At 39.4% G+C, this 57,671-nt stretch carries 44 protein-coding genes, 1 tRNA gene and 1 pseudogene (2 of these 46 cut by a window edge); 36 read left to right on the plus strand and 10 right to left on the minus strand.

The features are described from left to right. The 4 genes in view from rng to tldD are tightly spaced (each overlapping or abutting the next) and all read left to right on the plus strand, a layout consistent with a single transcriptional unit that may run on beyond the window. Positions 1 to 718, plus strand: the final stretch of a protein-coding gene (rng, locus tag PMAN_RS00570; RefSeq protein WP_010555556.1) for a ribonuclease G. It extends 755 nt beyond the left edge of the window; only the last 718 of its 1,473 coding nucleotides appear in the window; its start codon lies beyond the left edge, outside the window; the stop codon is at positions 716 to 718. Beyond that, positions 718 to 4,581 (plus strand): YhdP family protein, encoded by a 3,864-nt coding sequence (locus PMAN_RS00575; protein WP_010555557.1) that lies wholly within the window; start codon positions 718 to 720, stop codon positions 4,579 to 4,581. Before rng ends, PMAN_RS00575 begins: the two co-directional genes overlap by 1 nt. Next, positions 4,574 to 5,413 carry a carbon-nitrogen hydrolase family protein gene (locus PMAN_RS00580; protein ID WP_010555558.1) on the plus strand — a complete coding sequence of 280 codons (840 nt, stop codon included), beginning with the start codon at positions 4,574 to 4,576 and terminating at the stop codon, positions 5,411 to 5,413. Before PMAN_RS00575 ends, PMAN_RS00580 begins: the two co-directional genes overlap by 8 nt. Next, positions 5,410 to 6,849 carry a metalloprotease TldD gene (tldD, locus tag PMAN_RS00585; protein WP_010555559.1) on the plus strand — a complete coding sequence of 480 codons (1,440 nt, stop codon included), beginning with the start codon at positions 5,410 to 5,412 and terminating at the stop codon, positions 6,847 to 6,849. The genes PMAN_RS00580 and tldD overlap by 4 nt, the downstream gene beginning before the upstream one ends. Positions 6,850 to 6,898: 49 nt before the next feature. On the opposite strand, the gene PMAN_RS00590 is transcribed toward tldD, so the two are convergent. Then, entirely contained in the window at positions 6,899 to 7,756 is an 858-nt protein-coding gene (locus tag PMAN_RS00590) for a mechanosensitive ion channel family protein (RefSeq protein WP_010555560.1), read from the minus strand. 181 nt (positions 7,757 to 7,937) lie between these two features. Then, entirely contained in the window at positions 7,938 to 9,299 is a 1,362-nt protein-coding gene (gene gorA / locus PMAN_RS00595; RefSeq protein WP_010555561.1) for a glutathione-disulfide reductase, read from the minus strand. A 332-nt stretch (positions 9,300 to 9,631) separates the two neighbouring features. Between gorA and prlC the strand changes: the two genes are divergently transcribed. The 11 genes from prlC to fdx all read left to right on the plus strand — a co-directional run bounded on the left by prlC (position 9,632) and on the right by fdx (position 20,219). Continuing rightward, positions 9,632 to 11,671, plus strand: coding sequence for an oligopeptidase A (prlC, locus tag PMAN_RS00600; protein ID WP_010555562.1), 2,040 nt, complete (start codon positions 9,632 to 9,634; stop codon positions 11,669 to 11,671). Between the two features lie 137 nt (positions 11,672 to 11,808). Next, positions 11,809 to 12,987 carry a response regulator gene (locus PMAN_RS00605; RefSeq protein ID WP_010555563.1) on the plus strand — a complete coding sequence of 393 codons (1,179 nt, stop codon included), beginning with the start codon at positions 11,809 to 11,811 and terminating at the stop codon, positions 12,985 to 12,987. Between the two features lie 57 nt (positions 12,988 to 13,044). Further along, positions 13,045 to 13,800, plus strand: a complete 756-nt coding sequence (locus PMAN_RS00610; protein WP_010555564.1) for a class I SAM-dependent methyltransferase — start codon at positions 13,045 to 13,047, stop codon at positions 13,798 to 13,800. 102 nt (positions 13,801 to 13,902) lie between these two features. Then, positions 13,903 to 14,628 (plus strand): tRNA (cytosine(32)/uridine(32)-2'-O)-methyltransferase TrmJ, encoded by a 726-nt coding sequence (trmJ, locus tag PMAN_RS00615; RefSeq protein WP_010555565.1) that lies wholly within the window; start codon positions 13,903 to 13,905, stop codon positions 14,626 to 14,628. A gap of 232 nt (positions 14,629 to 14,860) precedes the next feature. After that, the gene (gene iscR, locus PMAN_RS00620; protein WP_010555566.1) at positions 14,861 to 15,352 is read left to right on the plus strand and encodes a Fe-S cluster assembly transcriptional regulator IscR; all 492 of its coding nucleotides are present in this window, start codon (positions 14,861 to 14,863) and stop codon (positions 15,350 to 15,352) included. Positions 15,353 to 15,376: 24 nt separating this feature from the next. Then, positions 15,377 to 16,594, plus strand: coding sequence for an IscS subfamily cysteine desulfurase (locus PMAN_RS00625; protein WP_010555567.1), 1,218 nt, complete (start codon positions 15,377 to 15,379; stop codon positions 16,592 to 16,594). 48 nt (positions 16,595 to 16,642) lie between these two features. Beyond that, positions 16,643 to 17,026, plus strand: a complete 384-nt coding sequence (iscU, locus tag PMAN_RS00630) for a Fe-S cluster assembly scaffold IscU (RefSeq protein ID WP_008131649.1) — start codon at positions 16,643 to 16,645, stop codon at positions 17,024 to 17,026. 12 nt (positions 17,027 to 17,038) lie between these two features. Beyond that, complete coding sequence (gene iscA / locus PMAN_RS00635) at positions 17,039 to 17,362, plus strand: iron-sulfur cluster assembly protein IscA (RefSeq protein WP_006791976.1); 324 nt, start codon at positions 17,039 to 17,041, stop codon at positions 17,360 to 17,362. A gap of 75 nt (positions 17,363 to 17,437) precedes the next feature. Then, the gene (hscB, locus tag PMAN_RS00640; RefSeq protein ID WP_010555568.1) at positions 17,438 to 17,965 is read left to right on the plus strand and encodes a co-chaperone HscB; all 528 of its coding nucleotides are present in this window, start codon (positions 17,438 to 17,440) and stop codon (positions 17,963 to 17,965) included. A 41-nt stretch (positions 17,966 to 18,006) separates the two neighbouring features. Next, on the plus strand, positions 18,007 to 19,869 hold the full coding sequence (gene hscA, locus PMAN_RS00645) for a Fe-S protein assembly chaperone HscA (RefSeq protein ID WP_010555569.1): 1,863 nt from the start codon (positions 18,007 to 18,009) through the stop codon (positions 19,867 to 19,869). Between the two features lie 11 nt (positions 19,870 to 19,880). Continuing rightward, on the plus strand, positions 19,881 to 20,219 hold the full coding sequence (gene fdx / locus PMAN_RS00650; protein ID WP_006791979.1) for an ISC system 2Fe-2S type ferredoxin: 339 nt from the start codon (positions 19,881 to 19,883) through the stop codon (positions 20,217 to 20,219). A 107-nt stretch (positions 20,220 to 20,326) separates the two neighbouring features. Here the strand turns inward: fdx and PMAN_RS19255 are convergent. Continuing rightward, positions 20,327 to 20,407, minus strand: a pseudogene (locus tag PMAN_RS19255) (hypothetical protein); the annotation flags it as partial. A 32-nt stretch (positions 20,408 to 20,439) separates the two neighbouring features. On the opposite strand from PMAN_RS19255, the gene PMAN_RS00655 reads away from it, so the two are divergent. Then, positions 20,440 to 21,867 carry an NAD-dependent succinate-semialdehyde dehydrogenase gene (locus tag PMAN_RS00655; protein WP_010555570.1) on the plus strand — a complete coding sequence of 476 codons (1,428 nt, stop codon included), beginning with the start codon at positions 20,440 to 20,442 and terminating at the stop codon, positions 21,865 to 21,867. Between the two features lie 265 nt (positions 21,868 to 22,132). Here PMAN_RS00655 and PMAN_RS00660 read toward each other — a convergent pair whose 3' ends face one another. From PMAN_RS00660 to PMAN_RS00690, 7 genes are all read right to left on the minus strand, one after another. Then, positions 22,133 to 23,794: an HD-GYP domain-containing protein gene (locus tag PMAN_RS00660; protein WP_010555571.1), complete on the minus strand. Its 1,662-nt coding sequence runs from the start codon at positions 23,792 to 23,794 to the stop codon at positions 22,133 to 22,135. Next, positions 23,766 to 25,991 (minus strand): CHASE2 domain-containing protein, encoded by a 2,226-nt coding sequence (locus tag PMAN_RS00665; protein WP_010555572.1) that lies wholly within the window; start codon positions 25,989 to 25,991, stop codon positions 23,766 to 23,768. Before PMAN_RS00665 ends, PMAN_RS00660 begins: the two co-directional genes overlap by 29 nt. 14 nt (positions 25,992 to 26,005) lie before the next feature. After that, entirely contained in the window at positions 26,006 to 26,839 is an 834-nt protein-coding gene (locus tag PMAN_RS00670) for an MBL fold metallo-hydrolase (RefSeq protein ID WP_010555573.1), read from the minus strand. Next, the gene (locus PMAN_RS00675) at positions 26,840 to 33,565 is read right to left on the minus strand and encodes an Ig-like domain-containing protein (RefSeq protein WP_010555574.1); all 6,726 of its coding nucleotides are present in this window, start codon (positions 33,563 to 33,565) and stop codon (positions 26,840 to 26,842) included. 40 nt (positions 33,566 to 33,605) lie between these two features. Further along, positions 33,606 to 34,718: a FecR family protein gene (locus tag PMAN_RS00680; protein ID WP_010555575.1), complete on the minus strand. Its 1,113-nt coding sequence runs from the start codon at positions 34,716 to 34,718 to the stop codon at positions 33,606 to 33,608. 12 nt (positions 34,719 to 34,730) lie between these two features. Further along, on the minus strand, positions 34,731 to 36,056 hold the full coding sequence (locus PMAN_RS00685; RefSeq protein ID WP_010555576.1) for a porin family protein: 1,326 nt from the start codon (positions 36,054 to 36,056) through the stop codon (positions 34,731 to 34,733). Between the two features lie 241 nt (positions 36,057 to 36,297). Next, positions 36,298 to 36,373, minus strand: a tRNA-His gene (locus PMAN_RS00690). Between the two features lie 274 nt (positions 36,374 to 36,647). Between PMAN_RS00690 and PMAN_RS00695 the strand changes: the two genes are divergently transcribed. The 20 genes from PMAN_RS00695 to PMAN_RS00790 form a co-directional block, all read left to right on the plus strand. Continuing rightward, a complete protein-coding gene (locus tag PMAN_RS00695; protein ID WP_010555577.1) occupies positions 36,648 to 37,466 on the plus strand; it encodes a mechanosensitive ion channel family protein in 819 nt (272 codons plus the stop codon). 27 nt (positions 37,467 to 37,493) lie between these two features. Continuing rightward, complete coding sequence (locus tag PMAN_RS00700; RefSeq protein WP_010555578.1) at positions 37,494 to 38,276, plus strand: DUF481 domain-containing protein; 783 nt, start codon at positions 37,494 to 37,496, stop codon at positions 38,274 to 38,276. A gap of 122 nt (positions 38,277 to 38,398) precedes the next feature. Then, positions 38,399 to 41,068, plus strand: coding sequence for an SLBB domain-containing protein (locus PMAN_RS00705; protein WP_010555579.1), 2,670 nt, complete (start codon positions 38,399 to 38,401; stop codon positions 41,066 to 41,068). 236 nt (positions 41,069 to 41,304) lie between these two features. Beyond that, positions 41,305 to 42,264: a Wzz/FepE/Etk N-terminal domain-containing protein gene (locus tag PMAN_RS00710; RefSeq protein WP_010555580.1), complete on the plus strand. Its 960-nt coding sequence runs from the start codon at positions 41,305 to 41,307 to the stop codon at positions 42,262 to 42,264. Between the two features lie 41 nt (positions 42,265 to 42,305). Beyond that, a complete protein-coding gene (gene rfbB, locus PMAN_RS00715) occupies positions 42,306 to 43,394 on the plus strand; it encodes a dTDP-glucose 4,6-dehydratase (protein ID WP_010555581.1) in 1,089 nt (362 codons plus the stop codon). A 1-nt stretch (position 43,395) separates the two neighbouring features. Then, positions 43,396 to 44,268, plus strand: coding sequence for a glucose-1-phosphate thymidylyltransferase RfbA (rfbA, locus tag PMAN_RS00720; protein WP_010555582.1), 873 nt, complete (start codon positions 43,396 to 43,398; stop codon positions 44,266 to 44,268). A gap of 20 nt (positions 44,269 to 44,288) precedes the next feature. Continuing rightward, entirely contained in the window at positions 44,289 to 45,020 is a 732-nt protein-coding gene (gene phbB, locus PMAN_RS00725; protein WP_010555583.1) for an acetoacetyl-CoA reductase, read from the plus strand. A 7-nt stretch (positions 45,021 to 45,027) separates the two neighbouring features. Next, positions 45,028 to 45,597: an acyltransferase gene (locus PMAN_RS00730; RefSeq protein WP_010555584.1), complete on the plus strand. Its 570-nt coding sequence runs from the start codon at positions 45,028 to 45,030 to the stop codon at positions 45,595 to 45,597. Further along, a complete protein-coding gene (gene rffA / locus PMAN_RS00735; RefSeq protein WP_010555585.1) occupies positions 45,584 to 46,714 on the plus strand; it encodes a dTDP-4-amino-4,6-dideoxygalactose transaminase in 1,131 nt (376 codons plus the stop codon). Before PMAN_RS00730 ends, rffA begins: the two co-directional genes overlap by 14 nt. Further along, a complete protein-coding gene (locus PMAN_RS00740; RefSeq protein WP_010555586.1) occupies positions 46,704 to 48,119 on the plus strand; it encodes a lipopolysaccharide biosynthesis protein in 1,416 nt (471 codons plus the stop codon). The genes rffA and PMAN_RS00740 overlap by 11 nt, the downstream gene beginning before the upstream one ends. Continuing rightward, complete coding sequence (locus tag PMAN_RS00745; protein ID WP_010555587.1) at positions 48,120 to 49,382, plus strand: glycosyltransferase family 4 protein; 1,263 nt, start codon at positions 48,120 to 48,122, stop codon at positions 49,380 to 49,382. Between the two features lie 253 nt (positions 49,383 to 49,635). Then, positions 49,636 to 50,532, plus strand: a complete 897-nt coding sequence (locus tag PMAN_RS00750) for an ATP-grasp fold amidoligase family protein (protein ID WP_010555588.1) — start codon at positions 49,636 to 49,638, stop codon at positions 50,530 to 50,532. A 4-nt stretch (positions 50,533 to 50,536) separates the two neighbouring features. Further along, a complete protein-coding gene (locus PMAN_RS00755; RefSeq protein ID WP_010555589.1) occupies positions 50,537 to 51,649 on the plus strand; it encodes a glycosyltransferase in 1,113 nt (370 codons plus the stop codon). Further along, positions 51,639 to 52,646, plus strand: a complete 1,008-nt coding sequence (locus PMAN_RS00760; RefSeq protein ID WP_010555590.1) for an EpsG family protein — start codon at positions 51,639 to 51,641, stop codon at positions 52,644 to 52,646. The genes PMAN_RS00755 and PMAN_RS00760 overlap by 11 nt, the downstream gene beginning before the upstream one ends. A 22-nt stretch (positions 52,647 to 52,668) precedes the next feature. Continuing rightward, positions 52,669 to 53,790 (plus strand): glycosyltransferase, encoded by a 1,122-nt coding sequence (locus tag PMAN_RS00765; protein ID WP_010555591.1) that lies wholly within the window; start codon positions 52,669 to 52,671, stop codon positions 53,788 to 53,790. A gap of 5 nt (positions 53,791 to 53,795) precedes the next feature. Next, the gene (locus tag PMAN_RS00770; protein WP_010555592.1) at positions 53,796 to 54,935 is read left to right on the plus strand and encodes a glycosyltransferase family 4 protein; all 1,140 of its coding nucleotides are present in this window, start codon (positions 53,796 to 53,798) and stop codon (positions 54,933 to 54,935) included. Continuing rightward, entirely contained in the window at positions 54,932 to 55,528 is a 597-nt protein-coding gene (locus tag PMAN_RS00775; RefSeq protein ID WP_010555593.1) for a sugar transferase, read from the plus strand. Before PMAN_RS00770 ends, PMAN_RS00775 begins: the two co-directional genes overlap by 4 nt. Further along, positions 55,521 to 56,171, plus strand: coding sequence for an acetyltransferase (locus PMAN_RS00780; RefSeq protein ID WP_010555594.1), 651 nt, complete (start codon positions 55,521 to 55,523; stop codon positions 56,169 to 56,171). The genes PMAN_RS00775 and PMAN_RS00780 overlap by 8 nt, the downstream gene beginning before the upstream one ends. A gap of 16 nt (positions 56,172 to 56,187) precedes the next feature. Further along, positions 56,188 to 57,366, plus strand: a complete 1,179-nt coding sequence (locus PMAN_RS00785; RefSeq protein WP_010555595.1) for a DegT/DnrJ/EryC1/StrS family aminotransferase — start codon at positions 56,188 to 56,190, stop codon at positions 57,364 to 57,366. Positions 57,367 to 57,533: 167 nt separating this feature from the next. Then, on the plus strand, positions 57,534 to 57,671 hold the beginning of the coding sequence (locus PMAN_RS00790; protein ID WP_010555596.1) for a polysaccharide biosynthesis protein. Its footprint extends 1,797 nt past the window's final position; 138 of the gene's 1,935 nt are visible here — the first part of the coding sequence; the start codon lies at positions 57,534 to 57,536; its stop codon lies beyond the right edge, outside the window.

Here is a 57,671-nt window from a genome sequence, read left to right on the forward strand (position 1 = left end):
GCAACTTTCACAAGTACTCGAGTACTATCCGGGTGAGCGCCCTATATTCGACTTATTCGATGTAGAAAACGAAGTGCAAAAAGCGCTGCATCGCAAAGTCACGTTAAAGTCAGGCGGGTACATTATTATTGATCAAACAGAAGCGATGACTACGGTTGACGTAAACACCGGTGCGTTTGTCGGCCATCGTAATTTAGAAGAGACTATTTTTAACACTAATGTCGAGGCAACGTCTGCCATTGCGCGCCAGTTAAGGCTTCGTAATTTAGGTGGAATAATTATTATCGACTTTATCGATATGGTCAGCGAAGAGCATAAAAGCCGTGTATTACACTCGCTTGAATCGGCGCTTGCTAAAGATCGTACTAAAACAAATATTAATGGTTTGTCAGCGCTAGGGTTAGTTGAAATGACCCGAAAACGCACCAGAGAGAGCTTAGAGCATATTTTATGTGATGTATGCCCTGCATGTTCAGGGCGAGGCTCACAAAAAACAGTCGAAACGGTATGCTACGAAATATTACGTGAAATTGTTCGCGTAAACCGCGCCTACGCAGCCGATAAATTTATGGTTTATGCAGCACCAGCAGTAAGTGAAGCCTTACTTAATGATGAATACCACAACTTGGCGGAGCTTGAGCTATTTATAGGTAAGCAAGTACACATACAAACAGAAAGCTTATACAGCCAAGAGCAGTTTGATGTGGTAATGATGTAATGAAAGCAAAAGCGGTCTGTTTTTTTTGTTTTAGAAAGTTATGGCAAACCTGCGCCATAATTTTGGTATTACTGGCTGTTATTGTTTCAATATTAAAGTACACACTCCCTTACGCAAATGATTACAAAGGCGATATAGAAACCTACCTAGACGAAAAGTTTGCTATTAGTTTATCTATTGGCGCTATTTCAGCAAGCTGGCAGGGAAATGGTCCTGCCCTTGTGCTTGAAGACTTATCATTTAAAGATAATGAAACTGCACCTATTTCGCTAACCATTGCAAAAACCAGCCTAGAGCTTAACTTATGGGAAAGTATAAAAACACTGCAATTAAAGTCCAATTACTTTGTTATAAATGGCTTTCATACCACAGTAAATGTGACAGACTTGTTTGAGAGTAGTACTCAAGATGATGTTTCGTTTGAGCAAAAAGAGCTTATAGAGGGGCTTTTTTTAGGTAATACAGGTCATTTTGCAATAGAAAACTCCAGTATTAATTTTGTCTTAGACGATAACAAAGAGCGTAAACTCCTGCTCGAAAATATCATTTGGCAAAATGAAGAGTCTCAACATTTAGGTAGCGGAACATTAGCTTTACCTGGCATCACAGTGGGCACCTTTGACGCGCGTATTGCTCTAAAGGGAGAGAGCTTAGAAGAAGTTGCGGGCAACATGTATGTCCAAGCCAATAAGGTAGATGTGTCTAATTGGTTGGCGCAATATATAAATACTGAAAAACAACAGTTAACTAGCGATATCAATTTACAGGCTTGGTTAAAAATTGAAAAAGGCCTCATTGACGATATAAAAATGCAATGGCTGCCAAGCTCCGTTACTTGGTTTAATGAAGCGCAAAGCCAGCAAGTTAGTTTAAGTGAAGGTGGCTTTCATCTTTATCCTGAGCAAGGTAATTGGCATTTAAAAAGCACCGGTTTAGCGTTTAATAACAACAATACGACATGGCCAAGCCTAGAGTTTGAGGCTCAACTAGGTGAAAATAATCAAATTTGGTTAAATCAAATAGATATAGCGCTGCTGGCTAACTTGGCAGCGCTGACAAATTTTGACTCTCTCGACGCGTTTTTAAAACGCAAACCAAGTGGCCAAATACAGCAGGCTTACGTTAATTACGAGAGTAACCAGCAGTGGCAAGTATGGTTTAACGCCAATAACATAGGCTGGCAAGAGCTTAATTCAGTACCTGCTGCGCAAGGTTTACGCGTAAGCGGTTTATTAAACCAAGATAAAGGTCGTATCAGCTTATTTGGAGAAAACGGCACTTTAATAACTGGCGATAGTTTTAGTGACAACATTAGTTATAACCAGCTCAATATAGAATTAGACCTCGCAAAGCAAAATAATAACTGGCGTATTAGCAGTGATAATATTTGTTTTGATAACAATGAGATAACGCTAGCCGCAGAAATGCAACTGAGCTTTGGTGATACACCGCGTCTTGATTTATACGCAGAGGCATTTGCAGAGGATGCCAGTATTGCCGGTCATTATTTTCCGTTAAAAGCGATGAGCCCAGAATTAGTTAGCTACCTAAACGGGGCTATAAAAGGCGGTGAAATATCAAAAGCGCAGGTTCTATTTGCAGGGCCGTTATCAGGATTTCCATTTAAAGATGGCTCAGGGCAATTTGATGTACTTGCTCAAATTGACAATGCCACGTACCAGTTCGACCCGCAGTGGCCAGCAGTAACAGATGCAAAGGTAAAGCTACATTTTGCTAATGAACGAATGGACATTTACAGCCAACAAGGCTCTTTGGTTAATTTAGATGTGGGTAATAGCGTTAAAGTTAGCATTAATGATTTAATGAATGCCGATGAGCTTGTGGTACAAATAGATAAAAAAGCACCGATGGAAAACCTGCACACCTTTTTTAAAGCCACGCCGATTGCGAGCCCGCTAGCTGATATTTTTGAGGTCATACAAGGCCAAGGTGAAGCCGATGCCAGCATTGAGTTACTGGTAGGTTCAAAGTTTGAAGGTGGTGCCAGTGTTAGCGGCACTGTCGAGCTAGATGATTTACCCGTATTTATTGCCACACCCGGTATTGCGTTAAATAACTTAACCGGCGTGCTTAACTTTAAAAACGATAATATTGAACTTAAAAATGCCACCGCTACATGGCTTGGGATGCCGCTTGCAATTAATTACAACAGCCAAAGTGAAGCGAGTGACTACAAAGCAAACATAGATATTAATGCACAACTTGATGCCAATACCTTAATTGATAGCGGGCAAGGTATTTTAAAAGGGTCACTAGAAGGACAAAGTGCAGTTGATATTGGACTTGTGCTTAATTTTACCGAGCAAGGGTTTAATTACCGTGCACAGGTTAAATCTGACCTTGTTGGATTAACAAGTAAATTGCCAACACCATACAATAAAGCTGAGACACAACCGTGGGTTCTTGATGCGGTTGTTCAAGGCGATGACATTTCAAACCTTATAACTGCACAGGTAAATAAGCGGTTTTATTTTAATGCAATATTAGAAAATGGAAAATCGCAATTTAGTAATGCGCATTTTGTTATAGGTAAGCAAGATTTAGGGCTAAATTCACAAGACTTAAGCGTTACAATAAACCTAGAGCAAACCGAACTTGTACCTTGGGTTGATCTTATTGATCAAATCATTAGTGCGGCCCAAAACGAGGATGACCCTGAATCACAAGGCATCATGCCACCACTTAATGAAGTAGTCGCCAATATTGGCATGCTCGATATTAGTAGTATGGTGTTTAATGACTTTGAAATGCGCCTAGCCCCTGAGCAAAGCAATGTGTATTTAAAATTAAATGCCAAAGAATTACGTGCAGGTGTATTTATTCCTACCTCGCAGCGCAGCCAACCCATTCGATTTAATGCTGATTACTTACGCGTAAATTTTGCAGAGCAAATTGAAGCGCCCATCACTGAGGCTGCAAAAGCAGACCCTGACACCGATTTAACGTGGCTGACGAACTTACCGGCTATAGAGTTTGAATGTGCAGATTGTAAAATTACCAACTACCAATTAGATAAAGTAAGCGCCTCGTTACTTGGTGACAGTAAACGTTTGGTTATTTCTGAGTTGGTTGTTGATAAAGGCGATCATATTTTGCGCACGAAAGGGCAATGGAAAGATGGGCTTACACAGCTAAGCGGTGAAGTTAAAAGTGATGATATAGGTGCGTTGTTTGATGAGTTTGATATTACCACGGCTATCAAAGGCTCTAAGGCCACTATAAATTACAATCTTGCTTGGCAAGCCCCACCTTACTCATTTGATGTTCCGAGCCTCAGTGGTGAAATTGATTGGGATTTAGGAGAAGGGCACCTAACAGAAATTAGTGATGGTGGCGCACGGGTTTTTTCGTTGTTGAGCTTAGATTCGTTGGTTCGAAAACTAAAACTTGATTTTAGAGACGTATTTTCAAAAGGTTTTTTCTACAACAGCATGCAAGGTTCTATGCAGTTAGAGAACGGTATCGCTTATACAAAAGACACTAAGATGGATGGCGTTCCGGCTGATTTAACCATTAAAGGCTACGCAAATTTAAATACGCTTGATATCAACTACGATCTCGCTGTTGCGCCGCAGGTTACCTCAAGTATTCCGGTTATTGTGGCGTGGATGGTAAACCCAGTAACAGGGCTAGCAGCATTGGCACTAGATAAAGTAATACACTCTGCGCGCGTAATTTCTGAAATTAACTTTAAAGTGACTGGCACCATGAGTGAGCCTGTTGTTCAGGAGCTAGATAGAAAAAGCCGTGAAGTTACCTTACCACAAGCGGCGCAAAACCAGCCCCAAGCCTCAGTCGATTTAAAACTTAAAGATGCTGAAGTAACCGCAACTAATGACTAATTTAGCGAAGCCTAACAACCACAATATATATGCTTTGCAAATGTGCTCTGGTCTAAATGCTGACGACAATATTGCAGAGTTAAAAAAAGCATTAAACACACTTCCCGCAACACGGCCATTGCTTATATGTCTCCCTGAGGCCTTTTTGGTGTTTAGCAAAAGTGGTCACGACACGCTGTTAATAGCTAAACATATTGAGCAATACAAACGTCAAATAAGCCAGTTGTGTAAACACCATAATATTTGGTTAAGCGCAGGGACAATTCCTGAGCCTTACAACAATACTAAATATTATGCCGCCTCACATTTATATAATAATCAGGGTGAGTGCGTTGCAACGTATAATAAAATACACCTATTTGATGTAAACGTAGATGATAAAACGGGGAGTTACCGCGAATCCGATTTTACCCAAGCTGGTAGCGATGTGGTTGTGGTTGAATCCCCCTTTGGTAAACTAGGTCTAACAATATGTTATGATCTGCGTTTTAGTGGCTTATTTACTGCGCTTGTGCGTAAAGGCGCAGAGGTTATTTTGGTACCAAGTGCATTTACAATGGTTACAGGCCAAGTACATTGGCAACCATTATTAGCGGCGCGAGCGATAGAAACCCAATGTTATGTCGTTGCTGCAGCCCAATATGGCGCACATGAAAATGGCCGACAAACGTATGGTCACAGTATTATTATTTCACCCTGGGGTAACACTTTAAGTAATTTACCCAGCGGTACAGGTTTTATTAGCGCTAACGCTGATTTAGAGCAGTTAAAAAAAATTAGACGAGATATGCCTGTGCAGTCTCATCAACGATTTAGAGAGCATTTATTATGAATTCGGTTGAACAGCATTTATTACACGACAGCCAGCTAAATAGAGAAGAGCTCGAAAAAACGCTCGCCTACATACATCAGCACAAAGTAGATTACGCCGATTTATACTTTCAATCGAGTCATCACGAGTCGTGGGTACTTGAAGATGGCCTAGTAAAAGAAGGCTCTTACAATGTAGAGCGCGGAGTTGGCGTACGTGCAGTAAGCGGCGAAAAAACGGGCTTTTCATATTCAGATGCTATCAACTTAGAAGCGCTTAACAAAGCGGCTACAGCAGCTCGCAGCATTGCCGATGCAGGCGAAGATAAAGCTATTAAAGTATTTAGCGATGTATCAGCAAAAGTGCAATTTGCACCGCATCAGCCAATTTCAAGTATGAGCGATAGCGATAAAGTTAGTTTATTACGCGAGCTTGAAAACTACATTCGAGAACTCGCCCCCGATGCAGAGCAAGTAATTAGCTCTATGTCAGCAGTATACGAAGAAGTATTAATTGCAGCCAGTGACGGTACATTTGCTACCGATATTCGCCCGCTTATTCGTTTAAACTGTTCAGTATTGCTTGAAAAAAATGGCCGTCGTGAGCGTGGTGGCGCAGGCGGTGGAGCACGTTTAGATTACGGCTATTTTAAAGAGCTGGTAAACGGTAAACCACGTTGGATGGAGTTTGCACAAGAAGCTGTACGCCAAGCTAAAGTCAACCTAGAAGCCATTGACGCACCAGCTGGCACTATGGAAGTGGTATTAGGAAATGGTTGGCCAGGTGTACTTTTACACGAAGCGGTAGGCCATGGCCTTGAAGGCGACTTTAATCGTAAAGGCGCATCAGCGTTTAGCGGTAAAGTAGGCCAAAAAGTAGCTTCTGAGTTATGTACCGTCGTTGACGATGGCACCATGGCCGATCGTCGCGGCTCTCTAAACGTAGATGATGAAGGCACGCCTGCTGCATATAACGTGCTTATCGAAAACGGTATTTTAAAAGGCTACATGCAAGATAAGCTAAACGCACGTTTAATGGGGGTTAACCCAACCGGAAATGCGCGTCGTGAGTCGTATGCGCACTTACCTATGCCACGCATGACAAATACCTATATGTTAGGTGGCGAGCATAGCCAAGCCGATATTATCAGTAGCGTTAAAAAAGGCGTGTTTGCACCTAACTTTGGTGGCGGGCAGGTTGATATTACCTCGGGTAAGTTTGTATTTAGTGCATCAGAAGCGTACTTAATTGAAAACGGTAAAATTACTCAGCCGATTAAAGGCGCAACACTTATTGGTAATGGCCCAGAAGTAATGCAGCAAATATCGATGGTTGGTAACGACTTAGCACTTGATAAAGGTGTTGGTGTTTGTGGTAAAGATGGTCAAAGTGTTCCGGTAGGCGTTGGTCAGCCTAGCCTTAAAATTGATCAGCTAACGGTCGGTGGAACAACTTAAAGGCCCAACCGATAAAGTTTAGGCGCGAAACCCTTCGCGCCTAGTCGCTCTATGAGCTAGTTGCTTGGTTATTTACTCCGCTTAACGCAATTTTATGCTTCATTTCTTCTTCATACCATAGCGCCATAAAACACTCAGTGAGTTTATGCTCTATGTCCAGTGCCTGCTCGGTTGGGCAAAATAGCGTAAAGCGCGCTTTAAACTCACCCAATTCGGTTGTTCCAAAATGTATTTCTGGTGCAGGGCCCGATATTTTTGCATCTAGTTTTCGCTCAATAATCGAGTTATAACGAGTGGCGAGCTCTTCAAACTCTTCGCAGTACATTTTAGCTTTCACCGAGAGCGTGTCGTAAATTGGGTAAGGGTTAAAGCTCTCTTTTCGAACAATAGAAAAGCTATGTGTTGCAAAGCGTTTTACATAATTTAGATTTTTAATTGGGCTGGTGATGAGTTTATTATTAGGTATGTAAATCGTTTTTCTTGAAAATTGATAAGTGTGCATGTCTATTTCATGCATGGTTGTTTTTATCCAGTCTGTTTCTGCTACTTCACCGTAATATTCACCGACTTGCACCCAGTCGCCAACTCTAAATGGGCGTGTAGTGACTAAGTAAAAAAAGCCAATAACACATTGAATAAACTCACGAGTGGCTAAAACAATGGCAACTGCAAAGGCCGCGATAGATAACGCAAAATTTTGAATTTCAGTCGACCACACAAACAATAGCGACAACACCAACACAAAATTAATAAAATGCTTAATGTTATGCGCAATGTAGCGAATATCTTTGTCTTTTTTTTCTGCGCGGTTTCTCGCTAATTTATCAACAAGTACTTTTAATCCAAGTGCAAAACTAAGCATAACAATTGAAACAAGAAACGGGTGTAGCAATATATCAGTAATCATAATATCCAGTTGTAGGTATGTTGATAAACACACGCTAGTATATTGAGTTATTTAGCTAATAAGCAAATTTTACCCTAATAAAAAGGCCCCTTAACACATAACTGTAAGGGGCCTAGTTAAATTAGTAAATAACTTGAACTCTGGTTAAGAGATTTATTATCCAGAGTTTAGGTTAAATAGCTTAGCGCATGGTAACAAACTCTTCAGAGCCCGTTGGATGTAGTGCAACAACAGCATCAAAGTCAGCTTTAGTTGCGCCCATTTTCATCGCTACGGCAAAGCCCTGAATCATTTCATCAACGGCAAAACCAAGGCCATGTAAGCCAACCACTTTTTCGTCTTCTCCTGCGCAAACTAGCATCATATTACATGCTTGGCGGTGCTGAGTTACCGCGGTGTACATAGCAGCAAAGCTTGATTTATACACTTTTACGTTTTCTGCGCCGTACTGAGAAATCGCTTCTTGCTCGGTTAAACCAATGGTACCAATAGGCGGATGACTAAATACCACGGTAGGTACTAGGCTATAATCCATTTTTAAATCGTCTGGGAGGTCTTTATTAAATAAGCGTTCTGATAACGTGCGGCCTGCTTTAACTGCCACAGGGGTAAGCTCAATACCGCCTTCAATAATATCACCCACTGCATAAACGTTTTTAGCCGTCGTATTTTGGTACTCATCTACTTTCACATAACCGCTTTCATTTACTTCTACACCGGCTGCTGCAAGGTTTATCTTGTCTGTTGTAGGTGTGCGGCCAATGGCCCAAATAACCTGATCAACATTTTGGCTGTAACCGTTTTCAAAATGAATAGTTAAACTGCCGTCACTTTCTTTGATTACTTCTTTAGGGGAGCATTCAGTATGAAGAGTCGGACCTTCTTTAGCCATAATATCGACTAGCGTGTCGATTATGTAGGGGTCAAATGTACGCAGTGGCTTACTTTTACGAACGAATAAATGTGTTTCTGTGCCTAAACTATGTAATACACCTGCAATCTCTACGGCAATGTAACCGGCACCGATTACAGCTACGCGTTTAGGTTGTTCGTTAAGCTCAAAAAAGCCATTTGAATCAATACCATGCTCAGCGCCCGGAATGTTTGGAATAGTAGGGCGCCCACCTACAGCCACTAAAATATGATCGGCGGTGTAGTGTTCACCATTTACTTCTACTGTTTTGCTGTCAATAAAGGTAGCAAAGCCTTTAATAACGGTGACGCCATTACTTGCTAAACCGTTGTCGTACCCTTTATGAATTCGGCCAATATAGGCTTCACGACTTTCTACTAGTTTGCTCCAATTAAAGTCTTTTACCTCAACGTTAAAACCGTAATCGGGTGCATATAAGTTAATTGCTTCGGCTACTTGTGCGCCGTGCCACATAACCTTTTTAGGCACACAGCCTACGTTTACACAGGTACCACCCATGTGTTTTGCTTCAATAAGTGCCACTTTAGCACCGCGCATTGCAGCTCTGTTTGCAGAAGCAATACCACCGCTGCCACCGCCAATTGCAATATAATCAAAGTGTTGTGTCATTTTAAGTCCTTAGGCGTTGAGTTTTATGCGCATAAGCATAACATTAAGTTTTAAAAATAAAGAGTGTTTAGATGACCTATGTTGAGTAAAAAAACATTCAGATTTACAGCCTTATCGATATAAAGCGATACGTTAAGTCAGTACCAAACAGAATATCTGCAGTACGTAACCGGGCTCGCTTTAGATTGCATTACCTGTAGGCATTTCATTATTACCGAGCCTAAAAGTAGTTATTAATGGCTTTCGAATAGCCAGATTCATAAAAAGTATGTTGTTTTTTAACTTTTAGACCCAATCTAAAAATGAAATGCATTAACGCAAAGAGAGTATTTATGAGCAACCCACTAATTGGCCTTGAAGGCTTACCACCATTTTCTAAAATTAAGCCTGAATTTGTAGTACCGGCACTTAAAGACGGAATAGCAAATTGTCGAAAAGCCATCGATGACGTACTCGCTAAAAAGTCTTACACGTGGGATGACTTAGTGTTACCACTTGAAGAGGCCGACGATAAACTATCGCGACTATTTTCGCCTGTTTCTCATTTAAATTCTGTTATGAATAACGACGAACTGCGTGAAGCATACGAGCAGTGTTTACCGCTTATTTCTGAGTACTCTACGTTTGTCGGTCAGCATCAAGGTTTATACGAAGCGTATAATGCCTTGTACAACAGTGACGAATTTAAAACGCTGACTACAGCACAACAAAAATCAATTACCAACGCGCTGCGCGATTTTAAATTGTCGGGCATTGCATTAGCGCCGAAGCAGCAAAAACGCTACGGTGAAATAAGCGCGCGTTTATCAGAGCTTGCTTCTAAGTTTGGTAACAATGTAATGGATGCGACTTTAGCGTGGCACAAGCACATTACTGATGAAGCCGATTTAGCCGGACTCCCCGAGTCTGCACTTGCGCTTGCTGCTGACACCGCCAAAAGTAAAGATCTAGACGGTTGGGTATTTACGCTTGATTTTCCATCTTACTTGCCAATTATGACTTACGCTGATAACCGTGAACTTCGTAAAGAAACCTACACCGCATTTAGCACACGCGCATCGGATCAAGGCCCAAATGCGGGTGAGTTTGATAACTCAGACATAATGAAAGAAGCACTTGCACTTCGCCATGAACTTGCGCAGTTATTAGGGTTTAAAAGCTACGCTGAAAAATCATTAGCAACAAAAATGGCTGAAACACCAGAGCAAGTGTTTTCGTTCTTAGAAGACCTAGCGGCTAAATCAAAACCACAAGCAGAGCAAGAAGTGGCAGAGCTAAAAGCGTACGCTGAGCAAAAACATGGTATTTCTGAATTAGAAGCATGGGATTTTGGCTACTATGGCGAAAAACTAAAACAAGAAAAATACGCAATATCAGATGAAGTACTACGTCCTTATTTCCCAGCTGATAAAGTGTTAAGTGGCTTATTTGAAACGGTTAACCGTTTATTTGGCATTAGTGTTAATGAAGTAACCGACTTTGATACGTACCATAAAGATGTGCGCTTTTTTGAAATTGTTGATAGCAATAACACGCTACGAGGACGTTTTTACTTAGATCTTTACGCACGCGATCGCAAACGCGGTGGCGCGTGGATGGACGATTGTATGGGTCGTAAGGTACGCGCTAATGGCGAGTTACAAACCCCTGTAGCTTACTTAGTATGTAACTTTAATAAAGCGGTAGGCGATAAACCAGCTTTGTTCACCCATAATGAAGTAACGACTTTATTCCATGAGTTTGGCCACGGTATTCACCACATGCTGACTCAAGTTGATGCTGCTCCCGTAGCAGGTATTAATGGCGTAGCATGGGATGCCGTAGAGCTACCAAGTCAATTTTTAGAGAACTGGTGTTACGAGGAAGAAGCGCTGAGCTTTATTTCGGGCCATTTTGAGACAGGCGAGCCATTACCAAAAGAATTGCTTGATAAGTTATTGGCCGCTAAAAACTATAACTCAGGCATGCAAATGCTGCGTCAAATTGAGTTTTCGTTATTTGATTTTAAAATTCATAACGATTATGTCGCGGGCGAGCCGTGTCAAATTCAGGCAGTATTAAATGATGTGCGCAGTCGTACCTCGGTTGTTCAAGCTCCTGAGTTCAACCGTTTTCAGCACGGGTTTAGCCATATTTTTGCGGGTGGTTATAGCGCCGGTTATTACTCGTACAAATGGGCTGAAGTATTATCAGCCGATGCTTACTCTAAGTTTGAGGAGGAAGGAATTTTTAACCCACAAACAGGGCAAGCCTTCATGCAGCATATTCTAGAAAAAGGCGGCAGTGAAGAGCCTATGGAATTATTTAAAAACTTCCGAGGCCGCGAGCCACGCGTTGATGCGCTACTTCGCCATAGTGGCATAGCAGCTTAAAAATATGTCATTTATTAAATGTAACAAAAGCGCCTAAACGGCGCTTTTTTATTGTGTGTAGATAATAGGCTATAAACGTTAGTAATTTCAGCACGCCGTACTATGCTCTAAGCATACTCAGCTGAACGGATTTGTGTATGGAAAAGTTAGTACTTACCATTGATGACGATAAATTAACCCACCTTATTATTGAGGAATCTCTAGCGGGGTTTTGTAAACTTATTCATGCTAAAGAGGGCGAGGAGGGGCTGAGGTTAATAAACGAACATAAACCCGATATTATCCTTCTCGACATAGAAATGCCGGGCAAGTCGGGTTATCAAGTCTGCCAAGAAATAAAACAAAATGCCGATACGAAAGATATTCCGGTTATGTTTCTCTCATCAAAAGAAGCGCTTATCGACCGAGTGAAAGGCTACAGTGTTGGTGCGTCTGACTACATAATGAAACCGTTTAACGCAGAAGAACTAATGGCACGTATTAAAATACTGTATGCGTATCGCCAACAATGCGTCAAACTCGAAAGCGATATAAATAAAGCCAATAAAACTGCCGCAATGGCGATGACCGAGTCAGGAGATATGGGGCGAATTATGCGCTATGTTGGCCAAAGTTATCATGCCAACAGTTTAGAAATTTTGAGCGAGTACTTTTTGGGTTTTTTTACCCCATTCAATTTGGATGTGGTGGTTGTATTTTGGTACCAGCATAAAAGTGAATTTTACAGCTTAAAAGGTGGTGTATGCCCATTAGTGCAGGAGTTATTGGCGCAACACAAAGATGCACAGCGGTTTGTTGATATAGGCGAGAGCACTATTATTAATTACCCAAAATTATCGTTACTGGTTAAGAATATGCCGGTCGATGACACCGAAAAGTATGGGCGTTATAAAGATTTATTCCCTCATATTTTAGAGGTCACCAATGAAAAGGTCGTTACTATGGAAAGAAACGAAAAAAATTACCAGCAAGCTGAACAAATTAGCACGGCACTGGAAGATATAATAAGCCAGTTTAATGCTCAAAATATCACGCAAAGTAATGTAGCAGAGCAGTTTTGTGCACAACTAGAGGCATTAAATACAGCTATTGAGCTTCAAAAGAATAATTTAAACCCCGCCGATATTGATTCATGTATATCGCAGCTCGAACATACTATGCAGTTACTGGTGTCTGCCAACAGCGATTTAGCGTTTATAAAATATCAGTTTGAGCAAGTAACACAAAGCCGCAGTGAGTTTTTACAGAGTTTACGCCATAAAGTTGAAGACATTGAGCCTGCAATTAACCAAGACCCTGACATAGAGCTATTTTAGTGCGCTTAAGCTCGCTGGTTGATATACTCTGGCGGTATTTTATCGTCGGAGTGTATTGTGGTTATTCAGTGTGCCTTTAAAGAGTGTCGCCCGTATTTAAATGAATTAGAAACGCGTTTTGGTTTAGTAAATTGGCAACAAAATAGCCAAGGTTTTAGCCTGCACTATGACGATACAGGACTGAGTTTATTTAAAACTGATGAACCTAAATTAGGTGCCATTAACGTTGATTTTGTTAGCGGGGCAGCCGCTCACAGGCGAAAATTTGGTGGCGGTAAAGGGCAAGCTATAGCCAAAGCGGTTGGCCTTAATAAAGGGGCAACGCCTGTGGTACTTGATGCAACCGCAGGTTTGGGGCGTGATGGCTTTGTATTGGCGTCACTCGGGTGCAAGGTTATTTTACATGAACGTCACCCTGTAGTTGCTGCACTGCTGGCTGATGGTTTAAATAGAGCTTACAGCGACACAGAAATTGGCCCTTGGATGAAAGACAATATGAGCCTAGTCTTTGGCTCAAGCCACACGTTACTAGCCCAATGTGAAAGCATGCCCGATGTGGTGTATTTAGATCCTATGTTTCCACACCGCGAAAAGTCAGCCTTAGTAAAAAAAGAAATGCGAGTGTTTCAAGAGTTAGTAGGCGCAGATACCGACGCCGATGATTTACTTGAATTTGCCTACCCACTTGCTAGCAAGCGAGTGGTGGTTAAGCGCCCCGATTACGCCCCGTTTTTAAATGACAAAACCCCCAGTATGCAAATTAAAACTAAAAAGAACCGTTTTGATGTGTATGTAAAAGCGGCCATGGTTTGAAGGCCCTTTTACGTATGTTGATCGGCTTTAAGGATCTAGGATCTTTTTAAGCTTTTATGTTAGAATTCGCGCAATTTTTTGGCATTAGTAAGAAGCACAGCAATGATCTTAGACGATATTCGCGTTGTTTTAGTTAACACATCACACTCAGGTAATATAGGCTCGGCGGCTCGCGCCATGAAAACAATGGGTTTATCAAAACTCTATTTAGTTGATCCTGCTTGTGAAATTGATAGCCATGCAAGTGCGTTATCTGCAGGTGCTAGCGATGTGTTAGGTAATGCAGTAATTGTTGAAAAGCTTGAAGACGCCATTGCTGATTGTGCATTAACTATTGGTACAAGCGCACGTTCACGCACGCTTTCATGGCCGATGGTTGAGCCTCGCGAGTGTGGTGAAAAGCTGGTGGCTGAAGCCGAGAATGGCCCTGTGGCATTAGTGTTTGGTCGTGAAAACAGTGGCTTAACTAACGAAGAGCTTCAGCTGTGTAACTACCATGTATGTATTCCAGCTAACCCAGAATATAGCTCATTAAACCTCGCTATGGCTGTGCAAACATTGTCTTACGAAACACGTATGGCATTTTTGAATAAGCAACCCAAACAAGAAGCGCAAGACGACACGGTTTACCCAAACTCTAAACAAACAGAGTTGTTTTACGAACACCTTGAGGAGACCTTGTATAACACAGGCTTCATCATCAAACAGCATCCAGGCATTGTAATGACAAAGCTTCGCCGTTTATTTAACCGTGCTCGCCCAGAAGAGGCAGAGATGAATATTTTGCGCGGTATTCTTACCTCTATAAATAAATCGATTCCTAAGTAAGGTATAGCAATTAGTTATATAAACGGGTGTTTAAATAACTGCCTAATACTTGACTAAATTACTCAGGTAATTACAATGGTGTCAATACTTGACCAAACAGGTCAAGTATTAAAAATTTGTTAACTACATTCATTTTAAGCGATATGTTTTTAAATCAAATTTTTATCAAGTGATAATACTTGACTAATTTACTCTGGTAATTAAAATTTGCACTCTTTGTGCAGGGGGCGTTATGAAATTAACATCAAAAGGACGATATGCCGTTACAGCGATGCTTGATGTTGCGCTGCATACAGGTGTTGGTCCTGTCGCCCTTGCTGATATTTCACAGCGACAAGAAATTTCTTTGTCATACCTTGAACAATTATTTGCTCGCCTGCGTAAAAATGGCTTGGTAAGTTCGGTTCGAGGTCCTGGTGGCGGCTATTTACTAGGGCGAGAAGCCGATGTTATTTCTGTTGGTGATATTATTACCGCAGTTGACGAATCGGTTGATGCAACACGTTGCCAAGGTGCCAACACTGGCTGCCAAAGTGGTATGCGCTGCTTAACCCATAATTTGTGGTCAGATTTAAGCGCACGCATAGAAGAATTTTTGAATAATATTACCCTTGCTGAATTGGTGGAAAAATCAGATGTGAAAGAAATCGCATCACGCCAAGATAACAGTATCAATAATGCAATTAAGCAGTTGGAAAACATTCAAGTAAGCTGTCAACTTTAAGGTTGACCTGCAGCGGAGAGAGAAATGAAGTTACCGATTTATTTAGATTACGCAGCAACCACGCCTGTTGATGAGCGTGTTGCTAAAGAAATGATGCAATGCCTCACAATGGACGGTAAATTTGGTAACCCTGCATCACGTTCACACCGTTTTGGTTGGCAAGCAGAAGAAGCTGTTGACCAAGCACGTACAGATATTGCTGATTTAGTAAATGCAGACCCACGTGAAATCGTTTTCACCTCGGGTGCAACTGAATCTAACAACCTTGCTATCAAAGGTGCAGCACAGTTTTACAAAAAGAAAGGTAAGCACATTATTACCGCTAAAACTGAGCACAAAGCAGTCATCGACACATGTCGTGAATTAGAACGTCAAGGTTTTGAAGTAACTTATATGGACGTTGAAGAAAACGGCCTGCTTGATCTGCAAAAGCTAGCAGACACAATGCGTGACGACACCGTACTTGTCAGCATCATGCACGTAAACAATGAGTTAGGTGTAATTCAAGACATCGCAACTATTGGCGAAATGTGTCGCGAACGTAAAATTATGTTCCACGTAGATGCAGCGCAAAGCGCGGGTAAAGTATTAATTGACGTGCAACAACTCAAAGTTGATTTTATGTCGTTCTCTGCGCACAAAGCGTATGGCCCTAAAGGTGTAGGTGCGCTTTACGTTCGTCGTAAACCTCGCGCTCGTTTAGAAGCGCAAATGCACGGTGGCGGTCATGAGCGTGGTATGCGTTCTGGCACACTTGCAACGCACCAGTTGGTGGGCATGGGGACTGCATTTAGAATCGCAAAAGAAGATTTTGAAAAAGATTTTGCACACATCAGCGCATTACGTAAACGCCTAATTGACGGCATTATGGCTGATATGGATGAAGTATACTTTAACGGCACACAAGACCAGTCAGTACCGGGTATTGTAAACATCAGCTTTAACTTTGTTGAAGGTGAATCGTTACTTATGGCAGTAAAAGACATTGCGGTATCGTCAGGTTCAGCCTGTACATCTGCAAGCTTAGAGCCTTCTTATGTTTTACGTGCACTTGGCCGTAACGACGAATTAGCACACAGCTCAATTCGTTTCAGTATTGGTCGTTTTACTACCGAAGAAGAGATTGATTACACCGTTGAATTAATGAAAAACTCTATCGGTCGCCTACGTGAAATGTCTCCACTTTGGGAGATGCATCAAGAAGGTATTGATTTAGATTCAGTTGAATGGGCTCACCACTAATAATTAGTGATGTAAGCACATACCCTAGCAGGTAATGAGGATAGAATTATGGCGTACAGTGATAAAGTAATCGACCACGTAGAAAACCCACGTAACGTAGGTGCTCTAGACAAAAACGATCCGTCAGTGGCAACGGGTATGGTAGGCGCACCAGCATGTGGTGATGTAATGAAATTGCAAATTAAAGTATCGTCTGAAGGCGTTATTGAAGATGCGAAATTCAAAACCTATGGTTGTGGTAGCGCAATTGCTTCTTCTTCACTTGTAACAGAGTGGGTTAAAGGTAAAACACTCGACGAAGCAGCAACAATCAAAAACACGGATATCAGTGCTGAGCTAGAATTACCACCAGTGAAAATTCACTGTTCAATTTTAGCCGAAGATGCAATTCAAGCAGCAATTGCAGACTACAAAAGCAAACAAGCGAAGTAAGAAGAGAAACTCATGGCAGTGACATTGACAGATGCGGCAGCAAACCGCGTACAATCATTTTTAGCAAACCGCGGCAAAGGGTTAGGTCTGCGCGTTGGCATTAAAACGACGGGCTGTTCAGGTCTTGCTTATGTACTTGAGTTTGTTGACGAGTTAAACGAAGACGATGAAACCTTTGCGGCTAAAGGCGTTACTTTAATAGTTGACGCAAAAAGCTTAGTTTACATCGATGGCACAGAGCTCGACTACACAAAAGAAGGTTTAAATGAAGGGTTTAAATTTAATAACCCAAACCAAGCTGACGAGTGTGGTTGTGGCGAAAGCTTTACCGTTTAATTGCTACGTGTAATTGTTTTTTGAAGCCCTGCAACTGTAGGGCTTTGTTATTTCTGAATATTACTGGTTGAAGCTATGCGTTACTTTGAATTATTTGCAGTGCCCGTTGATTATAATATTGATTTAGCAACGATTAATAAAAATTACCTAGAATTACAGCGTGCTGTTCACCCCGACCGCCATGCCAATGCAAGCAGCCGAGATAAGTTAATGTCGGTGCAAAGTGCTGCTGAAATTAACGATGCCTTGCAAACACTTAAGCATCCAGTTAAACGTGCTGAGTATATGTTAAGCGAGCTAGGTGTTGATATTCGCGCTGAGCAACAAACGCTGCAAGATCCTATGTTCTTAATGCAACAAATGGAATTGCGCGAAGAGCTCGAAGAGCTTGCATCAGCGAGTGACCCGGATGCGGCCATTGCTAATTTTGAAAAACAAATAAAACAACTTAACGAGCAATACAGTGCACAGCTTGCAGAGCAGTTAGCAAGTAACGACAAGCAACAGTATGAACTAGCGGCTGATAATATTCGTAAACTGAAGTTTGTTTATAAATTACGTGACGAACTAGAACGCATTGAAGACAGTTTATTTGACGATTAATTACTTGCTGTAAAGCGAGCAAAACGAGTTTAAAGAGCATTATGGCATTATTGCAAATTGCTGAGCCGGGGCAAAGCGCGGCACCACACGAACATAAACTAGCCATAGGTATTGACCTTGGCACGACTAATTCATTAGTGGCTACTGTACAAAGCGGCGAAGCGCGCACCTTAACCGATGAATTAGGGGCAGCGATGCTACCGTCGGTTGTTCGTTATCAAGCCGGTGGTATTACTGTGGGTTCAGAAGCAGCTCAAGCTGCAACACAAGACCCTGCTAATACGCTTATTTCGGTAAAGCGCTTTTTAGGTAAAACACAAGCTGAAATAGAGCAAAGCTACGGCCAATTACCGTATGAATTTTGTGAAGATAATGGCTCGCTTGCAATTCAAACCGAGGCCGGAAAAATCAGCCCAGTTAAAGCGTCAAGCCATATCTTAGCCGCTCTAAAAGCGCGTGCAGAACAAAGTTTTGGTAATCAAGAAATTTTAGGGGCTGTTATCACCGTTCCTGCGTATTTTGATGATGCTCAGCGTCAAAGTACCAAAGATGCAGCAGAACTTGCTGGTATTAACGTATTGCGTTTGTTAAACGAGCCTACAGCAGCTGCTGTTGCCTATGGCTTAGACTCGGGCCAAGAAGGGATCATAGCAGTTTACGACTTAGGCGGTGGTACATTTGATATTTCTGTTCTTCGTCTACACCAAGGTGTTTTTGAAGTCATGGCAACGGGTGGCGACTCAAGCTTAGGGGGTGACGACTTTGATTCACTACTGGTTGATTACTTTAAGCAGCAAACGGGTGTGTCGGCGTTATCACCTTCGGTTTTACGTTTATTTATTAATAAAGCAAAAGCCTGTAAAGAAGCGTTAAGCCAGTACGCAAAAGTAAATGTAGGGCTTGAGTTTGACGGACAAAACCACACGGTAGAAGTAACGCGCGAAACATTCGACGAAATGGCGATGCCACTAGTTAAAAAAACGCTGCGTTCGTGTCGTCGTGCTGTAAAAGATGCTGGCATTGAAAACGAAGAAGTTTTACAAGTTATTATGGTCGGCGGGTCAACGCGTATGCCACTGGTACGTAGCCAAGTACATAGCTTTTTTGATAAAGAACCGCTAACCTCAATCGACCCAGATCGGGTTGTTGCATTGGGTGCAGCACTGCAAGCAGACGTACTCATTGGCAATAAGCCAGACTCAGACATGTTATTGCTAGATGTACTGCCACTGTCGCTTGGACTTGAAACCATGGGCGGTTTGGTTGAAAAAATTATACCGCGTAACACGACTATTCCGGTAGCGCGCGCTCAAGAATTTACAACGTTTAAAGATGGCCAAACGGCAATGTCTTTGCATGTATTACAAGGTGAGCGTGAGTTGGTTGACGATTGTCGTTCACTTGCTAAATTTAGCTTAAAAGGTATTCCACCAATGGCAGCCGGTGCTGCACACATTAGAGTCACCTTTAAAGTTGATGCTGATGGCTTATTAAGTGTTTCAGCTATGGAAAAATCAACGGGTGTGCAAGCCGAAATTCAGGTTAAACCGTCGTTTGGTTTATCTGACGACCAAGTAGCTAACATGCTAAAAGAGTCGATGAGCAACGCAAAAGACGACATGCAAGCACGTATGCTTAAAGAGCAACAAGTTGAGGCTCTTCGTGTTATTGAGGCACTAAATGCTTCATTAGATGCTGATGGCGCTTTACTTGATGACGCTCAGCTTACAAGTTTAAGAGCTGAAATTGCAGAGCTGGTAAAAGTGCGCGAAAATGCTCAACAACCTAGCGAAATTAAAGCGGCTATCGAAAAAGTAGATAACGCCAGTAGTGAATTTGCATCGCGCAGAATGGATGCATCAATTAAAAAAGCCCTAACGGGTCAGTCAGTAGACAACATTTAAGAGAGATTAGAATGCCACAAATTGTTTTTCTTCCACATCCTGAATTGTGTCCTGACGGCGCTGCAATTGAAGCTCCTGAGGGGCAAACAGTGCTCGACGCGGCGCTTAAAAATGGCATAAGCATTCCACACGCATGTGAAAAGTCGTGTGCGTGTACTACCTGTCATTTAGTTATTCGTGAAGGGTTTGATTCACTTGACGAAAGTGACGACCTAGAAGACGACATGCTAGACAAAGCGTGGGGCTTAGAGCCTGAGTCGCGCCTTGGTTGCCAAGCAATTATTAGAGATGAGGACTTAGTGGTTGAAATACCTAAGTACAATCTCAATATCGTTAATGAAGAGCACTAGTTTTTAATTAACGATTATTATATTGAAAGCCGCTGTTTGATACAGCGGCTTTTTTATTTTTGAGCAAGTGAATATCTTAGCAATAGGTGCTTGCGCTTCATACAGGCTCAAGCTCTACGTCGATAGTGACGTTTTACTCTACGTATTAATGTGAACACATAGCTTGCTATCGCGACGCCTACAGCGCAATTTTAATTAAACGGTAATATGGAGGTGTATTTTGAGTGATCTTATTTTTTCTGACTCATTTATTAACGGCGAATTTTATAAAACTGATACGCGCTTTAACGTTGACGACCCCGCGACCGAAAAAAGTATTGTAGAAGTAAGCGATATAGACGAGCAAGGCATAAAAAATGCTATAACTGCCGCACAGGGCGCTTTTGTAAAATTAAAAAACACTAACGCCACTGAGCGTAGTGAAACGCTAATGCGCTGGTATGAGCTTGTGATCAAGCACAAACAAACATTAGCTGAACTAATGACTAAAGAGCAAGGTAAGCCGCTTAAAGAATCGCTGGGCGAAATAGATTACGGTGCAGGCTTTATAAAGTGGTTTGCTGAAGAAGCCAAGCGAAGTTATGGCGATGTGATCCCACCTACCGACAATAACCACCGGTTAACTAGTTTTAAGCAGCCTATAGGCGTTGTAGCAGGCATTACACCTTGGAACTTCCCTGTTGCAATGGTAACGCGTAAAGTGGCGCCAGCATATGCTGCAGGCTGTAGTTTTATATTAAAGCCTTCTGAACATACGCCGCTGTGTGCGATTGCGTTAGCCTACTTAGCCGATCAGGCTGGTTTTGTTAAAGGTGCATTTAATGTACTTGTATCGCAAGACGCTAAAACAGTGGGTAAAATACTCACCGACTCACACATTGTCCGTAAGTTTACTTTTACCGGCTCTACAGGTGTTGGTAGCCAATTACTTAAACAATGTGCCGACACTGTGAAGCGTACCTCAATGGAGTTAGGCGGCAATGCGCCGTTTATCATTTTTGATAATGCGGATCTGGATGATGCGATTGAGGGGCTCATGGCGGCTAAATTTAGAAACAGTGGCCAAGCATGTGTAGCCGCAAACCGCATTTTTATTCAACGCAGCGTTATTGATAAGGTATTGTCAAAAATTACACCTAGGGTTGCGGCACTCAAAGTGGCCAATGGTTTTGAAGAAAATGTGGATATTGGCCCGCTAATTTACCCAAAAGCGAAGCAAAAGGTACAAGATTTAATTCAGGATGCGCTAAATAAAGGTGCTAGCTTAATTGGCGATAACAGCGATTTAGGGGGGAGCTTTCAAAACCCGCTTATTATTACTAACGTAAATACCACCATGGACATATACCACGAAGAGGTCTTTGGCCCTGTATTAACGGTAATACCCTTTGACGAAGAGGCTGAGGTGCTTGCGCTTGCTAACGACGTACCCTATGGTTTAGCCGCTTATTTTTATAGCCAAGATTTAAAACAAATTTACCGCATTAGCGAAGGGCTTGAGTTTGGCATGATAGGCGTAAATGAAGGGGTAATATCAAACCCCGTTGCTCCGTTTGGTGGAGTAAAACAGTCTGGCTTAGGGCGTGAAGGGGGGCATCAAGGGCTAGATGAGTACCTAGAAGAAAAGTACGTATGTATTAAAATTTAATCGCAAGTCGCGATATAACACTCATGTTCATGGAGTGCGTTAACGTTTTTTTATTACAAAAATATGGCGAAACTATGAACTTTTCTTTTTGCTATTGATACAGCAAGGACTAAGTGCTACCTTTGCCACATATTTTTTGTTAATAAAACAACACTAAAAACTAAATAAAAAGTAAAAGGATTTCTATAAGTAGAAATAACCCCGTGTGTAAATGCCACCGTAAGGTGGCATTTTTTTGTTCTGCGTCGTTAATTTTTGTGGGGCATTAACGGATTGGTTTATATCCAGGTAGGTTATTCAGATCTACGTCATCAAGTTGTTCAGGGTTTGCATATTCACTAATGTAATTTTTGTACACGCCTGATTCGACAAATACAGCAAAAATATCAGGATCTAGGTGGTTTTTTTCAACCATAGTACCGAGTATAAATAAGCACTCGCTCACTGGCTTCGCTTTTTTATAAGGTCTATCTACCGCTGAAAGAGCTTCAAATATATCGGTAATTGCCATTAATCGTGCAGGCACCGACATTTGCTCTTTGGTTAGACCCCTTGGGTAACCTGTACCATCGAGTTTTTCATGATGCCCCAATGCATACTCAGACACTTTACTTAAGTGTTTAGGGAAGGGCAGGGCGTCTAAAATATTTTTGGTTACATCCATATGACGCTTCATGACATCATGCTGGCCAGCTGTGAGCGTTCCTCTTCGTATTGATAGGTTTTCAACTTCATCATCATTGAGCAGTGGTGTGCGTATATCGTTTATCACTAAATGATAGTGTTGTGCAATGCGTTCTATTTGGGCAAGTTCTTTATCGCCTAAAAACTCCCCACCCACATTAATGCGTTGTAATAAGGCGCGGTCCAGTGCAACCTGCTTAAGCTCGGTATCGAGCAGTCGTTCGAATTGCTGCACCTCTACAGGCTTACCATTTTTCATTGCTGAGATTATTTGTTCTTGGTAGTTAATTTTTAAATCTCGGCTAATGATCTCAAATTTGGCATCTATATAGTTAATACGATCAAAAATGGTTTCTAATTTAGTCGCTTTTTCCATGATGTGATCGGGGGTGGCGATTTTTCCGCAGTCATGTAACCAGCCTGCTATATCTAATTGGTGACGGTCTGAGTCACTCATAGAAAATGACGCTAATGGACCCTTGCTTATTTCATTTACCGCATCGGCCAGCATTAACGTTAATGCTGGTACACGCTTACAATGCCCACCGGTATGGGGAGACTTTTCATCGATAGCCATTGCAATAGTTTCAGCAAAAGTAGAAAACAACTCTTCCATTTCTTTAATTAGCGATGAGTTAGTTAATGCAATAGCCCCTAATGAAGCAAACGAGCGTATTAGCGTCACTAACTCTTCACTAAACGGAATGATATTATTTTTTTCATCTTTAACGTTTATTAACTGAATAACCCCTAAAATATCATCTTGGTGATCTTTTAAAGGAATAGTTAGCATTGATTGCGTACGATAACCCGTGCGAGCATCCATTTCACGCGCAGCGCTCATGTCAAAAGGCAGTGCAGCGTAAACATCAGGAATATTAATTACTTTGCCTGAATTAACTGCATGGGCAACGATTGCTCGTTGGTTTGGTTTGCCATCGATATATAAGTCAATATTGGGAAAGCTAACAAAACGATCTGAACCGCCACCCAAGTATAAGTTAAGTGATTTATTGATCACGGTTTCAAACTTAAGCTGATCATCTTCTGTTATCGAATAAATACTGCCGGCATCTGAATTAGCGATAGACATCACAACTTGTAAAATTTCGTCCAACAGCAGTTGTGGCTCTTTTTCGGTAGTCAGGCGAATACTAATATCGATAAAGTGCTGAAGGTTTGTTCTGTCTTTAATGTGCTGTGGCATATTTTTGCTACTTTTTTGTATGTACGAAGGCACCATTCCAATCCTTAGCGAGTGTTTGTATATCTGTACTTTGTATTCGTTCAATATAAATACGGTAAACGTCTGCGTTTAATACAGCGTTACTTTTTAATTGCTTAAATAAGCTAAGCGCACTTTCCCATTCTTTATTATGAAAAAGCGTGATGGCTTTTAGCGAGTTATCTATTTCGTTAAGCTGTATTTTGCTTAGTTTATTCGTATAATTTATGGGTTCATATAGTGCGACTGAAGTTGTTTTTCCAACCACCTGCACTTTATCAATGAGCCTAAAAGAGATCCCCGAGCATGCCTGCATTGTATCTTCGGTAACCAGAATAGCGACACCATAAAACTTGGTCAAGCTTTCGACTCTTGCCCCTAAGTTAACAGCATCCCCCAATACGGTATACGCTTTACGGTACATTGAACCCATGTCACCCACATTCATATCACCAGAGCTTAAGCCGACTCCAATACTGATTGCGGGAAGGTTTTGCTTTGCAAACAGTGTGTTTATTTCTGCTAGGCCTTCAGTCATTGCTAGAGCCGCCTCAACGCCATGTTGAGCGTGGTCTTTATCTAGTAATGGCGCATTCCAAAATGCCATGACCATATCGCCAACGTATTTGTCTATTGTGCCAGTGTTATCAAATATGATTTTAGTAATAGCGCTCAGGTATTGATTTAAATATTCGCTTAATTGGTGAGCCGACATGCTTTCAGATAATGATGTAAAACCTCTTATATCGGCGAATAAAACAGTCATGTTTCTGCGTTCGCTATTTTGAACTAAATTACCGCCTTGTTCTATAAGCTGATTTATACGTTCTGGTGGTACATATTGGTCAAACATTGTTTTTATTTTTTTGCTGTGTTTCATTTCAGCAATAGAGCCAACAATAATGTAATAGCTAGCTAAAAGTGTGGTGAGTAATAAGGTCATAAATAAAGGAAGGTTGACTTTTTGTGCCGACCACATGTAAAAATTTATAGCGACGTTAACACTTGCAACAATAATTGAGAATGCCAAAATAAAGCGTGCGGTTTTACCAATGCTAAAAAACGACAGGGCAAGGCCAGTAATAATAATAATGACCAAACTGGCGCCTAGTGACCAACTAGGTTTTGAAGGAAGTAGCTGCGGGTTCATTAACCCTTCAAATATATTGGCATGAACTTCAACTCCTGGATATTGCAAGCCTACGGGGGTAGATCGTAAGTCAGCCAACCCCACAGCAGAAGTGCCAATAAACGCGACGCTTCCCTCTAGCTCTTTTAAACCAACTTTTTGTGTTAGCACATCGGTTGCTGAGTAATATGCAAAGCTGCGAGCTCCGCCTTTATAAGGAATAAGTATTTGTCCGTATTCATCGGTTTGAATCCATTTATTGTGAAACTTAACGCCTTCAAATAGGGTTATACCATTTGATGTAGTTGAGCGTGTTTCTATTGTGTTGGCTAATGTATACAAACGGGCGGCTTCAAGCGCTAAAGAAGGGTAAAGGGTGTTACCTACACGGTTAACCAATGCTGCTTTTCGTATAAAGCCATCTTCATCACTATGTGCATTAATAAAACCATGGCCCGCTGCGGCATTTTGTAACTTAGGGATATTAATAATAGCACCCGGGTAGTCATTAATTTGTGAGTTTGTGTGTTCACCTTCTTGCCAAATTACGCTGCTTTTAGCTGGCGCATTATGTTCACTTAATTCATCGTTAATCAATAAAAACCCCAAGGTAATATCGTTTTTTGCCAGCGCTTTAGCTAATTTTGTATCGGCATCTACTTGTTGTTTTATTGTCGAAAGCGGGCTCGCATACTTTGCCGAAAAGTCAGGGAGTTCATCCATAATTTTAGTAACAGGGTTTACTTCAGGCTCCGAGAAAAATATATCGAAGGCGATAACAATGACACCAGCGTCAGTTAATTTAGTGACAAGATCAGCCACTTTAGAGCGACTCCAAGGGAAGCGCCCCTGTTCTTGCATGCTTTTTTCATCAATATCAATGATTACTACAGATTCATTCACTTTTCTTGGTGTGTCTGCGAGGGTGAGTTGTAAGCGTGAATCGTAAATAATCCCCTCAACTCGGTTGAGAAGTTTAGCTACTGCACCTGTCGAAAAAAATTCGATAGATGCTATGAGTAATGTGATCAATACACCAATATAAAAATGCTTCGATGTTATTTTTTTTAATAGGTTAATAGTCAAAGCTCCTAGCGCGTTTAAAATTCAAAAACGCGCCCCTCTTTACCACATTCAATACACACATCGTTGCCGTAGCTTGCTTGTAAATAACTTTCTATTTCGGTAAGTTGCTCATCGGTTCTTGAGGGATCGTGACTGATTATCACCATGTTTTTGACTTTCGCTTTTATTGCAAGTTGAGCAACTTGGTCAATAGTACTGTGGCCCCAGCCATGTTTTAATGGTAAGTCAGCATCAATAAGTTGAGCGTCATGTATAAGTAAATCGGCCCCTTCTATAAATGCTGCCCACTCGCTAATACTGGTTGTAGTTTGGTGAGGTGGGTTAAGCTCGTTGTCGGTCACATATGCCACCTTCGCGCCATCAGCAAATAAGCAATAAGCAGTTCCGCCGCCAGGGTGATTTAGCGGTGCCGTGGAGATAGAAAAACCATTAAGGTTAAATTGCGATTGTGCCGAAAGCTCAGTATTGAGCGTAATATTTGATGGTAAGTCTTGATGACGAACAGGAAAATAAGAGCCACTCATTTGTTCTACAATACCGTGTTGAGTGTTTTTATCGTCAACATTACCTGCAACAATTGTTATATCGCGATTTGCTTGATAAATAGGTTTAAAAAAAGGAAAGCCCTGAATATGATCCCAATGATTGTGAGTGAGCAAAATATAGATAGGGCTTTGCTGCTCGAGTAAATAATCTCCAAGTTTTGCTATTCCAGTGCCCGAGTCTAATATCAGTGCACTGCCATTATTTTTTGTCACATAAGTACACGATGTATTCCCACCATATAGATGGGTATCACTTCCGGGTGTAGGCATTGAGCCTCTTACCCCAAATAATTCGACTTTCATTTATGGCTCAACTCCATCGGGATAAAAATCAAACTTAGATACACTGATATTATTTGAGTTACCATTATCGCAAGTGCTACTTAAGGCTATTTGCGTGTCAGTTTGTAGAATTAACGAGGTAAAAACGAGTGAATTTGTACAAAGGTTAGTTTGGTAATAACCAACTCCACCAGTACCAAATGCGCTATCAAGCTCGCCATTTGTAGTAATTCGTGCAATTACGCCCTGGTTGTTACTAGTACCGACTAATATAAGTTTATCAGTGCTATCTAGCTTGGCACCTTTAATTAAAGTATTGCCGGTTGCAGCTAAACTATATTGGCCAACGCCATTGTCAGCAAAGCTTGTATCTAATGAGCCCGACGAAAGCAAGCGTACAACATTCGCTTTATCAGGTGTACTGACTAAATTTGCAACTAAATAGATTGCGCCAGATGAGTCGGTTATTACACTGGCTACTTTATTGTTGGTGTTAGGCGTATCGGTACCTGAATATCTAAACAACTCATTGCCGGTTAAGTTAAGTTTGAGCGCAATCAATGCTGAATCAGCACCTGTTACTAATTTACCAGCAATAAAAATTTCATTGTTGTTAATGTGAATTTTAGAAAAATCCTCATCCGTTAACCCTAATAAAACGCCTTCAGTGCCAAAGCTTGTAGCGAGTACCCCTTGCGCTGTAAGCATCATTGCAAATGACTGTGTGTTCCCAGATTGCGTTGCAGTACCCACTGCAACAATATTGCTACTATTGGTTATTGCTATATCTGATAATGTAAGTGCTTCGGTATTTTCAATGTTGGTTACATAGATGCCGTCGGTTGCAAATGTTGTATCAAGTGAGCCATCTTGGTTCACTTTGGCTACAAAACCTTGCGAGCCATTGGTCGTTTTTTTAGTACCAGCAAGTAATAAGTTGCCATTGTTTAATTCAGCTAACGCAACGTGTTGTGAGTTTAACTCAATGGCAATTTCTTTATGGCCCGTTTTACTAAAGCTCGTATCTATGGTGCCAGTAGTGGTAAAGCGGGTTAATACTAACTTTATTGCACCGTTTGTTTCGGCTGTTGAGGCAAGCATATATTTACCTGCTTGAGCGCCATTACTAAGTTGTATCAGTTTTATTGATTGATCGTTTGATGCTTCGGTTATTGCATCAACTGTTAAATAGCCTGTGCTATTGAAATTAGTAAATAATGCGGCCTGATCGGTTAAAGCTCCAATAAATGGTTTAGCGTTGGTGTCGTCATTAATGCCGGCTACCCATAAAGTATCGTTAGAGTCGATAGACGCTGTGTTTACAGTTTGTTTAGCATCTATGCCTGAAAGAATGCTAACTCCAGATTCACCGTAATTATCATCAAGTGCACCTGTTGAGCTTATTACACGTGCTGTGAATACTTGCTCTGCAAGAGGCACACCTGTTGTGCCCGAGAGCATTATTTCATTTTTAACCGGCTCGTACTGAATACCAGTTATTTGAGCGCCGACATTACCCGCACCGCTGTTGCCATCAATGTTATAAATTGCAATTCCGTCAGTGTCAAAACTTGTCACTAGCTCGCCATTTTTATCAATGGCTAACACAACAGCATCTTTTTCACCAGTTAGCCGTGTCATATAGCCACCCGCAAAAGCAGTAAAATTAGAATCAGCTAAACCACCAATGGCAAATAACTCATCGTCTTTGTTGTTACCTGGCTGGCCTAAGTCGCTTGATAAGTTAATGATAAGCGGATCGCCCCCATTAAAATTACCATCGTTATCTCCATTTGCTTTTAAATAACGTATTAGCGAGTTTTTAGTGCCATCAGCATCGGTAACGCTACCCACAACTAAATAGTCTGAGTTTTCAAAGTTTTTAACTGCGTAGCCTTCATCATCACGATTAGCGCCACTTACATCAACAATGACGGGTGTTGAGTTTTCGAATGACAAGTCGTCGGTTTTATAATGTATCCATAGGCTATCGGTTTGAGTACCATCAAAATGCTTGCCTACAGCAAGTAATTTATTGCCGTCAATTTCAAGGTCATTGATAACCGTGGTACTGTTAAGCGTTGTACATTTTATACCCGTGTTACTTTCCCCGTCATCATCTGAGCCGGTTCTTAATGTCCCTGCAAGATCCATTTTAAGTACGCACGCTTCATTATTACTGCCATCAAAACTTGAATAGGCAATAAATAAATCGGTGCCGTCGGAAATAATGGCGGTGGCTTCTTCATCTTGCTCTAAATCAAGTATTTTAATGCCAGTGGTATTAAATGCGGTGTTTGCACCGCCGTTATTAGTGTACGAAACAATAAGAATGTCTTTGTCTGCATTATTGGTAAAGCCCACAAAATATAAGTTGTTGTTAAGCGCTATGCTGTCGTTAAATTGCCCACCTGAAAATACGCTGCCTAGATCGAGCTGCCCCGTAATAGGGCGACCATATGATGCATCTTCAACAGGGATTAGCGGCTCGGTAACATCAAGGATATTAACCGTGATATTAACTGCAGTGGTTTCATTAGGGGTGCCGTTATCTGTTACTTGAATATTTAATATGTATTGAGTTTTGGTTTCATAGTCAAAAGGGGTTTCGCCATTCACGCTTAAAATGCCAGACGATGCATTTAAGTTAAATAAAGCAAAATCACCGCCGGCTAATGCATAGGTTAAATCTTGATTTTCAATGTCGGTAGCAACAATGGTTCCTATAATGTCGGAATCTGTCGCGTCCTCATTAATGCTAAAGCTTTGTTCAGCAACTATGGGCGGATCGTTGATTGGGTTGATGGTAATGGCTAATGTACTGTTAGCCGTTCCACCATTATTATCACTTGCAGTGTAGGCCACCGTTGCAACGCCGTTTGCATTAGCAGCAGGCGTGTATTGAATTTGGTTATTTACAATAGTTGCCGTGCCTACATCTGTACTCGCGCTACTTATTACTAAGCTGTCGCCATCCACATCTGAATCGTTAGCGAGCACATCAATAGTAATAGGCGCTGCGTCTTCATCCATATTTGCGGTATCGGCAGTGGCAACAGGCGCATCGTTTATTGGGTTGATAGTAATCGCCAATGTGCTGTTAGCCGTTCCACCGTTATTGTCACTTGCAGTGTAAATCACCGTTGCAACACCGTTTGCATTAGCTGCAGGCGTGTACTGAATTTGGTTGTTTACAACACTTACAGCACCCACATCAGCGCTCGCGGTACTGATTACTAAGCTATCGCCATCCACGTCTGAATCGTTAGCGAGTACGTCAATAGTAATAGGTGCTGCATCTTCATCCATGGTTGCGGTATCGGCAGTGGCAACGGGTGCATCGTTGATTGGGTTGATGGTAATGGCCAATGTGCTGCTAGCCGTTCCACCGTTATTGTCACTTGCAGTGTAAATCACCGTTGCAACACCGTTTGCATTAGCTGCAGGCGTGTACTGAATTTGGTTGTTTACAACACTTACAGCACCCACATCGGCAGTGGCGTTACTGATTACTAAGCTGTCGCCATCTACGTCTGAATCGTTAGCCAGTGCATCAATAGTAATAGGCGCTGCATCTTCATCCATAATTGCGGTATCAGCAGTGGCAACGGGTGCATCGTTGATTGGGTTGATGGTAATGGACAATGTGCTGCTAGCTGTTCCACCGTTATTATCATTTGCAGTGTAAATCACCGTTGCAACGCCGTTTGCATTAGCCTCTGGCGTGTATTGAATTTGGTTATTTACAACACTTACAGCACCCACATCAGCGCTCGCGGTACTGATTACTAAGCTGTCGCCATCCACGTCTGAATCATTAGCGAGTACATCAATAGTAATAGGCGCCGCATCTTCATCCATAGTTGCAGTATCGGCAGTGGCAACGGGTGCATCGTTTATCGGGTTGATAGTAATCGCTAATGTGCTGTTAGCCGTTCCACCGTTATTGTCACTTGCAGTGTAAATCACCGTTGCAACACCGTTTGCATTAGCTGCAGGCGTGTATTGAATTTGGTTGTTTACAATAGTTGCCGTGCCTACATCAACGCTCGCGTTACTTATTACTAAGCTATCGCCATCCACATCTGAATCGTTAGCGAGCACATCAATAGTAATAGGCGCTGCATCTTCATCTATGGTTGCAGTATCAGCGGTTGCAACGGGTGCATCGTTGATTGGTAAAATAGTAATGCTTAGTGTTGAAGTCGCATTTGCATCTTGCGCATCTTTTATTGAATAAGTCACCGTTGCTACGCCATTTGCATTAGGGGCAGGTGTGTACTGAATTTGATTATCAACAATTAGCGCAGTGCCACTGTTGGCAGAGACCTCGCTCAATATTAAGCTGTCGCCGTCAATATCTGAATCATTGGCTAAAACGTCAATGAGCAATGCAATTGCGTCTTCATTTATGGTAGCAAGGTCAGCGTTTGCAACGGGCGCATCATTTACAGGCGTTACAATAATCGTAACACTTGCGGTACTGTCTTTCTCACCAGGAGAGCCATTTTCATACCCATCAGTAATACTGTAGGTAAGAACAGTTTGTCCAGAAAAGTTGGCCGGCGGGGTATATTCAATTTGCCCATTAACAATGCTTGCTGAGCCAAGTGTGCTATTTACATTAAATAGTGTAATGGTATCGCCGTCAGCGTCTGTATCATTTGCTAGTACATTTAGCTGTGTTGCGCTGCTATCTTCGGCTATGGTGAACTGATCATCGCTTGCCTCAGGGAAGGTGTTATTTCCACTTTCGCTCAGTGTTACTTGAGCGGTTGCGGTAAGGCCCTGCTCATTTGAAATTAAATAAGAAAAGCTATCTACCCCAGAAAAATCACCATTTGGTTGATAAGTAAATGAACCATCACTATTTAAATTGAGCGTGCCGTTTTGAGGCGCTGTAACAGGTGTGGTGTTAACAGTAAGGTCGCCAGTTTCTATATTAAAATCGTTGGCTAGTAGGCCACTGTCTGCTGAGACTGAAAATAGACTATTTCGAGCAAACTGATAAGCGTCATTTTGTGCAACCGGATTATCTGGCTGGCTATTTACAATGATAGTAACAGTGGCTGTGGCACTAGCACCCTGGGAGTCAATGGCTGCATATTGAAACTGGTCTACCCCATTAAAGTTAGCATCAGGTATGTAACTAAAGCTGCCATCAATGCTAAGTAAAAGTTGCCCGTGAGTAGGTGCAACTATAAAGGTGTCGTCTACCGTAAATGTGTCACCGTTAGGATCGGTATCATTGCTAAGTACCCCATTTCCTGCAGAGATAACAAGGGTATTATCTTCGTTTACGTTATAACTATCGTTATTAGCAACGGGGGCCGAGTTAGTATTGGTGCTTACAATAAATACAGTTGCTGTAGCTTCACCGCCTTGGTTATCAATAACTTTATATTGAAAGCTATCTTCACCTTGCATATTTGGTTCGCCTTGGTATTCAAAGCTACCGTCAGCAAATAAGGTTAGCTGTCCGCGCAGCGGCTCATTAACAGGCGCTACATCAACCGTAAGTTCATCTAAATCAACATCGCTATCGTTACCCAATAAACCAGGAGCTGAAACAGTTAATGTACCATCACTTGAAATATTATAGGTGTTGTTCAGGGCAATAGGCGCATCATTAATCGGCTTAATTGTTACAGCAACAACCGCGGTGTCGGTTCTGCCTAGCTCGTTAATAATTTGATAGCTAAATGCATCTTCACCATTAAAGTTAAGCGCAGGCTGATAAGTAAAATCACCCGATTCGGTCATAGTTACTGAGCCATGCGAAGGGGTTACTAATACTTGTGTGTTGGCAAGGAGCTGTCCGCTATACGGATTCGTATCGTTTGTTAGTACATTGCCTTGCAGGGCAGTATCTTCATCAATTTCAAATATATCGTTGTTAGCTGTAGGAGCAAAAGCAAGTTCTCCACCTAGGGGAGCTATGTTTATTAAGTTAGAAAACCCACTTTCACCGCTACCATCTATGCCTGTTATAAGAGCTTGATAGCTTTTGTTTGTAATCGTGTTTGGTATTGTAAAGAAAGGGTCCGAAATGCTTAAAAATTGTTGGCCATTTTCAAGTTCATCAACATTGGAAGGCGATACACCCGGTTGGGTGGCAATGTATACGTTATAACGGTTTAGCTCATTGTTGGCTTGCCAAGCAAGGTTAATACCTTGATCTTCTCGTTGAGCTGTTACTCCTACAATTTGATGAGGCTGCCAGCTAAACGTAATTGCATCGGCAAGAACTTGGTTTTGCAGTGTATCTGTTATCCATATTTCTAAGCGTAATTCTCCAGCACTTGCACCATAAATAGATGGGCTTAGCCCAATAACAGAACGCTCGTATTCATTACCACAATCAGATGAGCAAATAGGTAGGCTTTTATTAACGCTGGGTAATACTAAGTTTATTTCGCTAATGCCGTCGGGATCGCGGGCACTGAGTAAAAATGAAACATTACCTTGTACTGTTTCTGTTTGAGTAAAGCCAATAGTAGCTTGCGAGTTTGCTATAGCTGAGCCCACAGCGCCGCGACTCACGGTATTTTCACCTAAAATCTGTATTTGTGTTGTTTTATTACTGGCTAAAACGCCCACTAAATTTACATAACTTGCAACGGCTGGTGGGTTAACTGTAGATGTAGGCGCTTGCGCTGACGCTTGAGGTTGTTGCTCATCTGAGCCTCCGCAAGCACTTAGTGCAAACATCATTGAACCAAGCAAAAGGTGTTTTTTTGCGGTCATTATTTAATACTCCAAAATAAAAGCGGTCTATCCAATGTGTTTACGGTTCTAATATAAAAGAACCGCTCGCGTTTACATCTGGATTATTAATTTCACTCAGCTGAAAGTTACCAATAATGGTATCTAGGTCATTCAAAAACACCGCGTCTATATCACCTTCTGCTTTATTGTTTCCGTATGAGGCAAACGTAATAGCTAAATCTAGTTTACTCAGATTTATTAAACCACTGTACGCCGCATACCAAGTACCGCCGGCATCATTAAAGCTAATTTCGCCATCAGGCACTGTTCCATTGTCAAAATCAACGGCCATGGTCATAGCAAAGTCGCTAATGCCTCCTTCACTTGAAGCCACACTAAAATCAGAAGCGCTGTAGTTAAAAGTACCTTGGCGCTGAGCTATTTGGTCCACTAAAAAGGCGTTATCTACAGCCTGAAATTGCTGCTCAGAGTATGCGTCTACTGTGCTATCATCTTCTAAAATAGCGTTGTTTGTTGAGGCTGTTTGAGTTTGCTCTGTTTCTTCACTTTCGCTATTAGGCTCAATAGTTGCAACGGTTTGATCAAATACAGCTGCGGCACGCGTTGTTGTAAAAACATCACCAGTACTTGTAATTTGTGCAAACGAAAATGCTTCATTATCACCAAGCGACAGCACGTTATTATTTGTAAGTGTTAGGTCGATTGCACCATCCCATACAGCTATAAATACATCACTACCTACTAGCTGCACTTCAAAGTGCGTGCCACGAATACCAATTGACCCCACAGGGGTTTTAACGTTATAAGCCCCGCCATTTTTTTTGATAACGCCAGATATAGAACGCAGGCCGCCTTTGAGTAACTCAATAGATGCAGACCCTTGTTGTGTGTTTTTATCAAACTGGTAATTGGCTATATTAAGTTCTGAATTTTCTTTTAAAGAAATTAAACCGCCATCTAACATTGAAAACTGCGCTTTACTTTGGTTGCCAGTCGTTATTCGGTCTATGCCAAAAACAGTATCACGACGCTGCAATTGACGTTGTTGGGCTGCCTCATTTGTTGCTAATACAGAGCCACGGGCCAGAATAGTTTTACCCGCTGGCTCACTTGCTTGCGCATAAAAATTTACACAAAGTAAGGCGGTAATGATAGGAAGTATGTGTTTCATAAATACCTTAAATTAAAATGAGTAAGAGGCGCTTAAATTAATGTCTAAACGGTCGTATTCGAACAAAGCAATATTGCTGCTTTTATCCTGATAGTTAGTGATTAGTTGCAACGCAAAATCACGATTAACTAAGTAGCGAACAGTAGCCGAGAGCATAAGTAGGTTATCGGCACGCTTTTGCAAAAATAAAGGATGATCTTCTTGATAATTAATCCATTGGTAACCAGCAAGTGAAAGTAATTGCCAATTTTTGGCTAATTGAGTGTTGGCTTGGTAGTACACACTGGTGCTTTGGCGACTATTAAACTCTCCCTGAGTTAAGTCAGCGTCTTCATTTTTAACATTAACACTAAAGCGGTTAAACCAATGCTGTGTTGAATAACTTACTCCAGTATTAATCGCATAAAATGTATTATCGAGCTTGTCGTCAAATCGGTTGTTTAACTCCCCCCCACTGAGCGCTGCAAAAAGACTAATACTGTCAGATAACTCAAAATCAGCACCCAAGGTTATAGCCGACTCAGCTCTATAAAGCTCAGAATCAAGCATTAAAGGCGTTGTTGAAGCCTGAACGTGCCAATTAACATCCCCAATTCCGTAATTATATGCAGCACTAAAATGGGCATTAACGCGGTCATATTGACTCAGTTCTGCGAATTTATACCACCCAGCATTAGCGTTTATAACCATAGTGCTTTGTTGGTTAATAGGGTAGGAGTATTTACCTGAGTAATTAAGCTTAGCGTAACTATCATCTGTGCTTTTACTTTCAGGTGATAACAAAAATTCACCAATTTCAGGAATTATAATTGTATTTTCTGTAGTGCCTGCATTTACGTTGCCATCAACGCCCAACGCAAACTCAATATTTTGAGAATAAAAATCACCGGCTCGTTTACTTTGTAAAGCTACCCTATCTAACAATGCCTGTGCAGAGGTTTTTATGGTGTTTGGCGCCATAGATGAGTCAATAAGTATTAAGGCTTGATTTTGTGCAGCAGGAAAGTTTTTTACCAACATATAAGCACGAGCTAAAAATAAACGCGCTTCATACCACTTTGGGTTGCTTTCAATGGTGCGCTCAAAAGCAAAAATAGCCTCGGCAGTATGATTTAACTTTAAAGCAGAAACGCCCAACAAAAAATCATAAGTGGGTTCGCCCAAATATTGGTTCTGTTCTTGGCTTAGCTGGTAGGCTTGGCGATATTTTTTTTCAGAGACTAACTTTTGTACGTCGATCAAAAACTGGCTGTAGCTATTACTATTTTGCGCAACAGAACTAAAACTGAGGGCGGTTAAACAGCTATAAAGGAAAAGTTTTAAAATCGGTTTAGTCATGCTTAATTATATATCTTGAAAAGTGTAGATATATTTTACAGTAAAAATAGATTTTGAACAGAAAATAAGCGGTTTTTAATAAAAATACACAATGAATTCAATGATATTTAGCTATAAACATAAATAGTAATTAATGGGGAGTAATAAAAGGCTCGCAGTACAGGGAGAATATAGTTGGACTAAAAAAGAATTGTATTTAATGATTGAGTATGTGTTTTGCAGAAAAATAAGAAGAGAAAAGTGGGGCGATTGACGGGGCTTGAACCCGCGACAACCGGAATCACAATCCGGGGCTCTACCAACTGAGCTACAACCGCCACAACACACCTTGTTTGGTGTGGCGCGCATAATACATAAAATAATAAACCTTGTGAAGCCTTAAATTAAAAAAAATTAAATTTAAAAATAAAATCTAAAAATTCACTCTCGTACAGCGAAAGTTCAGTAATGCTTGTTCAAGCTATGCGCGATTAAAAACTATAAACAATACGCCATATATATAGTATGAATTCATTAATAAATGAGAACAAATTGTAAATTAATGTATAATGCTAACCGGAAAAACACTAATCAAAAACATTTGGAGTAAATATGGATTCAGTACTTAATTGGCTTAATGATAACTCAGGCTTAATTTTACACTATAGTATTCAAACAGTTGTTGCGCTTATTATCTTTTTAATAGGTAGTAGGGTTTCTAAGTTTTGTTCTAACTTAACAGAAAAAGGGTTTGCAAAAAAACAGGTAGACAAAGCGGTTGGCTCTTTTGTAGCAAGCATAGTTTATACCCTTGTGTTTGCATTAACAGTACTAATGGCGCTTTCGCAAATTGGCATTGAAACAACCTCATTTATTGCAATTTTAGGTGCGGCTGGTTTAGCGGTAGGTTTAGCGCTGCAAGGTTCATTATCTAACTTTGCGTCGGGTGTACTAATCATTTTACTTCGTCCGTTTAAATCGGGTGATTTTGTAGAAGCCGGTGGCAAATCTGGTACAGTTAAAAAAATTGAGATTTTTTCAACTGAACTTCGCACACCAGATAATAAAGTAATCATTGTTCCTAACTCTCAAATTATGTCGGGCGCTATTACAAACGTATCGCGCGAATCAACTCGCCGTATCGATTTAGTGATTGGTGTTGGTTACGATGCTGATTTACGTCAAGCAAAAGAAGTATTAAAATCTGTACTTGATGCAGAAACACGCTTACTTACAGATCCTGCTTATACCGTAGCTGTTTCTGAACTAGGTGATTCAAGCGTTAACTTTGTAGTGCGTCCTTGGGTTAATGCTGCTGACTACTGGCCTACATATTTTTCACTAATGGAAAATATTAAAATTGCATTAGACGACGCAAATATTTCAATTCCATTTCCGCAAATGGATGTTCATTTACACAAGCAAGACTAATTTTTAGTATTAAATAGGTTATTTTTAATGAAATTAAAGCTTTTATCAGTGTTAGTTGCAGCATCTGCTGCGACTAACGCTTTCGCTGAAGATGCAGAGCAAAAAACGTGGGAAGTTACTAGTGAGCTTGGTGCTATTGTTACTAGTGGTAACACTGAAACAACAACGCTTAAAGGTGGTATTAAAGTACAGCATAACCTAGAAAGCTGGAACAACGAGTACAAGCTTGACGGAATCTACAAAGAAGATGAGGTTGACGATGCTAACGGTAACAAAGTTACTCAACGCACAAACGAAAAGTACTCAATTTCAGCCCAAGGTAACTACAAATTAAATGAAGAGCATTCTCATTTATTCATTTATGGTTCACACGTTTCAGACTACTTTGGTGCATACCGCAGCGAATCTGTAATCTCAGCGGGTTATGGCTTACGTTTATTAAATGAAAAAACCATGTGGTTAAGCGCAGAGATTGGTCCGGGTTACAAATACTTTGAATACCCAGATGACAGCACTGAAGTAGATGAAAATGGTAATCCACTTGCCGGTGAGTTTGAAGGTGAAGTGATTGCCCTTGGCAAGTTAGACTACAATTGGCAAATTTCTGACAATGCGCGTTTTACGCAGCTAGTGGCTGTTGAATACGGTGACACGAACACTAAAACACGTTCAGAAACGGCATTGCTTGCTAAAATTAATGGCTCTCTACAAATGAAAGTGGCTTTTAATGTAACCAACAACTCAGACGTTGCGGATGACAAAGAAAGTACAGATACAGAGACGTCATTCACACTAGTTTACAGTTTTTAACCAAAACCATTAAATTAGTGACATTTAAATGACAAAAGGGGCGAAAGTCCCTTTTTTATTTGCCTAAGATTAATGTATTATAGCCACCAATTTTGGTTGTAGACCTAGGGATATACCTACTCGTGAAAGTTTTTACACAATTATTAAGTGCTTTTGTTCTCTTATTTAGCCTTAACGCAATGGCTTTTACGCCGACAGCGTCGCAGCTAGAACAATTTAAAAAACTACCCAAATCACAGCAAGAGGCATTAGCCAAGCAGTATGGTGTTGACCTTTCTACAATCACAGGGTCAAACCAGTCAAGTAATCAAACACAAACCGAGCAGCCAACCATTGGTGAACGTTCGGAGCCACAGCAAGCAGAGCTTAGCGATGACGAGCGCTTCAATCCCAAAAAAGATGAATTAAAACCATTTGGTTATTCACTGTTTGCTGGTGAACCAACCACGTTTATGCCAAATGAAAGCGCAGCAGTTCCTGATACTTATTTAGTAGGCCCAGGTGATCAGTTAAACATTAACTTTTATGGTAAAGAAAGTGAGAGCTTTGATGTAACAGTCGACCGTGAAGGCAGAATTAGCATTCCCGATTTAACACCCGTTCAAGTTGCAGGTTTAACGTTTGCAGAAGTTAAAGCGCTTATTAACGCAAAGGTAGAGCAAGAAGTTATAGGCGTAAAAGCGTTTGTATCGCTCGGGCAGTTACGCAGCATGCGTATTTTAGTATTAGGTGAGGCTTACAAACCAGGTAGCTACAGTGTTTCGTCTTTAACTACTGTATCACATGCATTATTTGTCAGTGGTGGGGTATCTGACATTGCTTCTCTTCGTAATATTCAAGTTAAACGCGCTGGTAAAGTGGTGAGTAACTTCGATTTATACGATTTACTCATCAAAGGTGATAGCAGCAAAGACATAGTATTAAAACCTGGGGACGTTGTATTTGTCCCCTCTGTTGGTTCGCAAGTAACGGTTGAAGGCCTTGTAAAACGCCCAGCTATTTTTGAACTTAAACAAGGTGAAACGGCTAAACAACTTTTATACATGGCCGGTGGATTAAAGCCAGAGGCTTATGCGAAAAACGTAGTTGTTGAACGTTTTAATAATCAGCGTAAAGAAATACTCTCTGTTGATTTTAGCAAAAGTAATATTAACTATATTCCAAAAGACGGCGACCGAATTCGCTTTAATTCGGTAAGTTCACAATACCAAAATTCAATCAGCCTAATTGGTGCTGTTGCACGCCCAGGCAGCTATCAGTGGTATCAAGGTAAACGTATTTCAGACGTACTTAAGTCTGTGCGCGGCGATTTACTCCCACAGGCAGATTTAAGCTACGGTTTATTAATTCGTGAAATAAACATTAATGGTGATATAGAAGCCCACCAATTTGACGTAGCGCAAGCGATTATTAAAAACGCTGACAATAACCTAGCGCTTAAAGCGAATGACAAAATCATCGTATTCAGCCGCTTTGAAGAAAAAGAAATAGAAAAAACAGCGCTTGAAAACATGGCGCTAAGCCAAGAAGAACAAGAGCAACAACTTAAAGCTGAGCAGTGGCATACTTATCAACAAAAAGAGTTTGAAAAATACATTGGTATAAACCAAAAAGAAGAAATTATTACCGAAAGTGGCCAAGCGCTAACAATTGCTGATATTTCAAAACGTAAAGCTAACGAACAATCGCAAGAGTTAAAAGCTGAAGACTATGCCTTTTTTAGTCGCCATAACTTACTCCTTCCTATTATCGAAAAGTTAAAACAGCAAGCATCAATAGCGCAAGCTATGCAGCTAGTTGAAATTAACGGTAACGTAACTTACCCAGGTATTTACCCGCTGACCGTAAGCGGCGAAGTAGCCGATCTAGTAACGGCAGCAGGTGGCTTATTAGAATCTGCTTATACTAAACAAGCTGAAATTACGCGCATTGTTTTAGGTGACGCCTCTCAGGTAGAACATGTACGATTTGATCTTGAAAGTGCCCTAAAAGGTGAATCACAAAACAACATCACCCTTCGTAGTAAAGACAGCATTAACATTTTCTCGATTCCTAACTGGCAAGAAAATGTAAAGGTAGAGCTAAAAGGCGAACTGAAATTCCCTGGTACATACACTATTCGCCGAGGCGAAACGCTTACTGATTTACTTAAACGTGCGGGTGGTTTTTCTGATTTTGCAGAACAAAACGCAGCAATATTTACCCGTGTTTCTATAAAAGAGCAAGAGCAACAACAACTAGCTCGCTTATCAACCGAGTTGCGCCGCGATATTGCTTCTAAAAGCTTCCAAAACTCAGTTAGTGGTAACTCTCTTTCATACGATGAGATGGATAAACTGCTAAATGATTTAGCCAGTGTTGAGGCGGTTGGGCGTTTAGTTATTGATTTACCCTTAATAGTAAATAACCAACAAAACTTAGTTCTACAAAATGGCGACACGTTATACGTACCAAGTAAACGTGATTCTATAAGCATTATTGGTGAAGTTAACTACTCTACATCGCACCTTTATAAAGCCGGTGTAAGTGTAGATGACTACATTGACCTAAGTGGCGGCCTTAAAGAACGCGCAGCAGAAGACCGCATTTACATTATTAAAGCCAATGGCTCTGTTGAAATTCCAAATGCAGGAGGCTGGTTTGCTGCTAATAATGCAAATCAGTTAGAGCCAGGCGATACAATAGTAGTTCCTATGGATGCAGGACATATGGATAAGCTAACATTGTGGAGCACAGCTACCCAGATTCTTTATCAACTGGGTGTAGCGGTTGCTGCGATTGGTAGTTTGTAAAGTAGTTTATCGATAAATGCAATCTGTAAAACTCTTATTGCATTTTTTATAAAATATTGATGGATATATAAATCGAAACTTGAATTCAAGCTTATTTAATAAAAAGAGTACTCGCTTACATTAAGTTAAGAATAGTAGGTTTTAAATTTCAAGTTATTTTAGCTAAAAGCTTAAATTCAATGTTTTACCGAAGGTTGAAAGGTATACCTCAGAAAACTGGCTGATAAGAGAATTTCATGGGTAATAAAATTAAACAAAATAACAACGAGTTAAACTACTTAGAGCAAGATTTTGATGCAGAGATAAATTTAAAGGAGTTGTTATCGGTACTTTGGAATCGTAAGTTTATAATTGTCTTTACATCGGTTGTATTTACTATCGTAGCCGTATTCTATGCATTGAGTTTACCTGATACTTATAAATCTGAAGCATTATTAACAGTAGCAGAGCAAAAAGACTCTACAGGGTTAGGTGGCTTATCAGGGCAGTTTGGTGGTTTGGCTAGCTTGGCTGGAATTAACTTAGGTGCAGGCTCAGATAATAAAACACAACTAGCAATAGAAGTTTTAAAGTCACGTCAATTTACGAGCGAATTTATACAAAATCATAATATTCTACCTGATTTAATGGCAGTCAAGTCTTGGAATAGTAGTACTAATGAAATTTCGTACAATGAAGATATCTATATAGCACACCAAAAAAAGTGGATCCGTGAAATATCAGCACCTTTCAAGCCAAAGCCTTCAATGCAAGAAGCACATAGAGCGTTCAGCAAAGTCGTATCTATAAATACTCTTAAAGATACAGGTATGGTTACAATTTCGATTGAACATATATCCCCAGTAATTGCAAAGCAATGGGTAGACTGGTTAGTCGAAGATATTAATTCAGTTATGAAAAAACGAGATGTAGCAGAAGCAAATCGAAGCACTGACTTTCTAGTGAAACAGCTAAATAAAACAAAAATTGCTGATATACGTTCAATTTTATATAAGCTGATAGAAGAGCAAGCAAAAACAATTATGTTTGCTAACGTTCGCGATGAGTACGTATTTAAAACAGTAGATCCAGCAGTTGTCGCTGAAGTTAAGTCAGGCCCCAAACGCGCTTTTATTTGTATATTTGCAGCAATTTTAGGGTTTATTTTGGCAACAATTAGTGTTTTGACTTTGTATTTTTTAAAAAAAGAAGACTGAAATAATCCGCTTTTAGCAGTAATTTTTTAAAGGTAATTAAATTGAAAATACTAGTGACTGGTGGCGCAGGGTTTATTGGCTCTGCTGTTATCCGACATATAATTGATAACACTCAAGATTTGGTTGTCAATCTTGATAAGCTAACTTATGCAGGTAATTTAGAATCACTAAAATCAGTTGATAGTAACGATCGCTATAAATTTGAACGCGTTGATATTTGTGACCGTATAGCCCTAGACCGTGTTTTTGCCCAGCACAAGCCAGATGCTGTAATGCACTTAGCTGCAGAAAGCCATGTTGACCGCTCAATCACTGGCCCTGCCGAATTTATACAAACTAATATAGTAGGCACTTATAATATATTAGAAGCGGCTCGTGAATACTGGAATACATTAAGTAACGATGCCAAAAAATCGTTTAGGTTTCATCATATTTCAACTGATGAAGTATATGGTGATTTACCTCACCCTGATGAACAAGAAGGCCAACTTCCATTATTTACAGAAGAAACATCTTACGCGCCAAGTAGTCCTTATTCTGCAAGTAAAGCATCGAGCGATCATTTAGTTCGAGCATGGCTGCGCACGTATGGTTTTCCAACGATCGTTACTAATTGTTCTAATAATTATGGCCCTTACCACTTTCCTGAAAAATTAATACCTTTAGTGATACTTAATGCTCTAGAAGGAAAGGACTTACCTATTTATGGTAAAGGCGACCAAATACGTGACTGGTTATACGTAGAAGACCATGCGCGCGCTTTATATAAAGTAGTGACCGAAGGTATTGTTGGAGAAACCTACAACATAGGCGGTCACAACGAAAAGCAAAATATTGAAGTGGTGAAAAGCATTTGCAGTATTTTAGATATTTTAGTGCCTAAAGATTCCCTATATTCAGAACAGATAACGTTCGTGGCAGACCGCCCGGGCCACGACAGGCGTTATGCTATTGATTCATCAAAAATGAGTGCAAAGCTAAATTGGACACCAGTTGAAACATTCGAAACAGGCTTACGTAAAACCGTTCAATGGTATTTAGACAATCAAACGTGGTGTCAAAATGTACAAGATGGTTCATATCAGCGTGAGCGTCTGGGTGAAATAAATATGACAGCTAAAGGAAAATAGCATGAAAGGAATTATCCTTGCCGGAGGCTCCGGTACACGCCTTTACCCTATTACTATGGGGGTATCTAAGCAGTTACTCCCAATTTATGATAAGCCAATGATTTACTATCCGCTTTCTGTGTTGATGTTAGCGGGAATACGTGAAATCTTAATTATTACTACACCTGAAGATCAAGAGTCATTCAAACGATTACTAGGTGATGGCTCACGCTTTGGTGTTGAGATTAGTTATACAGTACAGCCAAGCCCAGATGGTTTGGCTCAAGCGTTTATTTTAGGTGAAGAGTTTATTGGCTCTGATGACGTTTGCTTATTGCTAGGCGATAATATTTTTTATGGGCAAGGGTTTTCACCCAAGTTAAAGCATGCAGTAGAAAATGCAAAAAATGGCCAAGGCGCAACTATATTTGGTTATCAAGTAAAGGATCCGGAACGTTTTGGTGTCGTTGAATTTGATGAGAACCAAAAGGCGATTTCCATTGAAGAAAAGCCAGCCAAACCAAAGTCTGATTTAGCAGTAACCGGTTTATATTTTTACGATAATTCAGTTGTAGAAATAGCAAAAAAAGTCAAGCCCTCACATAGAGGTGAGCTAGAGATAACCTGCTTAAATGAAATATATTTAAAGCATAATAAGCTTAATGTTGAAATATTGGGTCGTGGCTTTGCTTGGCTTGATACTGGCACGCATGAAAGCTTACTTGAAGCGGCTCAATTTGTAGAAACAATTGAAAAGCGACAAGGATACAAAATAGCTTGCTTAGAAGAAATTGCATTAAATTATGGCTGGTTAACAAAGCAAGAAGTTTTAAGACTAGCTAAGCCACTAGAAAAAAATAGTTACGGGCAGTATTTAAAAAGTATTGCCAGCTGAAATTATAAAGTGAGTTAGTTATGAAAAAAATAGCCGTAGTAACTGGTGCTACAAGAGGTATTGGCTTAGCTATATCCCAGAAGCTAAGTCAGGATGGTTTTTTTATTGTTGGTATATCAAGGGCTGATAATCAAGAAGCAAATGATTCTTGGGTGAATTCTCTATCAAATGATTGTCGCTTATTTAAGTGCGACGTCACAAGTTTATTAGCTGTTGAAGAGATGATTGCTAAAATTAGTGAGCTTGAAGGTTCAGTTCATTTACTTGTAAATAATGCGGGTATTACAAGTGATAGTTTTTTTCATAAAATGTCATTGGAAAGTTGGAAAAGTGTAATCGATACTAATCTAAATTCATTATTTTATATTACACAACCAATATATAAAATAATGAAAGAGAACGGCGGTGGAAAAATAATTAACATTTCATCTGTTAATGGTCAAAAGGGTCAGGCAGGTCAAGTAAATTATTCATCTTCGAAGGCTGGTGTCCATGGATTTACAATGGCATTAGCGCAAGAAGGCGCTAGAAGTAATATTTTAGTTAATACAATATCTCCGGGTTATACAAACACCGAAATGATGAAGAATATTAGAGTTGATATATTGCAAGGCATAAAAGACAACATTCCACTAGGGCGACTGGCTGAGCCAAAAGAAATTGCTAATGTAGCTTCATTTCTTGCAAGTGATTGTTGCTCATACATTACAGGTGCGAATATTCCTGTAAATGGCGGCTTATTCATAGGGTAATTATAAAATGGCATATTTAACAGATATTGAATTACAAAGTGTTGGCTTTAAAGCGCTTGGTAAGAATGTCAAAATTAGCGACAAAGCTGCAATATATAATCCAGATCAAATTGAGATTGGTAATAACAGCCGAATTGATGATTTTTGTGTTATTTCAGGTAACGTAAAAATAGGTCAATATGTCCACATAGCACCATTTTGTCTAGTTGCTGGCGGTGAGAAAGGTATTCAAATGGATGACTTTTCAGGTTTAGCTTATCAAGTACAAGTATTCAGTCAGTCGGATGATTACTCTGGTCGAACTTTAACAAACCCTACAATACCGACTAAATATAAAAAAGAGACGAAAAAACATGTGCATTTAGCTAAGCATGTAATTGTCGGTGCTGGATCAATTGTTTTCCCAGGAGTAAAGCTTACAGAGGGCTGCTCTGTAGGTGCCATGTCTCTAGTTAACAAAACTACTGAGCCTTGGGGGATTTACGTTGGAAATCCAGCAAAGCGTGTAAAAGAAAGAAAGAAAAACCTACTTGAACTAGAAATTGAATTTTTAAGAGATAGCAATGGTTCCTTTTAATATACCTCCTAAAGTAGGTACAGAATTAGCGTATATCGAACAAGCGATTGCATCAGACAAGTTATGCGGCGATGGTTACTTCTCTAAAAAATGCGAAAAATGGTTTGAAGACAGCTTCAACACAACAAAAGCATTACTAACCCCCTCATGTACAGCATCGCTAGAGCTAGCTGCTATTTTGATTGATATTCGACCTGGTGATGAAGTTATAATGCCTTCATACACATTTGTATCGACGGCTAATGCATTTGTATTACGTGGTGCAAAAATTATATTTGTTGACGCTCGCCCAGACACAATGAATATGGATGAAACACTCATTGGAGCTGCAATTACGGCTAAAACAAAAGCAATAGTGCCAGTACATTACGCAGGTGTAGCTTGTGAAATGGATACAATACTCGCTATCGCAGAAAAACATAATTTGTGGGTCGTAGAAGACGCCGCACAAGGCGTAATGTCTACCTATAAAGGTAAAGCCTTAGGAACTCTTGGTCATATAGGGTGTTATAGCTTTCATGAAACTAAAAACTACTCATCGGGTGGTGAAGGTGGGGCAATTTTAATTAATGACCCTAAGCTGGTTAAGCGAGCTGAGGTTATACGTGAGAAAGGAACAAACCGTAGTCAGTTCCTGCATGGCATCGTCGATAAATACACATGGCAAGACATAGGCTCGAGCTTTTTACCAAGCGAGTTACAAGCTGCATATTTATATGCTCAACTTGAAGCAGCAGACACGATAAATAATTATCGTTTATCAATCTGGGAGCGTTATTACAGTGAGCTTAGCCTAAAACTAAAAGCTGAGCAGCTACCTCATATTCCAGATTCATTAACGCATAACGCGCATATGTTTCATATAAAATTGAGCTCAAATGAAGAGCGAAATGAATTTATTAATTATATGAAAGCGCAAGATATTACGACACCTTTTCATTATATCCCTCTGCACTCAAGCCCTGCAGGAAAACAGTTTGGCGAGTTTTTAGGCAATGATACTTATACAACGCAAGAGAGTTCAAGGCTAGTACGTTTACCGCTGTATTATGGAATGACTACAGAAAATCAAGACAAAGTAATAAAAGCGTGTTTGGACTTTTTTCTTGAAAGCTAAAACAATTTTACAATTTGCTTTAGGCCCAATTGGTGCTGCACTTCTTGGGTTTATAACCCTACCGTTTGTTGCTTGGTTTTTTACAGTTGAAGATGTCGGCCGTTTGACTATGTTGCAAGTGGTTTTAGGGTTAGCTGTATCTTTATTTAGTTTATCAATGCATCAAGCTTATGTTCGTGAATACCATGAAAAGGCTGATAAGGAAGCTTTATTAAAATTAAGTATTCTTCCAGGTTTAGCCCTAATTACTATTGTTGCATTGATAGCCTTATTACAGCCTTTCTCTATTTCTAAATTATTATTTGGGATAGATTCAAATTCGCTAACGGTATTATTATTTGTGGGATTGTTAGCTAGTTTTTTTATTAACTTTTTAGCGCATGTAATTCGTATGCAAGAACGCGGTTTAGCTTTTTCTATAACGCAGATTGCTCCTAAGTTATTCTTACTCATATTAATAAGCTTAATAATGCTTTTTGGCTTAAAAGCTGAATTTTATACGCTTATGTTAATGAATACGTTAGCGATAGCGTTTTCATTAATTATATTTGCTTGGTTAACAAAGGGGTCGTGGATTGCAGCTCTTACGAAGCGAATTGATACCGTATTATTAAAGGGAATGCTAACATTTAGTTTGCCGCTAGTTGCCGGAGGTATTGCTTACTGGGGGGTGAGTACCATGGACAGGTTCTTCCTTAGAAGTTTAGCCGGTTTTGAGGAACTCGGTATTTATTCGTTGTCAGCAGCTCTAGCTGGGGTTATATCGGTTGTTACATCTATTTTTTCTAGTATATGGCACCCGCTTCTTTATCGTTGGGTAAAAGAAGGCTCAGAGAAAAGTAAAATCGAGTGTGTTGTTGAGAATATGGTGTTATTTGTTGTGCTGATTTGGTCTTTATTTGGTTTATTATCCTTTATTATCCCTTTATTTTTGCCTCAGGAATACTCCGCTATAGAGTATTTAATAGTAGCATGCATAGCTATGCCTTTATTTTACTTATTAAGCGAGGTGACAGGTGTAGGGATTGGTATAACCCGCAGAACTAATTTTTCTATGTTAGCGTCTTTTATAGCATTTGTAGTTAATGCAACTCTAAACTATTTATTAATACCTTATTATGGGGCATCTGGAGCTGCATTAGCTTCAATTTTTGCATTTTTTATTTTTTTTACAGTAAAGACAGAATCTAGCGCGCATATATGGAAGGCTATACCAAGAGTTAAAATTTATGTATTGATGATTGGTTATGTAGCTGCTACATGCATTATGGTCATTACAAAAGCAAATGAACCGGCGCTAATGTGGATTTGGGTTTTCCTACTAATTTTGAGTTGCGCTCTATTTTCTAAAAGATTAGCAGAAACATATTGTTATTTAAAAAACTATTTAATAAAAAGGGTTTGAATGTTATTTATTTATGGTGCTTTACCAGTAGGTGGTATTGAAACGTTTTTTATGCGAATGGCTAAAGAACGTCACAGATTAGGGTTGCATACAAGCATTCTTCTTTTGTCATTACCACACGAAAGTAACTCTGAATTATTAAACGAAATGAAAAAGTATGCAAACGTACTATTTCCTAATGATATATTTTTAAATTTAGGAAAATTCACACGCAGATTACCTTTACTCGTGCCCGTTAAAAAAAGAGCATTAGAGCGTATTTTAGAAAATGTAGATCAGATACATGCAAGCGATGGAATGCATGCACTAGTGGGGTATCGCTTATCAAATATATTAAATAAAAATATAGTTGTTACGGTTGGTTTTTATCATTACATAAAGTTTTTGTGGGGCGGTGATAATGTTGCTTGGCATGAAAAAGTTAATCGCAAATTTATATTTGATTTTTTACCCGAAAAATCCCTACTTTTTTTCTCGGAAGGCAATCGCCAATTATATGTAAAACATAAGCGTAAAAAATTGACCGATGCAAATACTTTTAGATTAGGAGTTATCGATAAAAAAGATATAAAAGTTTCAGGTGAAGTAAAATTACCAATAAAAATATTAGCAATAGGGCGACTAGTTGATTTTAAAACATATAATTTTTATATGATTAAGGTCTTAAAGAATTTAAAAACGAAAGGGTTTAATGTTCAATTTGACATTTATGGTGATGGCCCTTTAAAAGCACAAATAGCCGATGAAATAAACAAAGCTGGACTGAGTGAATCTATTCATTTGAAAGGGACATTAGACTATCTAAAGTTTGATGAAACAGTGAGTAACTATAATTTATTCATAGGTAGTGGTACTGCTATAATCCAAGCCGCAGCATTAGGTTTGCCAAGTATTGTAGGCGTTGAAAATGTTATAGAAGCTGAAACATATGGGTATTTTAGCGATGTTAACCAATATGAATACAATCTAAAGGGATTGGATTTAGAAATGATATCGGTTGAGACAATTATTGAAGATTATATCAATATGAATACTCAGCAAAGAAAAGCCCTAATATCTAGTCATTTAGAGTGCATTGATAGTTTTACTAATGAGTCTTGTCAAAAATCAATGGATGAATTGAAATATATAACTATGCCAGCTAAAAAATTAAAATATAACCGCTGGATTTATGAATTTTCAAGAATATTAGACAGAGTTAGCATGCGTTTTAATAAAAGGCATCCTTATTTAACTCGTTTTGAAGGTTTTGAGAAAAACTAACTTTAACTTGATTAAATACGACATATTTAGAAGTGAAAATTATACTTAAGTATGTAATAAGTTAGGTTGTTAGAAGTGAAAAAGAATTGATACTTTCTGTAGGTATTTATTTTAAAATATTTAAGACATTTTTACGATTATAATTATTAGCTTATAAATATATAGCAGTTTTAATAAAGTATTGACACTCACTTTTTAAATTTACTCTATATGCAATGGAAAATGGTATAAAAATTAATTAAAGGTTTTTAGTATGAGTATAATTAGAAAAATCAGAAGTAATCTTTATAGTAATTCAAATTTATTACGTAGGTGTTGGTTTTACTTAAGTTTTTATAGAAGAAATGGGTATTTTTTAACAGCTTTAAACCCAACAACATTTAATGAGAAAGTTCATATCAGAAAGAGTAACCCTTCTAACCCGCTGTTTTCTATATGTTCAGATAAGCTTGCCGTTAAAACGTGGATTACTGAAAAAGGGCTATCTGAAATTGTAATCGAAACTTACTATTCCGGTAAAATTATTACTTATGATACGTTAAAAAATATTATCCATGAAAATGGTGATGTATTACTCAAAGCAAATCATAACTCTGGGCCCGTTTATTTATTAACAGAGTCTTGTAGTGATGAACAAATTAAATACGCTTGTGACGATGTAAATAAGCAGTTAAAAGTTGATTATGGGAAACTCAAAAATGAGCCATGGTATAGCGATATTCCTCCTTCAATATTAGTTGAAAAAAGGTTGCTACCTCACCTTGGAGAGTCAAGTTTAAGAGACTACAAGTTTCATGTTTTCAAGCAATCAGATGGCGATGCAAAAGTTATCTTACACATCGACTTTGAAAGGGATGCAGCACATCATCGTTCTTTTTTTGATGAGAACCTAAATTGGATTCCTATGACGAGTGTATATCCATCAATAATTACTCAAATCGAAAGGCCAAAAAACTTTGAGACTATGCTAGAACTTGCTAAAAGTTTAGCAAAAGATTTTAGCTATGCCCGTGTTGATTTTTATAATGTAGATGGAAAAATATATTTTGGTGAGCTTACTTTTGCTCATGAATCGGGCGATGCAGGCTTTAACTCATATGCTTACGATAAGTGGTTAGGTGATTTATGGCAGCAAGATCCAAGGATGTAATGCTTTGATAAAAAAATGCTTTGAAAAGAAAATAACGCTTTTTATCAGTTCACTCGCAGGTGGTGGTGCTGAGGGGGTGTGTGTCACTGTCGCCAGTGGTTTAGCTGAAGCCGGTTGGGATGTAACGCTTGTAATACTTACATTGGAAAATGCTGTTTATCACACTCGATTAAGCAAAAAAGTAAATTTAGTTGTATTAGATTTACCAAATGCTCGCAGTTCTATTTTACCTATATATAATTATTTAAAAATACATAAACCGGCTAAAGTAGTTGTTTTTAATTACGAACTCAGCCTTATATTGTTATTGATTAAGCTTTTTATGAGGGTTAATGTAAAAATTATAAGTAGGAATATAAACTCTCTTTCTGAAAATTCAAAAAGTGTTAAAAGGAGTTTTCGTACTTCTGTATTTTCTTTCTTACTCATGAAAGTTTACAAAAAATCTGATCATATTGTTAATCAGTGTGAAGGCATGAGAACTGATTTGTTATCAGTGTTTCCAAAATTGAAAAATAAAACAAGTGTTATATATAACCCTGTAAACACAACAGTCGAAAAAGAAGCTGTTAATATAAAGCCAAGCGAAGTGTTTAAAGACGATTATATTTTATGTGTGGGTAGACTCGAAGATCAAAAAGCATTTCATTTTGCGATTCAGGCTTTTTCTGTCGTATCGAAAAATCACCCTAGTTTAAGACTTAAAATAGTTGGTCAAGGTAGTTTAGAGCAGAAATTAAAGCAACTTGTAACAGACTTTAATTTGAGTGAAAAAGTCGATTTTGAAGGCTTTCAAAAAAACGTAATCCCTTATTACTTGCATGCTAAGGTCACACTACTAACCTCTTTGTACGAAGGCTTCCCCAATACTTTAGTTGAGTCTATTTCCTTAGGTACACCTGTCGTTGCGTTTAATTGTAAAAGTGGTCCAAGCGAAATAATAAAACAAGGTAATAATGGCTATTTGGTTGAGTATCAAAATATAAATAGCCTGCAGGATTATTTAGACAAAGCGCTTACGTCTCCTTTGAATGGCGATAACGTTTTAAAATCATCAGAGGTATATAAAGTAAAAAATATAATCCAAAGTTGGGAAGCTTTGTTAAATGAGTTCTAATATCAAGAAATATAATTTTTATGATCGCTCTTTTAGGAAAAATCCAGAATCATATAAATTACTCAGTTTTTTTATAGCATTATTTTTTTGTGTATTTTTAGCAGCTTTACCTGTAGATGGGTTGGTTGATAGAGCAAGCTATTTACTATACCCAGAAAGCTCTCCAATATTATTAGTCAAAAATATTTCATCAGGCGTGTTACCGCTACTAGTTAATGAGCCTCTGTGGTTGGTTATTAACTCATTACTTTCGTTTGTTATTTCGCCAGAAAATATTATAAGAGCAATAATTGCATTTTCTACATTTACTACATTTTACTTGGTTCTAAAAAACACCAATAGAAAGTATTTTTATATGGTGATGCTATTTTTATTGTTACCTTTGGTTTTAAAAAATAACTTAATTCATTTACGACAAGGTTTTGGGGTAGCCATCTTTTTAATTGGATGGTTTAGCGCTTCAAATAAAGTAAAGTATTTTTTTTATGTCTGTGCTGCACTCATCCACTCATCATTCATAATTATCTCATTAGGTCTTTTGGGTGTTGGCTTTTTAATGCACTTAAAGCTTTCTCACGGGATCAGAAGTATACTTTATGTATTTGTTGGGGTCGTAGTTGGAGTTATGGGGCTTTACTTAGCACAGTTTATTGGTGCGAGACAGGGAGCAGAGTATAGTAACGGAGCATCGCAAAGCGCAAGTGGATTAGGATTTATTTATTGGAGCTTTGTTTTCATGTTATTTGTTATGCAAGGCAAAGTCTTTTTAAGATACAACACACAAATAATATTCTTTCTAATTTTATATCTTTCAACTTATTTTTTATTACCTGTTACGGCAAGAATATTTGAAAGTGTTGTATTGCTAGTGTTATTAGCTTCTCTTCGTTTTAAAGTAAAATACAAGCGTATTTTTCAATTGGTTTTCTGTTTATATTTCTTTTTGGTGTGGAGTCTACATTTGAGGCTTGAGGGTTTAGGCTGGTTTGTTAACTGATTATTGTTTAAAGGTATTTTAATTGAAAGTATTACACATTATTACAGGGCTAGCTGACGGTGGTGCTGAGGCTGTTTTATATCGCTTATGTACAACCGATACAAAAAATACCCATACGGTTATTTCATTAATGGGCTTATCAAAATATGGTCCGTTATTGCAGCAACAAGGTGTTACTACGTATTCATTAGATATGCCATTAGGACGTTTTACATTTAGCGGCCTATTAAAGTTATATAAACTTGTTAAAAGCATTAAGCCTGATGCCGTGCAAACATGGATGTATCATGCTGACCTCATTGGTGGGCTTGTGGCTCGTTGTGCGGGTATAAAAAATATAACATGGGGGCTGCATCAATCAGACTTAACCCCTGGTGCTGCTAAAAAGTCCACAATATTAGTTGCGAAGCTATGCGGGTATTTAAGTTACTTTATACCTAAAAAAATTATTTGTTGCGCCGACAAAGCTGCAGAGGCCAATAAAGGAATTGGCTATTGTGAAGCAAAACTTAATGTGGTTTACAATGGTTATGATCTTAATGCTTTTAAAGCGGACAATAGTGCTAAAGAACTAATAAAAAAAGAGTTTAGTATTTCAAATAGCACTGTTTTTATAGGAATGGTGAGTCGTTTTCATCCGTTTAAAGATCACGAAAATTTAATAAAAGCTTTAGGTATAGTAAAGCAACAAAAAATTAATTTTTCATGTTTATTAGTTGGTTTAGATATGTGTGACAGTAACCAGCAACTAATGGTGTGGTTACAACAAAATAACGTACTCGACAATATTATTTTGGCAGGCAAAAGAAGTGATATACCACACATAATGAACGGGCTTGATATACACCTTTTATCAAGTTCCAGCGAAGCATTCCCAAATGTATTAAATGAGGCTATGGCGTGTGGTACTCCATGCGTAACCACAGAAGTTGGAGATGCTGTACATATTGTTGGTGACACTGGATGGGTGGCTAAACCGCAAAACCCTCAAGATTTAGCGAGTAAAATAGTTGAAGCTATAAATATTAAAGCCCATTCAAAAGATGCCTGGGAAACAAGGCAGCTTAAAGCGCGAGAGCGAATAGAAAATAACTTCAAGATAGAAACCATGGTAAGTAAATATAATGAGATCTGGAACTCTTAAGCCTTATGAAAAAAAAGACATTATTTATAGTCACGACTGTACCTGAAACTCTAGACACTATTTTAAAAAATCAGCCTAAATTTTTAAATAATACATTTGATGTATCTGTCGTAAGCTCTCCTGCAGCGGCTTTAGAGCGAGTAGCTAAGAATGAGAGGGTTTCAGTACATCCAGTGCTTATGAGCCGAGGAATAAATGTATTTAGAGACTTTATTTCACTATTTTTTATGATCAAATTATTTTTAATTCACAAACCAGACATAGTGCATTCGTATACCCCAAAAGCTGGATTGATCGCCATGCTAGCTGCAAGACTATGTTTTGTAAAAATTAAAATACATACGTTTACCGGTCTTATTTTCCCGACTCAAACGGGTTTTAAAAAAAGCTTATTAATTTTTATAGATAGAATTATATGTAAATCAGCTACTCACATAGTACCAGAAGGAGAAGGAGTTAAGCGCGATCTATTAAGTTATAAAATCACATCAAAACAGCTGAAATTAATTGGCAATGGCAATATAGCAGGCATTGATATTGAATATTTTAATAAAAATAACAATAGCATCAATACTAATCTAAAAAGTGAATTATCTATTCCCCTTGAACACTTTGTTTTTACATTTGTAGGGCGCTTAAATATAGATAAAGGATTAAAAGAGCTTGTTAACGCTTTTTTATTGCAAACAGAAAAAAATCACTTACTACTAGTTGGTGACATTGATGATACAGCACCTATACAGCCTGATATTATGGCTATAATTAAAAACCATTCAAGAATTCATATGCTAGGGTTTCATTCAGATATTCGCCCGGCACTTATAGCTAGTGATGTATTGGTTCTTTCAAGCTATCGAGAAGGCTTTCCTAATGTCGTATTACAAGCCGGTGCAATGTCATTGCCAGTTATTGCAACAGATATTAATGGTTGTAATGAGATAATAACTCCTGGTTTTAATGGGTGGTTAGTTGAGCCTAGAAATGAAGATAGCTTAGCTAAAGCAATGCAAAATGCTATTAATACCTCTACACCTTCATTAAGTCTGATGGCTTGTAATGCAAGAACAAGAATTGTTGAAAGATTCGAAAGAAATACCTATTTAAAAACGCTAGAAAACTTTTATGTACAGTTGGTTAAATCATGAAGCGCTTATTTGATTTTATAGTGGCATTGAGTGCCTTTGTTATGTTGCTACCTATTATCATTATTGTAGGTATATTAATTCGCACTAAATTGGGCTCACCCATTTTATTTACACAAGACCGCCCTGGTTTAAACGGTAAAGTATTTAAAATGATGAAGTTTAGAACCATGCTTGATGGTAAAGATAAGCATGGTAACTTATTACCAGATGATGAGCGGATGACACCGTTTGGTGCTTTTTTACGTTCGACTAGTTTAGATGAACTCCCCGGTTTATTTAATGTATTAAAAGGCGACATGAGCTTAGTAGGGCCAAGGCCTCTACTCGTGCAATACTTACCGCTATATAGTAACGAGCAAGCACGCCGACACAATGTTCGCCCAGGTATTACTGGTTGGGCACAAGTAAATGGGCGCAATGCAATTAGCTGGGATGAAAAGTTCAAGCTTGATGTTTGGTACGTAGACAACCAAAGTTTTTGGTTAGATATTAAAATATTACTGTTAACGGTAAAAAAAGTATTTGTGCGTGAAGGAATAAGTGCTGATGGGCACGTAACTATTGAACCTTTTAAAGGTTCTAGTAATGACTAAGGCAACGGTTAAAACGCTGGCCATTTTAGGTGCTAGCGGCCACGGTAAAGTAATAGCTGATATTGCGGAGCAACTAGGCTTTAGTGTTAGTTTTTATGATGATGCATTTCCTGATAAAAAAAACATAGAGCATTGGCCTGTTATAGGTACATTTTCAGACCTGCTTAATGTACCAAATAACCAGGTAAGCGTGGCTGTTGCTATAGGCCACAACATTACCCGAAAAGTAAAAATAGAAACGTTAGACCAAAAAGGCTACATGCTTCCTGTGCTCATTCATCCAACTGCAGTTATAAGTAAATATGCTCAAATAGACTCAGGTTCTGTTATAGCAGCTAATGCTGTTATTAACACTTTTGCAGAGGTAGGCCGTGGCTGTATAATTAATACTTCAGCTATAATTGAGCATGATTGCAGAATAGGCGACTTCACGCATATTTGCCCAGGCACATCCTTAGCCGGAGGAGTTAGCGTTGGTCGAGCTAGTTGGGTAGGTATTGGCAGTAAAGTAAAACAACTCATTCATATTGGTGATAATACATTAATTGGTGCAGGTAGTTTGGTCGTTAAGGATATATCATCTGATGTAACTGCTTATGGGTCCCCCTGCGTTAAAGTTTCAGAAAACAGTCAAGCCTTTTAAATTTTATAGGAATTCAATGTTAAATACCCCATTTTCTCCATGGCCAAGCTTTACACAAGAAGAGGCTGATGCAGTTAGCCGTGTTATTTTATCTAATAAAGTTAATTACTGGACGGGCACTGAAGGGCGTGAATTTGAAAAAGAATTTGCAACATGGGCTGATAGTGAATATGCCATAGCCTTGGGTAATGGCACACTAGCACTCGACATTGCTTTAAAAGCATTAAACATAGGAGTTGGTGATGAAGTAATAACTACGCCACGCACTTTTTTAGCATCTGCTTCTAGTATTGTTACATCAGGGGCTGCTCCTGTATTTGCTGATGTTGACTTAAATAGCCAGGCTATTACTGCCGAATCTATAAAAGCAGTATTAACGACAAAAACTAAGGCAGTTATTGTTGTTCATTTAGCGGGTATGCCAGCCGAAATGGACGAAATAATGGCGCTCAGTAAAGAATATGGTTTTTATGTAATTGAAGACTGTGCACAAGCGCACGGTGCTAAGTACAAAGGTCGCTCTGTTGGAAGTATAGGACACATAGGCGCATGGAGCTTTTGCCAAGATAAAATTATGACCACCGGCGGTGAGGGCGGCATGGTAACTACCAACTCTAAAGAGCTGTGGTCAACTATGTGGAGTTATAAAGACCACGGCAAAAGCTTTGATGCTATTTATAACAGAGAGCACCCCCCTGGTTTTAGGTGGCTACATGAGAGTTTTGGTACTAATTGGCGAATGACCGAAATGCAAGCTACTATCGGCCGTATACAATTAAAACGAATGGATGATTGGACTGCAAAACGCCAAGCACACGCTACACAGTTAGACAAAGCCGCAAGTAATTTTGATTGTGTAAGGTTGGTTAACATCCCAAAGTACATACAGCACGCTGAATATAAGCATTATATGTTTATAAAACCTGAGTATTTAGCTGATGGCTGGAATCGCGATCGTATAGTAAACGAAATTGTGAAATGTGGTGTACCCTGCTTTCAGGGGAGTTGTTCAGAGGTTTACCTTGAAAAAGCATTTGATGATACCCCATGGAGACCTAAAAAACGCTTACCTCATGCTGTAGAGTTAGGTGATACTTCAATAATGTTCTTGGTGCACCCTACATTAACCGAAAGTGATATGGAAAAAACAATAAAAGTAGTTAAAGAGGTATTTGCCTCTGCTTCCTTAAAGTAAAATACACAAAGCAATAACGTTTACTTACAAAAAATAACCAAATACATAAAGACTATATAAAATATTACATATAGTCTTTATTTATTAAGTGCAATAGTTGTTCATCTTGTAGTAAAATTGCAACCTACAGAATAGCAATATGATTGCTGACTTCAGGGAAATGTATTGTGTTTTTAAAGTTTTTAGTTAGTTTACCGCGCCCCCAAAAAAGAATTATTTCTCTCCTAATCGACAGCGTATTTATAATTATCGCTTTTTGGCTCTCTTTTTTGCTTAGGCTAGATAGTACCGCTGTTTTAAAAAAT

Origin of the sequence: Pseudoalteromonas marina (genome assembly GCF_000238335.3) — a bacterium.
GTDB classification, from domain to species: domain Bacteria; phylum Pseudomonadota; class Gammaproteobacteria; order Enterobacterales; family Alteromonadaceae; genus Pseudoalteromonas; species Pseudoalteromonas marina.

Bases quoted from the DNA above. Each gene is read 5' to 3' on its own strand.
- PMAN_RS00575 (WP_010555557.1), top strand. From the start codon at position 718: ATGAAAGCAAAAGCGGTCTGTTTTTTTTGTTTTAGAAAGTTATGGCAA.
- PMAN_RS00580 (WP_010555558.1), top strand. From the start codon at position 4,574: ATGACTAATTTAGCGAAGCCTAACAACCACAATATATATGCTTTGCAA.
- tldD (WP_010555559.1), top strand. From the start codon at position 5,410: ATGAATTCGGTTGAACAGCATTTATTACACGACAGCCAGCTAAATAGA.
- PMAN_RS00590 (WP_010555560.1), bottom strand. From the start codon at position 7,756: ATGATTACTGATATATTGCTACACCCGTTTCTTGTTTCAATTGTTATG.
- gorA (WP_010555561.1), bottom strand. From the start codon at position 9,299: ATGACACAACACTTTGATTATATTGCAATTGGCGGTGGCAGCGGTGGT.
- prlC (WP_010555562.1), top strand. From the start codon at position 9,632: ATGAGCAACCCACTAATTGGCCTTGAAGGCTTACCACCATTTTCTAAA.
- PMAN_RS00605 (WP_010555563.1), top strand. From the start codon at position 11,809: ATGGAAAAGTTAGTACTTACCATTGATGACGATAAATTAACCCACCTT.
- trmJ (WP_010555565.1), top strand. From the start codon at position 13,903: ATGATCTTAGACGATATTCGCGTTGTTTTAGTTAACACATCACACTCA.
- iscR (WP_010555566.1), top strand. From the start codon at position 14,861: ATGAAATTAACATCAAAAGGACGATATGCCGTTACAGCGATGCTTGAT.
- PMAN_RS00625 (WP_010555567.1), top strand. From the start codon at position 15,377: ATGAAGTTACCGATTTATTTAGATTACGCAGCAACCACGCCTGTTGAT.
- iscU (WP_008131649.1), top strand. From the start codon at position 16,643: ATGGCGTACAGTGATAAAGTAATCGACCACGTAGAAAACCCACGTAAC.
- iscA (WP_006791976.1), top strand. From the start codon at position 17,039: ATGGCAGTGACATTGACAGATGCGGCAGCAAACCGCGTACAATCATTT.
- hscB (WP_010555568.1), top strand. From the start codon at position 17,438: ATGCGTTACTTTGAATTATTTGCAGTGCCCGTTGATTATAATATTGAT.
- hscA (WP_010555569.1), top strand. From the start codon at position 18,007: ATGGCATTATTGCAAATTGCTGAGCCGGGGCAAAGCGCGGCACCACAC.
- fdx (WP_006791979.1), top strand. From the start codon at position 19,881: ATGCCACAAATTGTTTTTCTTCCACATCCTGAATTGTGTCCTGACGGC.
- PMAN_RS00660 (WP_010555571.1), bottom strand. From the start codon at position 23,794: ATGGTGCCTTCGTACATACAAAAAAGTAGCAAAAATATGCCACAGCAC.
- PMAN_RS00670 (WP_010555573.1), bottom strand. From the start codon at position 26,839: ATGAAAGTCGAATTATTTGGGGTAAGAGGCTCAATGCCTACACCCGGA.
- PMAN_RS00675 (WP_010555574.1), bottom strand. From the start codon at position 33,565: ATGACCGCAAAAAAACACCTTTTGCTTGGTTCAATGATGTTTGCACTA.
- PMAN_RS00680 (WP_010555575.1), bottom strand. From the start codon at position 34,718: ATGAAACACATACTTCCTATCATTACCGCCTTACTTTGTGTAAATTTT.
- PMAN_RS00685 (WP_010555576.1), bottom strand. From the start codon at position 36,056: ATGACTAAACCGATTTTAAAACTTTTCCTTTATAGCTGTTTAACCGCC.
- PMAN_RS00695 (WP_010555577.1), top strand. From the start codon at position 36,648: ATGGATTCAGTACTTAATTGGCTTAATGATAACTCAGGCTTAATTTTA.
- PMAN_RS00700 (WP_010555578.1), top strand. From the start codon at position 37,494: ATGAAATTAAAGCTTTTATCAGTGTTAGTTGCAGCATCTGCTGCGACT.
- PMAN_RS00710 (WP_010555580.1), top strand. From the start codon at position 41,305: ATGGGTAATAAAATTAAACAAAATAACAACGAGTTAAACTACTTAGAG.
- rfbA (WP_010555582.1), top strand. From the start codon at position 43,396: ATGAAAGGAATTATCCTTGCCGGAGGCTCCGGTACACGCCTTTACCCT.
- phbB (WP_010555583.1), top strand. From the start codon at position 44,289: ATGAAAAAAATAGCCGTAGTAACTGGTGCTACAAGAGGTATTGGCTTA.
- PMAN_RS00730 (WP_010555584.1), top strand. From the start codon at position 45,028: ATGGCATATTTAACAGATATTGAATTACAAAGTGTTGGCTTTAAAGCG.
- rffA (WP_010555585.1), top strand. From the start codon at position 45,584: ATGGTTCCTTTTAATATACCTCCTAAAGTAGGTACAGAATTAGCGTAT.
- PMAN_RS00745 (WP_010555587.1), top strand. From the start codon at position 48,120: ATGTTATTTATTTATGGTGCTTTACCAGTAGGTGGTATTGAAACGTTT.
- PMAN_RS00750 (WP_010555588.1), top strand. From the start codon at position 49,636: ATGAGTATAATTAGAAAAATCAGAAGTAATCTTTATAGTAATTCAAAT.
- PMAN_RS00760 (WP_010555590.1), top strand. From the start codon at position 51,639: ATGAGTTCTAATATCAAGAAATATAATTTTTATGATCGCTCTTTTAGG.
- PMAN_RS00770 (WP_010555592.1), top strand. From the start codon at position 53,796: ATGAAAAAAAAGACATTATTTATAGTCACGACTGTACCTGAAACTCTA.
- PMAN_RS00775 (WP_010555593.1), top strand. From the start codon at position 54,932: ATGAAGCGCTTATTTGATTTTATAGTGGCATTGAGTGCCTTTGTTATG.
- PMAN_RS00780 (WP_010555594.1), top strand. From the start codon at position 55,521: ATGACTAAGGCAACGGTTAAAACGCTGGCCATTTTAGGTGCTAGCGGC.
- PMAN_RS00785 (WP_010555595.1), top strand. From the start codon at position 56,188: ATGTTAAATACCCCATTTTCTCCATGGCCAAGCTTTACACAAGAAGAG.